The 54,893-nt window shown below is 66.8% G+C and carries 54 protein-coding genes and 2 tRNA genes (2 of these 56 only partly in view); 43 read left to right on the forward strand and 13 right to left on the reverse strand.

The features are described 5' to 3' along the window. The 14 genes from FHU13_RS01985 to FHU13_RS02050 form a co-directional block, all read left to right on the forward strand. On the forward strand, positions 1-370 hold the end of the coding sequence (locus FHU13_RS01985; protein ID WP_183434171.1) for a M3 family oligoendopeptidase. Its footprint begins 1,508 nt before the window's first position; 370 of the gene's 1,878 nt are visible here — the last part of the coding sequence; its start codon lies off the left edge, out of view; its stop codon occupies positions 368-370. Positions 371-439: 69 nt separating this feature from the next. Then, positions 440-664: an AbrB/MazE/SpoVT family DNA-binding domain-containing protein gene (locus FHU13_RS01990; RefSeq protein WP_141951694.1), complete on the forward strand. Its 225-nt coding sequence runs from the start codon at positions 440-442 to the stop codon at positions 662-664. Continuing rightward, entirely contained in the window at positions 661-1,047 is a 387-nt protein-coding gene (locus tag FHU13_RS01995) for a type II toxin-antitoxin system death-on-curing family toxin (RefSeq protein WP_183434172.1), read from the forward strand. Before FHU13_RS01990 ends, FHU13_RS01995 begins: the two co-directional genes overlap by 4 nt. A 92-nt stretch (positions 1,048-1,139) precedes the next feature. Next, on the forward strand, positions 1,140-2,510 hold the full coding sequence (locus tag FHU13_RS02000) for an ABC1 kinase family protein (RefSeq protein ID WP_183434173.1): 1,371 nt from the start codon (positions 1,140-1,142) through the stop codon (positions 2,508-2,510). Between the two features lie 112 nt (positions 2,511-2,622). Further along, positions 2,623-2,916 (forward strand): aa3-type cytochrome c oxidase subunit IV, encoded by a 294-nt coding sequence (locus tag FHU13_RS02005; protein WP_108940643.1) that lies wholly within the window; start codon positions 2,623-2,625, stop codon positions 2,914-2,916. A 110-nt stretch (positions 2,917-3,026) separates the two neighbouring features. Then, the gene (locus tag FHU13_RS02010; protein ID WP_183434174.1) at positions 3,027-4,166 is read left to right on the forward strand and encodes a Re/Si-specific NAD(P)(+) transhydrogenase subunit alpha; all 1,140 of its coding nucleotides are present in this window, start codon (positions 3,027-3,029) and stop codon (positions 4,164-4,166) included. A 21-nt stretch (positions 4,167-4,187) separates the two neighbouring features. Then, on the forward strand, positions 4,188-4,640 hold the full coding sequence (locus FHU13_RS02015) for a proton-translocating transhydrogenase family protein (RefSeq protein ID WP_183434175.1): 453 nt from the start codon (positions 4,188-4,190) through the stop codon (positions 4,638-4,640). 4 nt (positions 4,641-4,644) lie between these two features. Further along, positions 4,645-6,042 (forward strand): NAD(P)(+) transhydrogenase (Re/Si-specific) subunit beta, encoded by a 1,398-nt coding sequence (locus tag FHU13_RS02020; RefSeq protein ID WP_183434176.1) that lies wholly within the window; start codon positions 4,645-4,647, stop codon positions 6,040-6,042. Positions 6,043-6,156: 114 nt separating this feature from the next. Then, positions 6,157-7,968 (forward strand): single-stranded-DNA-specific exonuclease RecJ, encoded by a 1,812-nt coding sequence (gene recJ / locus FHU13_RS02025; protein WP_183434177.1) that lies wholly within the window; start codon positions 6,157-6,159, stop codon positions 7,966-7,968. 89 nt (positions 7,969-8,057) lie between these two features. Beyond that, positions 8,058-8,141: transfer RNA gene (locus FHU13_RS02030), tRNA-Tyr, on the forward strand. A 303-nt stretch (positions 8,142-8,444) separates the two neighbouring features. Next, entirely contained in the window at positions 8,445-9,179 is a 735-nt protein-coding gene (locus tag FHU13_RS02035) for a Crp/Fnr family transcriptional regulator (RefSeq protein ID WP_183434178.1), read from the forward strand. Between the two features lie 52 nt (positions 9,180-9,231). Beyond that, positions 9,232-9,936, forward strand: coding sequence for an HWE histidine kinase domain-containing protein (locus FHU13_RS02040; RefSeq protein WP_183434179.1), 705 nt, complete (start codon positions 9,232-9,234; stop codon positions 9,934-9,936). Positions 9,937-10,147: 211 nt separating this feature from the next. Further along, positions 10,148-12,133 (forward strand): autotransporter assembly complex family protein, encoded by a 1,986-nt coding sequence (locus FHU13_RS02045; RefSeq protein WP_183434180.1) that lies wholly within the window; start codon positions 10,148-10,150, stop codon positions 12,131-12,133. Continuing rightward, positions 12,134-16,537: a translocation/assembly module TamB domain-containing protein gene (locus tag FHU13_RS02050; protein WP_183434181.1), complete on the forward strand. Its 4,404-nt coding sequence runs from the start codon at positions 12,134-12,136 to the stop codon at positions 16,535-16,537. Between the two features lie 58 nt (positions 16,538-16,595). On the opposite strand, the gene cynS is transcribed toward FHU13_RS02050, so the two are convergent. Then, a complete protein-coding gene (cynS, locus tag FHU13_RS02055; protein WP_183434182.1) occupies positions 16,596-17,084 on the reverse strand; it encodes a cyanase in 489 nt (162 codons plus the stop codon). Positions 17,085-17,375: 291 nt separating this feature from the next. Between cynS and FHU13_RS02060 the strand changes: the two genes are divergently transcribed. Together FHU13_RS02060 and FHU13_RS02065 are read left to right on the forward strand one after the other, a co-directional pair. Continuing rightward, positions 17,376-19,271 (forward strand): sigma 54-interacting transcriptional regulator, encoded by a 1,896-nt coding sequence (locus FHU13_RS02060; protein ID WP_183434183.1) that lies wholly within the window; start codon positions 17,376-17,378, stop codon positions 19,269-19,271. Next, positions 19,265-19,522 (forward strand): hypothetical protein, encoded by a 258-nt coding sequence (locus FHU13_RS02065; protein ID WP_183434184.1) that lies wholly within the window; start codon positions 19,265-19,267, stop codon positions 19,520-19,522. The genes FHU13_RS02060 and FHU13_RS02065 overlap by 7 nt, the downstream gene beginning before the upstream one ends. 30 nt (positions 19,523-19,552) lie before the next feature. Here FHU13_RS02065 and FHU13_RS02070 read toward each other — a convergent pair whose 3' ends face one another. After that, on the reverse strand, positions 19,553-20,611 hold the full coding sequence (locus tag FHU13_RS02070) for a cytochrome-c peroxidase (protein ID WP_183434185.1): 1,059 nt from the start codon (positions 20,609-20,611) through the stop codon (positions 19,553-19,555). A gap of 169 nt (positions 20,612-20,780) precedes the next feature. After that, a complete protein-coding gene (locus FHU13_RS02075; protein ID WP_183434186.1) occupies positions 20,781-21,152 on the reverse strand; it encodes a hypothetical protein in 372 nt (123 codons plus the stop codon). A 184-nt stretch (positions 21,153-21,336) separates the two neighbouring features. On the opposite strand from FHU13_RS02075, the gene FHU13_RS02080 reads away from it, so the two are divergent. From FHU13_RS02080 to FHU13_RS02090, 3 genes are all read left to right on the forward strand, one after another. Beyond that, positions 21,337-24,189, forward strand: coding sequence for an EAL domain-containing protein (locus tag FHU13_RS02080; protein ID WP_183434187.1), 2,853 nt, complete (start codon positions 21,337-21,339; stop codon positions 24,187-24,189). Positions 24,190-24,443: 254 nt separating this feature from the next. Then, positions 24,444-25,301, forward strand: coding sequence for a manganese catalase family protein (locus FHU13_RS02085; RefSeq protein ID WP_183434188.1), 858 nt, complete (start codon positions 24,444-24,446; stop codon positions 25,299-25,301). 78 nt (positions 25,302-25,379) lie between these two features. Next, on the forward strand, positions 25,380-25,889 hold the full coding sequence (locus FHU13_RS02090; protein WP_183434189.1) for a ferritin-like domain-containing protein: 510 nt from the start codon (positions 25,380-25,382) through the stop codon (positions 25,887-25,889). 133 nt (positions 25,890-26,022) lie between these two features. Here the strand turns inward: FHU13_RS02090 and FHU13_RS02095 are convergent, their stop codons facing one another. Then, entirely contained in the window at positions 26,023-26,694 is a 672-nt protein-coding gene (locus FHU13_RS02095) for a spermidine synthase (RefSeq protein WP_183434299.1), read from the reverse strand. Positions 26,695-26,782: 88 nt separating this feature from the next. Here FHU13_RS02095 and FHU13_RS02100 point away from each other — a divergent pair, with 88 nt between their 5' ends. After that, a complete protein-coding gene (locus FHU13_RS02100; RefSeq protein WP_183434300.1) occupies positions 26,783-27,034 on the forward strand; it encodes a hypothetical protein in 252 nt (83 codons plus the stop codon). Positions 27,035-27,186: 152 nt separating this feature from the next. On the opposite strand, the gene FHU13_RS02105 is transcribed toward FHU13_RS02100, so the two are convergent. Continuing rightward, a tRNA-His gene (locus FHU13_RS02105) sits at positions 27,187-27,263 on the reverse strand. Positions 27,264-27,411: 148 nt separating this feature from the next. Between FHU13_RS02105 and FHU13_RS02110 the strand changes: the two genes are divergently transcribed. The 5 genes from FHU13_RS02110 (at position 27,412) to FHU13_RS02130 (ending at position 31,817) form a co-directional block, all read left to right on the forward strand. Then, entirely contained in the window at positions 27,412-29,256 is a 1,845-nt protein-coding gene (locus FHU13_RS02110; RefSeq protein WP_183434190.1) for a chloride channel protein, read from the forward strand. 29 nt (positions 29,257-29,285) lie between these two features. Beyond that, positions 29,286-29,774, forward strand: coding sequence for a hypothetical protein (locus FHU13_RS02115; RefSeq protein WP_183434301.1), 489 nt, complete (start codon positions 29,286-29,288; stop codon positions 29,772-29,774). A 10-nt stretch (positions 29,775-29,784) separates the two neighbouring features. Next, the gene (gene kdsA, locus FHU13_RS02120) at positions 29,785-30,633 is read left to right on the forward strand and encodes a 3-deoxy-8-phosphooctulonate synthase (protein WP_183434191.1); all 849 of its coding nucleotides are present in this window, start codon (positions 29,785-29,787) and stop codon (positions 30,631-30,633) included. Positions 30,634-30,820: 187 nt separating this feature from the next. Further along, the gene (locus tag FHU13_RS02125; protein WP_183434192.1) at positions 30,821-31,123 is read left to right on the forward strand and encodes a hypothetical protein; all 303 of its coding nucleotides are present in this window, start codon (positions 30,821-30,823) and stop codon (positions 31,121-31,123) included. A 247-nt stretch (positions 31,124-31,370) separates the two neighbouring features. Then, a complete protein-coding gene (locus FHU13_RS02130) occupies positions 31,371-31,817 on the forward strand; it encodes a hypothetical protein (protein WP_246714440.1) in 447 nt (148 codons plus the stop codon). Positions 31,818-31,829: 12 nt separating this feature from the next. On the opposite strand, the gene queF is transcribed toward FHU13_RS02130, so the two are convergent. Beyond that, a complete protein-coding gene (gene queF / locus FHU13_RS02135; RefSeq protein WP_183434193.1) occupies positions 31,830-32,291 on the reverse strand; it encodes a preQ(1) synthase in 462 nt (153 codons plus the stop codon). A gap of 263 nt (positions 32,292-32,554) precedes the next feature. Here queF and eno point away from each other — a divergent pair, with 263 nt between their 5' ends. The 8 genes from eno (at position 32,555) to FHU13_RS02175 (ending at position 40,882) form a co-directional block, all read left to right on the forward strand. After that, positions 32,555-33,844 (forward strand): phosphopyruvate hydratase, encoded by a 1,290-nt coding sequence (gene eno / locus FHU13_RS02140; RefSeq protein WP_183434194.1) that lies wholly within the window; start codon positions 32,555-32,557, stop codon positions 33,842-33,844. A gap of 233 nt (positions 33,845-34,077) precedes the next feature. Continuing rightward, positions 34,078-34,389 (forward strand): FtsB family cell division protein, encoded by a 312-nt coding sequence (locus FHU13_RS02145; protein WP_003597459.1) that lies wholly within the window; start codon positions 34,078-34,080, stop codon positions 34,387-34,389. 174 nt (positions 34,390-34,563) lie between these two features. Continuing rightward, a complete protein-coding gene (gene pdhA / locus FHU13_RS02150) occupies positions 34,564-35,613 on the forward strand; it encodes a pyruvate dehydrogenase (acetyl-transferring) E1 component subunit alpha (protein WP_183434195.1) in 1,050 nt (349 codons plus the stop codon). Positions 35,614-35,733: 120 nt separating this feature from the next. Then, complete coding sequence (locus FHU13_RS02155) at positions 35,734-37,182, forward strand: pyruvate dehydrogenase complex E1 component subunit beta (RefSeq protein ID WP_183434196.1); 1,449 nt, start codon at positions 35,734-35,736, stop codon at positions 37,180-37,182. Between the two features lie 10 nt (positions 37,183-37,192). After that, entirely contained in the window at positions 37,193-37,471 is a 279-nt protein-coding gene (locus tag FHU13_RS02160; protein WP_183434197.1) for a DUF5076 domain-containing protein, read from the forward strand. Between the two features lie 33 nt (positions 37,472-37,504). After that, on the forward strand, positions 37,505-38,917 hold the full coding sequence (locus tag FHU13_RS02165) for a pyruvate dehydrogenase complex dihydrolipoamide acetyltransferase (protein ID WP_183434198.1): 1,413 nt from the start codon (positions 37,505-37,507) through the stop codon (positions 38,915-38,917). A gap of 134 nt (positions 38,918-39,051) precedes the next feature. Beyond that, positions 39,052-40,491 (forward strand): dihydrolipoyl dehydrogenase, encoded by a 1,440-nt coding sequence (gene lpdA, locus FHU13_RS02170; RefSeq protein WP_183434199.1) that lies wholly within the window; start codon positions 39,052-39,054, stop codon positions 40,489-40,491. A gap of 238 nt (positions 40,492-40,729) precedes the next feature. After that, on the forward strand, positions 40,730-40,882 hold the full coding sequence (locus FHU13_RS02175; RefSeq protein ID WP_183434200.1) for a hypothetical protein: 153 nt from the start codon (positions 40,730-40,732) through the stop codon (positions 40,880-40,882). Positions 40,883-40,999: 117 nt separating this feature from the next. Here the strand turns inward: FHU13_RS02175 and FHU13_RS02180 are convergent, their stop codons facing one another. Further along, positions 41,000-41,968, reverse strand: coding sequence for a YoaK family protein (locus FHU13_RS02180; protein WP_312889541.1), 969 nt, complete (start codon positions 41,966-41,968; stop codon positions 41,000-41,002). A 34-nt stretch (positions 41,969-42,002) separates the two neighbouring features. Here FHU13_RS02180 and FHU13_RS02185 point away from each other — a divergent pair, with 34 nt between their 5' ends. From FHU13_RS02185 to FHU13_RS02195, 3 genes are all read left to right on the forward strand, one after another. Further along, complete coding sequence (locus FHU13_RS02185; RefSeq protein ID WP_183434201.1) at positions 42,003-42,509, forward strand: 1,3-beta-glucanase; 507 nt, start codon at positions 42,003-42,005, stop codon at positions 42,507-42,509. A gap of 116 nt (positions 42,510-42,625) precedes the next feature. Next, positions 42,626-42,886 carry a hypothetical protein gene (locus FHU13_RS02190; RefSeq protein WP_183434202.1) on the forward strand — a complete coding sequence of 87 codons (261 nt, stop codon included), beginning with the start codon at positions 42,626-42,628 and terminating at the stop codon, positions 42,884-42,886. 99 nt (positions 42,887-42,985) lie between these two features. Then, complete coding sequence (locus FHU13_RS02195; RefSeq protein ID WP_183434203.1) at positions 42,986-43,615, forward strand: L,D-transpeptidase; 630 nt, start codon at positions 42,986-42,988, stop codon at positions 43,613-43,615. 15 nt (positions 43,616-43,630) lie between these two features. On the opposite strand, the gene FHU13_RS02200 is transcribed toward FHU13_RS02195, so the two are convergent. Together FHU13_RS02200 and FHU13_RS02205 are read right to left on the reverse strand one after the other, a co-directional pair. Further along, the gene (locus FHU13_RS02200; protein ID WP_183434204.1) at positions 43,631-44,977 is read right to left on the reverse strand and encodes a PQQ-dependent sugar dehydrogenase; all 1,347 of its coding nucleotides are present in this window, start codon (positions 44,975-44,977) and stop codon (positions 43,631-43,633) included. Between the two features lie 21 nt (positions 44,978-44,998). After that, a complete protein-coding gene (locus tag FHU13_RS02205) occupies positions 44,999-45,214 on the reverse strand; it encodes a hypothetical protein (protein WP_183434205.1) in 216 nt (71 codons plus the stop codon). Between the two features lie 208 nt (positions 45,215-45,422). Between FHU13_RS02205 and FHU13_RS02210 the strand changes: the two genes are divergently transcribed. The 3 genes from FHU13_RS02210 (at position 45,423) to FHU13_RS02220 (ending at position 47,764) form a co-directional block, all read left to right on the forward strand. Then, positions 45,423-46,160 (forward strand): cell wall hydrolase, encoded by a 738-nt coding sequence (locus FHU13_RS02210; RefSeq protein ID WP_183434206.1) that lies wholly within the window; start codon positions 45,423-45,425, stop codon positions 46,158-46,160. A 134-nt stretch (positions 46,161-46,294) separates the two neighbouring features. Beyond that, the gene (gene lipA, locus FHU13_RS02215; protein ID WP_183434207.1) at positions 46,295-47,299 is read left to right on the forward strand and encodes a lipoyl synthase; all 1,005 of its coding nucleotides are present in this window, start codon (positions 46,295-46,297) and stop codon (positions 47,297-47,299) included. A gap of 6 nt (positions 47,300-47,305) precedes the next feature. Next, the gene (locus FHU13_RS02220) at positions 47,306-47,764 is read left to right on the forward strand and encodes a type II toxin-antitoxin system RatA family toxin (RefSeq protein ID WP_183434208.1); all 459 of its coding nucleotides are present in this window, start codon (positions 47,306-47,308) and stop codon (positions 47,762-47,764) included. A gap of 1 nt (position 47,765) precedes the next feature. Here the strand turns inward: FHU13_RS02220 and FHU13_RS02225 are convergent, their stop codons facing one another. Further along, positions 47,766-48,191 (reverse strand): Lrp/AsnC family transcriptional regulator, encoded by a 426-nt coding sequence (locus FHU13_RS02225; RefSeq protein WP_183434209.1) that lies wholly within the window; start codon positions 48,189-48,191, stop codon positions 47,766-47,768. Between the two features lie 131 nt (positions 48,192-48,322). Here FHU13_RS02225 and FHU13_RS02230 point away from each other — a divergent pair, with 131 nt between their 5' ends. Beyond that, positions 48,323-49,354, forward strand: coding sequence for an ornithine cyclodeaminase (locus FHU13_RS02230; protein ID WP_183434210.1), 1,032 nt, complete (start codon positions 48,323-48,325; stop codon positions 49,352-49,354). Here FHU13_RS02230 and FHU13_RS02235 read toward each other — a convergent pair. The 3 genes from FHU13_RS02235 to FHU13_RS02245 form a co-directional block, all read right to left on the reverse strand. Continuing rightward, positions 49,351-49,689: a low molecular weight protein tyrosine phosphatase family protein gene (locus FHU13_RS02235; RefSeq protein ID WP_183434211.1), complete on the reverse strand. Its 339-nt coding sequence runs from the start codon at positions 49,687-49,689 to the stop codon at positions 49,351-49,353. The two genes, FHU13_RS02230 and FHU13_RS02235, sit on opposite strands and share 4 nt — an antisense overlap. After that, positions 49,686-51,473, reverse strand: coding sequence for an ABC transporter ATP-binding protein (locus FHU13_RS02240; protein ID WP_183434212.1), 1,788 nt, complete (start codon positions 51,471-51,473; stop codon positions 49,686-49,688). The genes FHU13_RS02235 and FHU13_RS02240 overlap by 4 nt, the downstream gene beginning before the upstream one ends. A gap of 407 nt (positions 51,474-51,880) precedes the next feature. After that, positions 51,881-52,543, reverse strand: coding sequence for a hypothetical protein (locus tag FHU13_RS02245; RefSeq protein WP_183434213.1), 663 nt, complete (start codon positions 52,541-52,543; stop codon positions 51,881-51,883). A 256-nt stretch (positions 52,544-52,799) separates the two neighbouring features. Between FHU13_RS02245 and cysC the strand changes: the two genes are divergently transcribed. From cysC to FHU13_RS02260, 3 genes are all read left to right on the forward strand, one after another. After that, the gene (gene cysC / locus FHU13_RS02250) at positions 52,800-53,411 is read left to right on the forward strand and encodes an adenylyl-sulfate kinase (RefSeq protein WP_183434214.1); all 612 of its coding nucleotides are present in this window, start codon (positions 52,800-52,802) and stop codon (positions 53,409-53,411) included. A gap of 181 nt (positions 53,412-53,592) precedes the next feature. After that, positions 53,593-54,102 carry a (2Fe-2S)-binding protein gene (locus FHU13_RS02255; RefSeq protein WP_183434215.1) on the forward strand — a complete coding sequence of 170 codons (510 nt, stop codon included), beginning with the start codon at positions 53,593-53,595 and terminating at the stop codon, positions 54,100-54,102. Continuing rightward, positions 54,099-54,893: the 5' portion of a xanthine dehydrogenase family protein subunit M gene (locus FHU13_RS02260; RefSeq protein WP_183434216.1), read on the forward strand. The gene runs 255 nt beyond the window's last position; 795 of the gene's 1,050 nt are visible here — the first part of the coding sequence; its start codon is at positions 54,099-54,101; its stop codon lies off the right edge, out of view. The genes FHU13_RS02255 and FHU13_RS02260 overlap by 4 nt, the downstream gene beginning before the upstream one ends.

Here is a 54,893-nt window from a genome sequence, read left to right on the forward strand (position 1 = left end):
GCTGACGGCCGAGCAGATCAACGAACTCTGGATGTCGGTGCAGTCGGAGAGTCTCGGTCCGGCGATCACCCTCGACAAGGGCTACGAGCCGTTCTGGGCCTATATCCCGCACTTCATCCACTCGCCGTTCTACGTCTACGCCTACGCCTTCGGCGACTGCCTCGTGAATTCGCTCTACGGCGTCTATGCCCGCGCCGAGCCCGGCTTCGTCGAGCGCTATTTCGCCCTGCTCTCGGCCGGCGGCTCAAAGCCCTACGGCGAATTGCTCAAGCCGTTCGGCCTCGACGCCAGCGATCCGGGATTCTGGCAGATCGGGCTAGGGATGATCGAGGGGATGATCGCGGAACTGGAGGCGATGGAGGCTGCTTAGCCCACATCGTATGGGCTAAATGCCCCGCAACGTGTTGTACGGTCAGTACAACACGTTGCGAAGTGCCCCATGAAGCTCGAAGTCAAGCGCGTCGGCAACTCGACCGGCCTCATTCTACCGAAGGAGCTCGTTAGCCGCCTCAAGCTCGAACAGGGTGATTGGCTCTACGTGACCGAGAATGCAGATGGCACAGTGCGCCTGTCTCCCTACGATCCGACCTTCGAGAAGGGGATGAAGATCGCCGAGCGCGCGATGAAGACCTATCGCAACGCCCTGGCTGAACTTGCGAAGTGAGCGAGATCGTCTGGCTGACGAGCGATCTCGTTCAAGCCATCCATGCCCATCAGTTCAAGCTCTTCGGCGGCCCTCCCGGCCTGCGCGATGAAGGCGCTCTGGAGTCGGCTCTCGGGCGACCGATCAACCGCGCCGGTTACGGTGAGCCTGATTTGGCGGAGCTTGCAGCTGCCTACGCCTTCGGCATCGCCAAGAAGCACCCTTTCATTGATGGCAACAAGCGGGCTGCGCTGCTGGCACTCGTCACTTTCCTCGGCCTCAACGACATCGATTTTGTTGTCAACGAGGCGGAGGCCGTCGTGATGCTTCAAGGCTTGGCTGCTGGCGAGATCGACGAGGCTGGCCTGACCCGCTGGATTCGCGACAACTGGCCGAAGGCGTAGTGTCGGCCGCGGCGCGCCGTCCCATAGCCCTGGGCGCGGCACCGAGCGGTGCCTATCTCCGGTCGAGTCCCGACAGAAATTGATCCGAGGCCATGGCCGAGACCGACCGCGAAGCCAACCGCTTCACTGCCCGCGCGAGCCGCTATGCCAGCGTCGGTGCCAATGTCGGAGGGGTGGCCGCGCGGATGGCGGCGGCACGCCTGTTCGGCAGCAAGGACGGCGCGAGCCTGAACAATGCGGCGGCGCTCGCGCAGGCGCTCGGCGGCCTCAAGGGGCCGATCATGAAGGTGGCGCAGTTGCTCGCCACCGTGCCCGACCTGCTGCCGCCCGAATACGCCGCCGAACTACAGAAGCTTCAGGCTGACGCGCCGCCCATGGGCGCGGCCTTCGTCAAGCGCCGGATGATGGCTGAACTCGGCGCCGATTGGCAGAGCCGGTTCGGCAGCTTCGACCTCAAACCCGCCGCCGCCGCCTCGCTGGGTCAGGTCCACCGCGCCGAATCGCTCGACGGTGCGCCGCTCGCCTGCAAGCTCCAGTATCCCGACATGCAGTCGGCGGTGGAAGCCGATCTCAAGCAGCTTCAGGTCGCTTTCGCCCTCCATCGCCGCATGAACTCCTGGCTCGACACCTCGGAGATCGCCAAGGAGATCGGCGCGCGGGTGCGTGAGGAGCTCGATTACGGCCGCGAGGCCAAGCATGCCGCCCTCTATGGCAGCGTGCTCAAGGACATCGATGCCGTACGGGTGCCGACGGTGCATCCCGATCTCTCGACGAAGCGCCTCCTCACCCTCGCCTGGCTCGATGGCGAAAGGATTCTGACCTTCGCCGACGCTCCGATCGAGATCCGCAACCGCATCGCCCAGGCGATGTTCAAGGCGTGGTGGCACCCGTTCAGCCGCGCCGCCGTCATTCACGGGGACCCGCATCTGGGCAACTACACCGTCTTCTCGGAGGCTGGCGAGGCGCAGGGCATCAACCTGCTCGATTATGGCTGCGTGCGCATCTTCCACCCGCGCTTCGTCGGCGGCGTGGTCGATCTCTATCGCGGGCTGCTGGAGAATGACCGGGACCGTGTGGTCCATGCCTACGAAGTTTGGGGTTTCAAGAAGCTCGACAAAGAGACCGTCGACATCCTCAACATCTGGGCCCGCTTCATCTACGGCCCCCTGCTGGAAGACCGCACGCGCACCGTCGCGGACGGCGTCGAGCCCGGCGCTTACGGGCGGCGGGAGGCCTTTTCCGTGCATCAGGCGCTGAAGGAGCGTGGTCCGGTCACGGTTCCACAGGAATTCGTGTTCATGGACCGGGCGGCCGTGGGACTCGGTGCTGTCTTCCTGCACCTGCGTTCGGAGCTGAACTACCATCGCTTGTTCGAAGCCGAGATCGAACGCTTCTCCCTGGAGACACTTGCTGAGCGCCAGGCAACCGCGTTGGCTGAGGCCGGCCTGCCCGCTCCGGTGTAACAAAAGTCGGCTCACGACTCGCCGACCTGACCGTCAAGCTGATTGCGAGTGAGTTGGCCTTGCGCTAAATCCGCGCGTGACAAGCAAAACGATACCAGGGAACGGGCGCGCAATGGCGGACACGAAGACCCTCACCGGCCTGAACTACAGCCCGGCGATGGACGAGAAGACCCACGAGCAGACCTATCGGGGCTTCGTCCGCTTCGTCGAGATCGGCACCGTCACGGTTCTGTGCTGGGTGGTGGCCCTTGCCATCGGCGGCGTGCACGAGGCGTGGGTGACTGCCATCATCGGCGTTCTGGTTTCCTGGGTGGCTGCGGCCGCCGGCGCCTTCGTTCCGGCCATCGGCTGGAAGGCACAGGCCTTCGTGCTCGCAGCACTTCTCGCGATCCTCTTCTTGAGCTGAGGATCGATTCTTTCAGGCCGGCCTTCGGGTCGGCCTTTTCCAGATCTGAACTTCCCAGCAAGCTCGGATACCGGCACGCCGAAAGGCGGCTGTAAGAACGGGAGCAACTGATGCGTATTGCCGTCTTGATGGAGACGGACCCGATAGAACCGCGGGTCGCGGCCGTCCCAGAAACGGTCAAGAAGTTCATAGGTCTGGGGTGCGATGTCGTCGTGCAATCGGGTGCCGGCGCCAGGGCCGGCGTTCCCGATGGGGAGTACGAGGCCGCGGGCGCCAAGATCGCCGGGAGTGCCGAGGAGGCACTCTCCGGCGCCGACCTCGTCCTGAAGGTCCGCCGTCCGAACGCCGACGAACTGGGTAAGATCCAGAAGGGTGCCACGGTCGTTGCGATCATGGATCCCTACGGACATGAGGACGAGTTGAAGGCCGCGGCCGAGGCGGGCGTGAATGCCTTCGCCATGGAGCTGATGCCCCGCATCACCCGTGCGCAGGTGATGGACGTCCTCTCCTCGCAAGCCAACCTCGCCGGCTACCGCGCCGTGGTCGATGGTGCTGCCGAATACGGCCGCTCCCTGCCGATGATGATGACCGCCGCCGGCACCGTTCCGGCCGCACGCATCTTCATCATGGGCGTCGGCGTCGCCGGCCTCCAGGCCATCGCCACCGCCCGCCGCATGGGTGCCGTGGTGACCGCCACCGACGTGCGACCCGCCACCAAGGAACAGGTTGAATCGCTCGGCGCCAAGTTCGTTGCCGTCGAGGACGACGAGTTCAAGCAGGCCGAGACGTCGGGCGGCTACGCCAAGGAGATGTCGGCCGAGTACCAGAAGAAGCAGGCGGAGCTGGTTAAGGGCCACATCGCCAAGCAGGACATCGTCATCACCACGGCCCTCATCCCGGGACGCCCGGCGCCGAAGCTCGTCTCCGAGGAGATGGTCGCCTCGATGAAGCCGGGTTCGGTACTTGTCGACCTCGCGGTCGAGCGCGGCGGCAACGTCGCCGGAGCCAAGGCGGGTGAGATCGTCACCGTCGGCAACGGCGTGAAGATCGTCGGCCACCTCAACGTGCCGGGCCGCCTCGCAGCGACCGCCTCAAGCCTCTACGCCCGCAACCTCTACGCCTTCGTCGAAACGCTGATCGACAAGGAAGCGAAGGCGCTGGCGGTGAAATGGGACGACGAGCTCGTCAAGGCCACCAACCTCACCCGCGACGGTCAGGTGGTCCACCCCAATTTTCAGCCCAAAGCCTGATCGGTCGCGGAGGATCTCACCATGGCAACCCCCCTTCCGCCCGTCTCACCCGCTGAACAGGCACAGGCCGCGGCATCCGCCGCGCGCGCCGCGGCCGATATCGCCCACCAGAACGCCGCCCACGCGCAGTCGATCGCCGACTCGCTTGGGCACGGCATCGCCGCCGCCACCCATGGCGCCGTTGATCCCACGGTGTTCCAGCTCGCGATCTTCGTCCTCGCGATCTTCGTCGGCTACTACGTCGTCTGGTCGGTGACGCCGGCCCTGCACACGCCGCTGATGTCGGTCACCAACGCGATCTCGTCCGTCATCATCGTCGGCGCGCTCCTGGCGGCCGGCGTGCCGCTCATCGAGAAGGGTACCGGCTGGGCCCGCTTCTTCGGCTTCATCGGTATCGTGCTCGCCTCCGTGAACATCTTCGGCGGCTTCCTCGTCACGCAGCGCATGCTCGGCATGTACAAGAAGAAGGCCTGAGGCGATGTCGGAAAACGTCTCATCCCTTCTCTACATCGTCGCCGGCGTCCTGTTCATCATGGCGCTGCGGGGGCTCTCGCACCCTACCACGTCGCGACAGGGCAACCTGTACGGCATGATCGGCATGGCGCTCGCCGTGCTCACGACCCTGATCGGCCATCCGCCGGCAGGCTTCGGCGCCTGGATCCTCGTCCTGCTCGGTCTCGGCATCGGCGGTGGCGCCGGCGCCGTGATCGCCAAGCGGGTGCCGATGACGGCGATGCCGCAGCTCGTCGCGGCTTTCCACTCGCTCGTCGGCCTCGCCGCCGTGGCGGGTGCGGCGGCGACGCTCTACGCCCCCCAGGCAGTCGGCATCCTCGAGAACGGCCACATCCACAAGGAGTCGCTGTTCGAGATGGCTCTCGGCGCGGCGATCGGTGCGATCACCTTCACAGGATCGGTCATCGCCTTCGCCAAGCTCGATGGCCGCATGTCCGGCAAGCCGATCATGCTGCCACAGCGGCACGCCATCAACATCGCGCTGGGCATCGCCCTGGTGGTGCTGATCGCCGTGTTCATCGGCAACGAGAGCAAAATCGTCTTCTGGCTGATCGTGCTGCTGTCCTTCGCACTGGGCGGGCTGCTCATCATCCCGATCGGCGGCGCGGACATGCCTGTCGTCGTCTCGATGTTGAACTCCTACTCGGGCTGGGCGGCGGCCGGTATCGGCTTCACCCTGGGCAACCTCGCGCTCATCATCACCGGCTCGCTGGTCGGCTCGTCGGGCGCGATCCTGTCCTACATCATGTGCAAGGCGATGAACCGCTCGTTCATCTCGGTGATCCTCGGCGGCTTCGGCGGGGATACCGCGGCGGCTGGCAGCGGGGAAGTCGAGACGCGTCCCGTCAAGCAGGGCTCGGCCGACGACGCGGCCTACATCATGAAGAACGCCGAGAAGGTCATCATCGTCCCCGGCTACGGCATGGCGGTCGCCCAGGCGCAGCACTCCCTGCGTGAGATGGCCGACCTGCTGAAGAAAGAGGGCGTTGACGTTAAGTACGCCATCCACCCGGTGGCCGGCCGCATGCCGGGGCACATGAACGTGCTCCTGGCGGAAGCCAACGTGCCCTACGACGAGGTGTTCGAGCTGGAGGACATCAACGGCGAGTTCCCGCAGGCCGACGTGGCCTTCGTGATCGGCGCCAACGACGTCACCAACCCGGCCGCCAAGACCGACAAGGCCTCGCCGATCTACGGCATGCCGATCCTGGACGTTGAGAAGGCCAAGACCGTTCTCTTCATCAAGCGCGGCATGGGCTCGGGCTATGCCGGCGTCGAGAACGAGGTGTTCTTCCGCGACAACACGATGATGCTGTTCGGCGACGCCAAGAAGGTCGTGGACAGCATCCTCAAGAATCTCTGATCGGCCGAACGGCTATCGAGCGCGGGGCGGGCGAGCAATCGTCCGCCCCGCTGTCGTTTGTGGGGCGCAGTTTTTGCCGGCTGAAGCGGCTATGGTCGCCGCGTGTCCGCTGCCATGTCTCTCGCTTCTCCCCTCGACCTGCCTCGCCCCTTCCTCGACGTCACCGCCTCGGTGCTCGGGCGGCCCTGGCGCGAGCGCTGTGGCGATCCGGGCCTTCAGGCGTTCGCGACCACTATGACCCAGGCCTACGGCCTGCCGGATCTGCTCGCCCGGGTTCTTGTCGGGCGCGGCGTGCGGCCGGCGGAGGCGGAAGCCTACCTGTCTCCACGCCTGCGCGACCTGATGCCGGACCCGTCCGTCCTCGTAGACATGGAGGCCGCGGTCGACCGGCTCGCCCACTCGGTGCGGACCCGTGAGCCGGTCGCGATCTTCGGCGATTACGACGTGGACGGCGCATCGAGCGCAGCGCTCCTCGCCGAGTATCTGCGGGCGCTCGGCGTGCCGGTGCGCATCCACATCCCTGACCGGATCACGGAAGGGTATGGCCCGAATGTCGGTGCCGTCACGACGCTCCGCGAGGAGGGAGCGGGCCTGCTCGTCTGCGTCGATTGCGGCACCGCCGGCCACGAACCGCTGGCCGCCGCAGCCGGCCTCGGCCTCGATGTGGTCGTGCTCGACCACCACGGGGCACCGGAGGAACTTCCGCAGACCCGTGCACTGGTCAATCCGAACCGGCTCGACGACCTCTCCGGCCTCGGTCATCTCTGTGCGGCGGGCGTCGTCTTCATGACACTCGTCGCACTGGCTCGCCGACTGCGGAAGGAGGGCGTTTTCGCCGCGTCGACCGAGCCGCGGCTCACCGACTTCCTCGATCTCGTGGCACTTGCCACCGTGGCTGACGTCGTGCCGCTCACCGGCCTCAACCGTGCCTTCGTCGTCCAAGGGCTCGCGGTGATGCGCGGGCGTGGGCGGCCTGGGCTGGCAGCTCTCCTCGACGCGGCCGGACTGAGCGAGCCGCCTGAAGCGTGGCATCTCGGCTTTCTCGTGGGACCGCGCATCAATGCCGGTGGCCGCATCGGCGATGCCGGCCTCGGCGCACGCCTGCTCACGACCGCCGATCCGATGGAGGCGCGCCGCATCGCCGAAGAGTTGGACCGGCTCAATCGGGAGCGCCAGGCTATTGAGGCACAGGCGGTCGCCGAGGCCGAGGCCGAGATGGACGCGCGCCTCGCGCGTGACCCCGGTCGCCCGGTGCTGATCGCCGCCTCGCCCGACTGGCATCCCGGCATTGTCGGGCTCATCGCCGCCCGGCTCAAGGAGCGGTTCGGCCGGCCGGCCTTCGCCTTCGCGGTCAAGCCCGATGGAAGTGCCGTCGGCTCCGGACGCTCGGTCGTCGGAGCGGATCTCGGTGGTGCGGTGCGCGGCGCGGTCGAGGCGGGGCTCGCGGTCAAGGGCGGGGGGCACGCGATGGCGGCCGGCGTCACCCTCGCGCCCGGAGGCCTCGAAGCTTTCGGGGCGAGCCTCTCTCGCGATCTCTTGGAGGCCGTCGATCGGGCGCGGGCGGCCGAGGCCCTGCTGATCGACGGCACCGTCAGCGCTGGCGGCGCGACCGCGGAACTGGTGCGGCTGATCCAGCGGGCTGGCCCGTTCGGGCAAGGAGCGCCCGAACCCATCATGGCGCTGCCACGCCATCGCCTCGTCGATGCGGGGATCGTCGGCAATGGACATGTCCGCGCGCGTCTCGTCAGCGGCGATGGGCAGGCTGTCGGTGGCATTGCCTTCCGCGCCGCGCAGGGCCCGCTCGGCTCTGCCTTACTTGGCGGCATCGGCCGCAGCTTTCATGTCGCCGGCACACTCTCCTGCGACCGCTGGCGCGGGGCCGAACGGGCTCAGGTGCGAATCTGCGATCTCGCGCCCTGTGGATAGAAAACCGACGAAACGGATCGGTTGACACCCGATCAGACCCTCACCATAAGGGCCTCGCCCGCCGCGAACGAAACGTGGCGACCCGGTTTGGGGGAATGTCCCGAGCGGCAAAGGGGGCGGACTGTAAATCCGCTGCGTAAGCTTCGTAGGTTCGAGTCCTACTTCCCCCACCAAACACATCCCAGACTAGACTGCGACGGGTCCAGGCGGATCGCTCTCTTTCGTCGCGAAATGGCTCGATCGGCCGCGGGTATCGGCCATCGCCTTGGTCCGTGCTGCGGCTGGTGCCGCGGGAATCATGAGAACCCTCGACTTTCTTCGTCGCTTCCGGGCAGAATTGTCGGTGGCTGGATGGGCATTTGTACCGCGTCAGGAATCTGTTCACAGATTTAAGCGTGCGCGCAAAAAGTTAACCTCCGTTAGTTCCGCACGGTTTTCTGAGCGCTAGGTTGCGGTGACTAGGCCAAGGAAACCCAGTGTCCAACCCGCTCGTCCGCAAGCTGGAAAACTTCGTCCGCCTGTCTCCGGAGGAGAAGCAGGCTTTGGAGAAGATCGCCCAGCCGACACGAAGGTTGGGAGCACGTGAGGACGTGGCCCGAGACGGCGACCGGCTCCGCCACGTCAACGTCGTTCTCGAAGGCTGGGCCTGCCGTTACAAGCAACTCGAGGATGGCCGGCGTCAGGTCATCTCGATCTTCCTTCCCGGTGACCTGTGCGACCCGCACGTCTTCGTCCTGCGCAAGACCGATCATTCGCTCGGGACGCTGACCTCCGTGGTCCTCGCCGAGATCTCCGAGACGGCCATTCGGGAGGTCGCCCTGCAATATCCGCGTCTTGCGGAGGCGCTGTGGTGGGAAATGCTGGTGACGGCGGCGATCCAGCGCGAGTGGACCGTCAGCCTCGGCCAGCGGCTGGCGACGGAGCGCTTGGGACACCTCTTCTGCGAGCTGTTTCTGCGGCTGCGCGCCGTTGGTCTGACAAGCGAGACGAGTTGTGAGTTCCCCATTACGCAGGCCGATCTCGGCGACGCGATGGGCCTCTCCACGGTTCACATCAACCGCACCCTCAAGGAGTTGCGGGCAGCAGGCCTAATCCGCCTACGCGGCCGTCAGCTGACCATACCTGATTTTCCCGCACTTCAGGCCGCCTCGCTCTTCGACCCATCTTATCTACATTACGAGCGTGATCCATCGGTATTAGACGACGATTGATGAACGGCCTTTTAGCCGATTCATCCTGTTAAGATCAGCGAACGGCTAAGTCATGAACCAGGATCCGCGGGACGCACGTATCGAGGAACTGGAGGCCGAGAACTGGCGCCTGCGCCGCTTCCTCGACGAGGCGGGCTTGCCCGCGGAACTGCGTCACAAGGTGCGCAACACGCTCTCGATGCTGCGGGCCATCATCCGCCGCTCAGCCGAGACGAGCGACTCCGTGGAAACCTACGTCGCCCATCTCGACGGGCGGGTGGACGCGCTCGCGCGCGTGCTCAACGCCCTGATGCGCAGCGTGCCGGAGGGGATCGGTCTGCACTCGCTCGTCGCGGACGAGCTTCTCGTGCATCTCGCGCGCGAGGGCGAACAGGTTGCGATCTCAGGACCGAGCCTCCGCCTGCGCCCCGGAGCGGCCGAAGTCTTCTCCATGGCGGTTCACGAGTTGGCCGTGAACGCCGTCGAGCACGGTGCTCTGACGGTGCCGCAGGGCCGCATCCGCGTCACCTGGGCGCTGACACAGCAGACGGAGCCAGCCGAATCTCAACCACGGCTGACGTTCGTCTGGGAGGAAAGCGGCCTCGAAAACGTCGCGCCGACGCCATCGCATCGCGGCTTCGGCTTGGAAGTCCTCGAACGGAGCCTGCGCTACGAGTTGAAGGCGGACACCGTTCTGACCTTCAAGCCGGACGGCCTGCACTGCTCAATCGGCCTGCCGCTATCACCCCAGATCACGGTGATCGAGGACGAGGACTAAGCCCGGGCCTCTCGGTACGTCCAAGGGCAGGTCGCGGTTTCTCGTTATGCGGCTGATCGGGCACACCTGGCCGTTGCTCGCTCACCATTTCTCGATCAGGCGGTGTGCCAAGCGGGGCCGGGGTAGCCCGGCGGGTGATCGACAGGTACTTAACATCTGGATGCTTTCCTGGAGGCATCGCCCGTCACGAGCCAGAGACCCGACCGCGCGAATGCAAGTCCGGATGAACTGCCTGCTGCGTTCGCCGGCCATTGGTGGCGTTCTGCTAGGTTTCGCAGCCATGATCGTGCTGCCGCAGCGGGCGCAAGCCTTCGATCTGTTCGGCCTGTTCGACTCCGAGGAGGAGCCGCCGGCGCCGACCGCCGGGGCGCTGCCCTACAGCCTGCGGATCACCGGCACCGACGACTCGGACATCCTCCGCGCGCTTCAAGACACTTCGACGCTCTATCGTCTGCGCCAGGAGGCGCCGCCGGACGGGGAGGGGCTAGTGCGGCGCGCCGAGGCGGATCTGCGCCGCCTGACCGATGTTCTATCCGGCTACGGCTACTATCAAGGAACGGTGTCGATCCGCATAGACGGCGTCCCGGTGGGTGGGGAGGCATCGCTGGCCGTCGCCTCCCGCGCCGCAGAGATCTCTCTCGCGCGCGCTCTGGTGCCCGTGAAGATCGCGGTCGATCTCGGGCCCGCCTACACCCTGCGCAGCGTGCGCGCCCTCGACCCGCGCGGCCGTCCCTTTTCGGAGGAGGTGCTGCCCGAGCGCTTTACCCGCACCGATGACGACGTCCCGGCCCGCTCGGCCACGGTGCTTGCCCGCGAGGCGAAGATCGTCGACCGCTTCCGCGCCCTCGGCCACCCCTTCGCCAAGGCGGTGAGCCGCGACCCCGTCGTGGACGACGCGGCGCATGTCATGGACGTGACCTTCACCATCGATCCGGGGCCGATGGCCGGGCTCGGCGAGGTCTCGGTCAAGGCGACCGACGGCATTGATCCGGCGGTGGTCCGCTCGTTCATCTATTCCGAGCCGGGCGATCCCTACTCGCCGAAGGCGGTCGCCGACATCCGTCGCTCGGTGGCCCGCATCGAGGGCCTCGGCGCCGTCCGCGTGCGGGAGGGCGAGAGCCTCGACGCGCAGGGCAACCTGCCGATCTTCGTGGAGGTGAGCGAGCGCGAGCGAAACCTCATCGGTGTCTCGGCGCGCTACTCCACCGTCGACGGGCCGGGCGTGCGGGCCTACTACGCCAACCGCAACCTGTGGGGCGGCGGCGAGACCCTGCGCCTCGATGCCGACATCTACTATCTCGGCCTCGGCTACGATCCGTTCGCGACTCAGCGCAAGCTCGCCGGCATCGATACGACCGGGCTGGGCGGACGCCTCTCCGCCACCTTCGTCAAACCGGCACTCGGCGGCACCCGCAACGACCTCCTGGCGAACGCCTTCGTCACCCGCGAGGTGCAGCAGAGCTATTTCGTGGACGCGGCCGGCGCCTCGGTGGCGGTCCGCCATCGCTTCTCCGACACCTTCTCGGCCCAGATCGGCCTCGACGGACAGGTCGGCCGCTCGAAGGATGCCATCGGCACGGTCGATTACCGTCTGATCGGCGTGCCGCTCTCCGTCACCTACGACTCGACCGACAGCCTGCTCGATCCCACCGAAGGTTTTCGGGTGATCGCGTCCGCCGCGCCCTATCCCGGCTTCCTCGGCTCGGATCCGGGCATCTTCGTCGCGAAGGCTCAAGGTTCGACCTACTACTCGCTGGACGACGAGAGGAAATACGTGCTTGCCGGCCGTATCGGCTTCGGTTCGGTCTCGGGGGCGCGGCTCGACGAGATCCCAGACAATTTCCGCTTCTTTGCCGGCGGCGGCGGCTCGGTGCGCGGCTTCGCCTTCCGCACCCTCGGCCCGCGTGGCCCCTTCAACCTGCCGATTGGCGGGCGTAGCCTGCTGGAAGCCTCGATCGAGGCCCGCATCAAGATCACCGACACCATCGGCATCGTGCCCTTCTTCGACGCGGGCACCGCCTTCGCCTCGACGCTGCCGGATTTCGATGAGCGTATCCGCAAGGCCGCGGGCATCGGCGTCCGCTACTATACCGGCATCGGTCCGATCCGCGCCGACCTCGCCTTCCCGCTCGACCGGATCAAGGGAAACCGCGAACTGCCGGCCGCCCTGTACATCAGTCTCGGACAGGCGTTCTGAATGGAATTCCCGCGTCGCCGGCACCGCCAAAGTCTCTCCCGCTGTTCGGGAGAGGGGCGTCCCCATGCGCGTGGACGATGGATCCTGACGGCCACGTTCCTGTCGGTCGCGCTGCTTCTCGCCGCCTTCGCTACCGATGGCACACGCGCCGCCGATGGCGAGAAGACAGTGCTCGGCGGCCTCCTGTCGAAGGCGCTCTCGACGCCCTCGTCGCAGGTCGCGATCGGAGCCGTCGACGGCGCCCTTTCCTCGGACGCCACCATTCGCGACGTCGTCATCAGCGATTCCGACGGGCCGTGGCTGAAGCTCGACCGCGCCCGGTTGGTCTGGCGTCGTCTGGCGCTTCTGTCCGGCCGGCTCGAAGTCGACAGCCTGGAGATCGGCCGGCTCGAAGTGCTGCGCCGGCCGGTGCCCGGCCCGACCCCGGCAGAGGCCGAGCCCGATGGCAGCCTGCTGCCTGATCTGCCCGTGAAGGTCGAGATCAAGGCCTTCGCGCTGGCCGAACTGGTGCTGGGCGAGAGCGTCGCGGGCCAACCGGCGCGGCTCGCAGGTGACGGCAAGGCGAGGCTCGGCAACCCCTCCGAGGGGCTCGATGTCAGCGCGGATTTTCGCCGGCTCGACGCGGCCGGGCGCTTCGTCGCCCGGCTCCTGTTTGTGCCCAAGGGCGAGCGCCTGGAGCTGAAGGCCAGCCTGATCGAGCCTCAGGGCGGCCTCCTCTCAAAAGCTGCGAACCTTCCCGGCACACCGCCGATCAACTTCGACCTGGATGGGCGCGGCACCCTCGATTCCTTCAACGCGAAGCTCGATTTCGACGCCGGCCCCGAGATCGGCGCGAAGGGCGGCGCCCGTCTCTCGCGCATCGGTACGGATCGGCGCCTGAGCCTCGACCTGACCTCGCGCATCGAGGGCCTCGTGCCGGGCCCAGCGGCGGCGATCTTTTCCGGCGAGACCAAGCTCGACGGCGGCATGGCTTTCTCCGATACGGGCTCCTTCCGCATCGACCGGCTCGACCTCGCCTCCCGCACCGCGCGGCTCGGGATCGGCGGCACCCTGACCGCCGACCGGGTGGCGGATTTCACGATCTCCGCCCGTGCCCTTCCGACAGAGGGCGGCGTCACCAAGGCCGCCGAGGCAGAGCTGGAAACCCTGGTCTTCGACGGCAGCCTCAAGGGGCCGCTCTCCTCGCCGCGGGTGAAAGGCAACCTCAAGGCTGCCGGCCTGCGCACGAAGGAATCGACCCTGGAGCGCGTCGAGGCGCTGCTGAGCGTCGAGCCCCAAGGGACCGGCCGGACAGGCACCGATCCGAAGGCGCAGCTTTTCGCCATCACCGCCGACGCGGCACTGGAGGGCCTGCGCCTCGCCGATCCTGCGCTCCGCCGCGCCGTGGGCAGCCGCGCCAAGCTGGTCCTGCGCGCCGCCGCCGGCTCGGACGGCATCCTCGATGTCACGACGCTCACCATCGATTCCGACACCGCCCGCGCCGCCTATGCCGGCCGCATCGGTCAGAACACGCTCACCGGCACACTCGAAGCGGCGCTCGCGGATATCGGCGCTTTCTCCGGCGTGGCGGGCCGGACGCTCGCCGGCCGCCTCGATGCCAGGGCGACGCTGAGCGGTGATCCGGCCCGCAAGGCACTCTCCGCCGATCTCGACCTGCGCGGCGGCGGTCTCGTCCTCGGCGAGCCCACCGCCGACCGCCTCGTCGGTCGCGCGCCGACCCTGACGGGGCGCGTATCGCAGACCTATGACGGCTACGGCTTCGATCGCCTGCGTTTCGAGGGGACCGGGCTCGCCGCCACCCTCCAGGGGCAGGCCAACGCCAAGTCCGCCGACGTGGCCGCCCGGGTCGATCTCAAGAATCTCTCGGCCCTCGACGAGCGGCTGTCTGGCCTGGCGAGCGCCGACGCGCGGCTGACCGGTTCTCTCCTGAAGCCGGCCGTCACCGCCGCACTTCGCGCCCCGGACGTGACCGCCAACGGCCGCCCAATCCGAGATCTGCGCCTCGACGCGGTGCTGAGCGACCTGCGCGACGCCCTCGACGGAACGGTGCGCATGAGCGGCGACATCGCTGGCAAGCCGCTGCGGGCCGAGGCCCATGTCGCCCGGCCGGGCCGGAGCGACTACGCCCTCGATCGGCTCACCTTCGCCCTCGGCTCCGTCTCGGCGGACGGACAGGCTGTGGTCGATGCCGGGAGCCTCCTCACGGAGGGCACTCTGACGGTGCGCGCAGGAAATCTCGGCGACCTGTCGCCGCTCGCCCTCGCGCCCATGGGTGGCAGCCTCGACGCGGCGGTGTCGCTCTCCCGTGCGGGCGGGCGCCAGGATGCAAGCATCCGCGCCACGGGCACGAGCCTGCGCTACGACACGTTCGGTCTCGCGAGGCTCGATGCGGACCTCACCGGCCGCGATCTGCGGGCGCATCCGGTCATCGACGGCCATGCCACCCTCGACCGCCTCGTCGCCGCGGGCCAGAGCGTCGATACGGTGCGGCTCACCGCCAGCGGCACGGCCGCGGCGAGCGACATCACGCTCACGGCGCAGGCTCGCGGCTTCGCTCTCGATGGCGCCGCTCGACTGATCCCGGCCGAGCGCACCCGGATCGAGATCGCCCGGTTCTCGGCGCAGCGCGGCAGCGACCGCTTGGCGCTTGCAGGCCCTGCTGCCATCACGCTCGATCAGGGCTCGGCACTGATCGAAAATCTCGTCGTAGCCGCTGGGCCGGGCCGGATCAGCGTGCAGGGAAGAGCCGGGTCCGATCTCGACCTCAAGCTCGGCATCCGCGCCCTGCCGCTGTCGCTCGCGCGGATCGCGAGCCCGAGTCTCGCGCTGTCCGGCACGCTGGAGGGTGAGGCCGATCTGCGTGGCACCGCCGCACGGCCGGAGGGGCGTTACGCCCTCACCGTCGCCGGCCTCGTGACGCCCGAAACCCGCAAGGCCGGCCTGCCGCCGATCACCGCCCGCGCAAGCGGTCGGCTCGCCGACGGCGAGGCCAGCATCGACGGACGGGTCTCGGCCGGGCGCGGCGCCGACGTGACCGTGACGGGCACGGTCCCCGTCGAGGCCGGCGGCGGATTGAGCCTGCGCGCCCGCGGCAACCTCGACGCGGCGCTCGCCAACTCGATGCTGAGCGTCAGCGGCCAGCGGGTCGCGGGCCGGATCGTGCTCGATGCCGGTGTGACCGGGACGGTCGCCGCACCGAAGGTGGAGGGCTCTGCGACGCTTTCCGGCGGCAGCCTCACCGATCCGCTCAACGGCATCCGCATCACCGACATCCAGGGCCGCGTTACGGGTCGCGGCGACACCATCGTCATCGAGCGGCTGACCGCCGCGACTCGCAACGGCGGGCGCCTCGCCGTGGACGGCCGCGTCGCCGTCGAGCCGGCTTCGGGTTTTCCCGGCACGCTCCGCATCACCGCCGACCGGGCCGAGCTGGTCTCAAGCCCGCTGATGACGGCGGTGTCGAGCCTCAACCTCGCCCTGTCGGGGCCGCTTGCCCGCAAGCCGGTCATCAAGGGCCGGGTCGATGTCGTCTCCATCGACGTGTCGGTGCCCGACCGCCTGCCCGCCACGGTGCAGCCGCTGCCGGGCATCCGCCGGGTGAATGTGACCCCCGAAGTGCGCGAACGTCTCGCCAAGCGGGCCGAGCGCAAGGCGCAGATCGAGGCGGCGAACCGCCGGAAGAAGGCGGCCCCGCCCTTCGACGCCGATCTCGACGTGACCGTGAGCGCACCGAACCGCATCTTCGTCCGCGGGCGCGGGATCGATGCGGAACTCGGCGGCGAGCTGCATGTCACCGGCTCGTCGCGCGATCCGCGGGCCAACGGCGACTTCTCGCTGCGCCGCGGCGTCTTCAGCCTCGTCGGACAGCGCCTCGACTTCACCCGCGGCCGGGTACTCTTCGCGGGCGATCTCGCCCAGCCCGACCTCGACTTTGCCGCCGAGACCAAGGCCGCGGATGTCACCGCTCGCATCGCGGTCACGGGCCCGGCATCCCAGCCCGATTTCGCGCTCTCCTCCGATCCGAGCCTGCCGCAGGATGAGATCCTGTCGCGCATCCTGTTCAAGAAGGCGGCGGCCGGACTCTCACCGTTTCAGGCGCTGCAATTGGCGCAGGCCGTGGCGCAGCTTTCCGGCGGGGCAGGCGGCCCCGACGTGTTCGAGTCGGCCCGCAAGAGTCTCGGCCTCGACAGCCTCGATGTCTCTACGGGCGCGAGCGGAGGGCCGGCGGTCGGCGCCTCGCGCTACATCAACGACCGCATCAGCGTCGGCGTGAAGGCCGGCGCCAAGCCGGCCGACACCGCCGCGACGATCAATTACGACGTGACGCGGCGGATCAAGCTCAACGGCGAGGCCGGCAGCGACGGCCGCACCTCGGTCGGCGTCGGCGCGGAATGGGAGTGGTAGGCGGGCTCGCGGTAGTGAACCCGTCGATGTCGTCGTCACGAGAGGCGGCGAAGCGCTCCTACGGCTCCTTGAAGCCGTATTCCGGCACGCCCTCGTCGTTGCCGTAATACTTGTAGGGCAGGAACTTGCCCGACATGGCGAGCTTGACCCGGTCGCCCTTGTTGTTGGGCTCGCGCTCCATCGACATGTTGAAGTCGATCGCCGACATGATGCCGTCGCCGAATTCTTCCTGGATCAGCTCCTTCCAGGTGGTGCCGTAGACCATCACCAGCTCGTAGAAGCGATAGATCAGCGGGTCGGTCGGCGGCATCTGCGGGATCGAGCCGCGATAGGGGGCCTCGTTCAGCATCCGCTCCTCGGCCTGGCTCAGCCCGAACAGCTCCGCGGCCTTCGCCGCCTGCGCCTTGGGCAGCTTCATCTGACCCATGCAGGCGGCGGTGATGAGGATCGGCGAGATGCCGCCGATCTGTTCCTGGATGTACTTCCAGGTCCAGCCCTTCTCGCGCTTGATGTCGAGGAGCTTCTCGGTGAGGTCTTCGCGCTTCATGCTTGTCTCCCTGCCGGTCGATGGCTGACTTCGATCGAGGCGGCCGCTCGGATGCGTGGGGGCGTCGCATCCGAACAGCCTGTCCGCTCCAGCCGGTTCGAGACCAACGGGAGCGGAACACTGATGACGCGCCGAACCTTCCAGTGTGTCATCGCTCAGCAGAACCGCAAGCGGCGTGCCATAGCAGTTTCCGGGAATAAGTAGAGCTACAGCAACCGGTTAGCGTGATCTGGCGCGCCTACGAAATTTCGCCTATGACGAAATTTCGTAGGAAATATGCGAGATTTCGTCATGGCAGGGCAGGGGCGCGGCCCGGCATCTCCGGCTCCCTACGGCCCCGCTTTCGACGAGAACGGCGAGGCCATGCTGGTGTTCGAGCCTCTGGCCGACCGCATCGCCGATGCCAATCCGGCCGCCGCCCGGCTTCTGGGCCATCCACAGTCCGCGCTTCGCACCATGCCGGTGAGCGGGCTTCATCCCGATCAGCGATCGGCGCTCGTGGTGTTCACGCAGGCTGTTCTTGCCGAAGGGCAATGGTGGACGCAGGCCCTCACGCCGCGCCACGGCACCGGCAAGGTGCTGCGGCTCGAATATTCGGGCTGCGTGCTCTCGGGCGAGCAGGCGCGGCTCCTCGTCACACTCTACGACCTCGATGAGCGCGAGCGCCGCCGCGTCGACCGGGAAGCCGAGGACCATATGCGCGCCGGCCTGCCCGAGTGGCAGCGCATGGAGCGCATCTTCCGCGACATCGAGCGCGGCAACCGGCTGATCCTGCGCGCGGCGGGGGAGGGGATCTACGGCGTCAACGCGGAAGGGATCACCACCTTCGTCAATCCGGCGGCGGAACGGATGCTGGGCTGGCAATCGGCCGACCTCGTCGGGAAGGACATGCACGCCACCGTCCACCACACCCACGCGGGCGGCGCGCATTACCCGCATCGCGACTGCCCGATCTACGCGGCCTTCCGCGACGGCGTCGTGCATCAGGTCGATGGCGAGGTGTTCTGGCGCAAGAACGGCACCTCCTTCCCCGTCGAGTATACTTCCACGCCGATCCGCGAGGGCGGACAGTTGCTCGGCGCCGTGATCGTGTTTCGCGATGTCAGCCAGCGCCGCGAGGCGGAGGAGCGGTTGAAGCAGGCGCTCGCCGAAGTCGATTCCCTGCGCGAGCGCCTGGAGCAGGAGAACGCCTACCTGAAGGAGGAAATCCGCGCCGAGAGCCGCCACCAGGGCCTCATCGGCCGCAGCCCGGCGATCGAGGCGCTCCGGAACCAGATCGACGTGGTGGCGGGCACCGACGCGACCGTTCTCGTCACCGGCGAGTCCGGTACGGGCAAGGAACTGATCGCCCGGGCCATCCACGAGGCGAGCCGCCGCGGCGACCGGCCGCTGATCCGCGTCAATTGCGCGGCGATCCCGCGCGACCTGTTCGAGAGCGAGTTCTTCGGCCACGCAAGGGGTGCCTTTACCGGAGCCCTACGCGATCGGATCGGACGTTTCGAGCTCGCCGACGGCGGAACGTTGTTCCTCGACGAGGTCGGGGAGATCCCGCTCGATCTTCAGGGCAAGCTCCTGCGCGTGCTGCAGGAGCGCCAGTTCGAGCGCGTCGGCGAGGAGCGCACCCGAACCGTCGACATCCGGCTGATCGCGGCGACCAACCGCGACCTCAAGGACGAGGTGCGCCGGGGACGATTTCGAGAGGATCTCTATTTCCGCCTCAACGTCTTCCCCATCGCCTCCGCCCCCTTGCGCGAGCGCCGCGAGGATGTGCCGCTGATCGCCCAGCATTTTCTCAAGGCGGCCGCGCGCCGTCTTAACCGCGCGGATCTGCGCCTGACCGAGGCCGATGCCCGGCGCCTGGCCCGCTACGACTGGCCGGGCAATGTGCGCGAGTTAGAGAACGTGATCGAGCGCGCCGCGATCCTCGCCGAGCGTGGACGTCTCCGATTCGACTTGCCGGAGGCCCGCGGCGTCAGCCTTGAGCCGCGGGTGGCCGAGAGCCCGACGGATCTCGGCCGGCCTCTCACCGAGGAGGAACGCCGCGCCCGCGTCAGGAGCGAGATCGAAGCGGCTCTGCAGATGAGCGGTGGAAAGATTTTCGGGCCAGGCGGTGCCGCCGAACTGCTCGGCCTCAAGCCTACCACGCTGCGCTCACGCATGAAGGTGCTGGGGATCGCACGATGCTGATGGGCGGCAATCCCCATCCGGCCTTCTGCCGAGAGGCTTCGACCGCAACGCCCGTCGTCAGCGCCGGAACCGGGCCGCTGCGCCGCCGCAAGACCGGGTTCGACGCAAATGAACAGGCGACAATGGTTCCCGGCTTTGCCCTCCAGCCGGATCTGCAGACCTCATGCGATCGGCTAGCGACCTTGCCGACGATCGCGGCCGCCGGTGGCACAATGCCACGGTTATGGGCCTGCGCGACCGTCCACTGTTGACGGACAAGGCCGGAGGAATCTCGGCGGCTCTTACGGTGGCGGCGGCACGGGACCGATCGGCCGGTACGCCGGCCCGTCGGCCCCATCGTCGTTGAGGGATTCCATGAAAGCGATGAGATCGGCCTTCTCCCGCGCCGAGAGATGGAGCGGGCGGATGTCGCGGGAGCGGCTCGGCCGGTCGATGCCGCCGCGGTCATAGAGATCGACCACCTCGGATAGCGTCGCCAGCGAGCCGTTGTGCATATAGGGGGGGCGCCGCGCGACGTTACGCAGGGTCGGCGTCTTGAATGCGTGCCGTAAAGCCGTCGAAGTGGGAAAGAACCGTCCTCGGCCGATCGCGCCATCCTTGGCGACGCCGACGTCGTGGAACGAACCGTCGGTGAAGTTCCAGCCCGAATGGCAGGCCGCACAATTGGCCTTGCCGTTGAAAAGATCGAACCCACGCTTGGCGGATGCATCGACGGCGCGCGCATCGCCTTCCACCCAGCGGTCGAACGGTGCTCGACCGGAGACGATCAGGCGCTGGAAGGTGGCGAGCGCTTGCTCGATACGCGCCTCTGTGACCGGGTTGCCATCCGGTGCGGGCTCCGGGAACGCAGTCTTGAAAGCCGCTACGTATTTCGGATCGGCGGAGAGGCGTCGGACCATCTCCTCGGGCGGCATGTTCATGTTGCCGGGAGCGGTCAAAGGCGTGCGGGCAACGGTTTCGAGGCCGATGAACTTGCCGTCCCAGCCGTAGATCGTATCGGTCCAGGCGACGTTGAGCAGCGTCGGTGTGCGGAAATCCATGACTCCGCCGTCGCTGCGGGGCGCGCGCGGGTTCGAGTCGGTCCAGTCCTGCCCAGGGATGTGGCAGGTTGCGCAGGTCCGGTCGCCGTCGCGAGAGAGGATCGGCTCGAAAAACAGTGAACGGCCGAGTTCCGCCTTGGCCGCTTGGTAGGCATTGTCTTGGGGGAAAGGGATCGTCGTCGGCCGCCGGTAATCGGCAAGCGCCACCGACCGGTCGGGTTCGCCGTTCGTGGCGACCGCCAAGCCTCCTAAGAGGATCGTCAGGAGGGCTGCCGCGCCCCCCACGAATTTCCAAGCCATTCCAACCTCGATGGGAATGAGGTTGCGGGGGCTGGATTAAATTTCGATTAACGCAAGTTCACCATCTCGTCGCTATCCATCAAGGCCGGCTTGCCTTCGAGGACAGCGACTAGCCAATAGCCTGTCGACTAACCTAGATCTGTTATTGGGATTCGGCGACGGACGGTTCTTATTTGACGGACACCGCAAGCTTCATCTTCGGGTGGATGCCGCACAGAACGGTGAATTGCCCTGCTTTAGGGAAGTAGACGACGGTTTTGCTCCCCGGAACCTGCTCGCCGATGTCGAAGCTGAATTCCGGATTGTCGAGATAGGCGTGGTGCACGAGCTCACCGTCGTCGTTGACGATGGCAATGGCTTCGCCGGCCCTGAGTGAGACCGCACCCGGTGCGAAAGCCCGGCCCTTCTGCATCACACGGTAGGAGGACGCATCGCCCGTCAGCGCGAGCGCCGTGCCGGACGCGACGACGGATGCGAGCAACAGGAACGAGCCCGCGCGCCTCGGGGCGAATGCACACCACACCCGGCACGCGTCACTCATGCCTCTCTCCCCCTACTTCGAGGGCGCCCCCGCGCGCTCGTCAATGTTGAATGAGCGTTCGTAAGGTTGCGTTCGCATTAACATCGCCAGAGAATTCCAGGGCTATGCTAAGAAAATCGAGCACGTTGTAGATTACCTTAACGCTTGTCGGACATGCTGGCCGCGAGTAGCGAGCGTTTGCCCGATGAACCTTTCACGCCGACAAACAGGCACTTCGAGGTGGCGTGCGGCCCTTGATGCGGCGCTGCGTGGCGGCCGCACCATTCGCGGCCGCATCTTTCTCGCTTTCCTGATGCTGAGCGCGATCACAGCAATGCTCGGCGGCTATGCCGCCATGGGCATCATGACGACAGGCGCGCTGGTCGACAAAACCTATGACCAGTCACTGATGTCGATCAATTATGCCCGCGCCGCCGCGACCGACCTTGCGGCATTGCAGGCAACGGTTGCGCGGGCCCGCCTCGCAGGCGACGCCGAGGAGCGGCGCAACCTGGAGGCGCGGATCGAGTCCCTGGCGCAGTCCTTCGAGGAGGACCTGGAAATCGCGGCCGACCGCGCCCACTCGGAGCGTGCCACGCGGGAGGCCGCTGCCGCTAAGGATGCCGTCACCCACTGGCTCGCAGCGCGTCGCGAATTCGGACCTGATCAACAGACGGCGGATGTCTGGCAGGCGCTCGACGCCCACGCGGCGGCGGCCGAGCAGCATATCGATTTGTTGATCAACTTCACCGCCGGGGACGGCTTCTCCTACCGTCAGACCGCGCGGGCGATCGTCGATCGCGACGTGCGGTTTAGTGTCTTTGTGACGTCGCTCGCAATTGTCCTCTCCGGCATCGTCGCCCTGCTCCTGTTGCGGCAGATTGTTCGGCCTGTTGCGGACGCCTCGACCGTTGCGAGCCGCATCGCCGCGGGCGAGTTGACCGTCGAAGTACCCGAAGGCGGGGCCGACGAGTTCGGTGCGCTGCTGCGAGCGATGGAGGTGATGCGCAACAACATCGCGGCGATGATGCAGGAGGAGGTTGCGCAGCGCCGCTCCGCTCAGAGCCTCTTGGCCGATGCGGTCCAGGGATCGATCGAAGGGATCATCGTCGTCGATGCCATGGGCCGCATCGTCCTCGCCAACGAGCGAGCGGCAGCGCTGCTCGGGCTCGATCCGGCCGAGACGGGGCATCGCTCCCTCACAGACGCGAGCGGCTCACCGGTTGCCGACACCCTGCTTGCCATGCCCGGCACCAGCAGCCTGACGGCCGAGACGCGCTCCGCCGACGGGCGCTGGCTGCGTATCAGCCGCAGTCCCACGCGGGACGGCGGCTTCGTCGCGGTTTGCAGCGACATGTCCCTGCTCAAGGAGCAGGAGGATCAGCTCAAGCGCAGCAATTCCCAACTCGATGCGGCCCTCAGCAACATGCTCCAGGGGCTTTGCCTCTATGACGCCGAGGGCGGCCTGCTCGTCTACAATCGCCGCTTCTGCGACATGTTCGGCATCGATGCCGGCCTGCTGCGGCCGGGCATGAGCATCCGGGAGGTTGCTCGCCTCGTCGAAGCCTCGGCCGACGACGACCGTGCCGTCGACCTGCTGATGCAGCAGCAATCCCTGCTCCAGCGTGGCGTGAGCGGGTCGCTGTGCGGCCCGATCCGGAACGATTGCATCGTCTCGCTCAAGCAGCAGCCGACCGCCGAGGGCGGCTGGATCGCCACCTACGAGGACGTGACCCAGCGCTACGAGGCGGAAGAGCGGATCATCACCATGGCGCGCCGCGACGCGCTGACGGGGCTCGCCAACCGCATGGTGTTCGGCGAGCGCCTGGAGGAGGCCGCCGCGCGTCTCGCCGAGGGGGTCGGCGCAGGCTTCGCGACACTCTGCCTCGACCTCGACCGCTTCAAGGAGGTCAACGACACGCTCGGTCATCCGATCGGCGATGGCCTGCTGCGCAGCGTTGCGGAGCGGCTGCAGGGCTGCCTACGCGAGACCGACCTCGTCGCGCGCCTGGGCGGCGACGAGTTCGCCATCGTCCAGGCCGGCACGCATGTGCGGCGCGACGCGAGCGCGCTCGCGAAACGCCTGATCGCCGCGTTCCAGCAGCCATTCCTGCTCGACGGCCACACCGTGATGGTGGGCGTCAGCATCGGCATCTCGCTCGCGCCGGAACACGGGACGAGCCCGGAAAAACTCCTCAAGAGCGCCGACCTCGCCCTCTACCGCGCCAAAGCGACGGGGCGAGGATGCTGGTCGTTCTTCGAGGAGGAGATGGATCTCGAGCTTCGCAAGCGCCGTGCGCTCGAGAACGACCTCCGCAAGGCCGTCGACAACGGTGAGTTCGAGCTTGTCTTCCAGCCGATCGTCAAGCTCGATCGGCAGCGGATTTCGAGCTGCGAAGCGCTGCTGCGCTGGCGGCATCCCGAGCGCGGATACGTCTCTCCCGCCGACTTCATTCCGCTGGCGGAGGAGACCGGGGCCATCAGTCAGATCGGCGAATGGGTCCTCCGCAAGGCCTGTAGCGAGGCTGCAGCTTGGCCCGGCGGCATCGGCGTTGCCGTCAACGTCTCCGCGGCGCAGTTCAAGAATGCGGCGGTCGTCCGGGCCGTGATGGACGCACTCGCGGCAAGTGGTTTGCCGGCGCATCGGCTGGAGTTGGAGATCACGGAGTCGGTTCTGTTGAACGACAGCGTGACGACTTTGGCAACGCTGCACACCCTCAAGCGATTGGGCGTGCGCGTGGCGATGGACGATTTCGGCACCGGCTTCTCGTCCCTGAGCTACCTGCAGAGCTTCCCTTTCGACAAGATCAAGATCGATCAGTCCTTCGTGCGCAACCTCGACGCGACCGGGAATTCACGCCTGATCGTGCGCTCCGTGATCGGCCTCGGCCGCAGTCTGGGCATCACGACCACCGCCGAGGGCATCGAGACCGAGGCTCAACTCGACCAACTTCGCCTCGAAGGGTGCGAGGAGGGGCAGGGTTACCTGTTCAGCCGTCCCGTTCCCTCGGCTGCGATCCGCGAACTGGTCGTCAATCTGGGCCGGAATGCCGCATGAACGGTCCGATCGCCCGCAGCGTAGAAACAGGTCGACCGAACGTCTTCTCTCATCACCGAGGATGGCAGACTAGATTATGCACTGTGCTATATCAGCATAACATATGATTGAGTCGTTCCTCGGCTGATTTTCCGCTGAACAAAGCGCGCATCCGGCGATTTCCCGAACACAGAAGCCGAGACACAGCCAGGTCGAATGACTTGGCCGTGCTCTGCCTTGTGGGCTGTGCTTCGCGCATTCGAGGAAACAAGCCGATGTATTATTTCGACAAGCGACTCCAATATCCTGTGCGGGTCGAGAGCCCGGACCCGATCTATGCCCGGATGCTGCAGCAGGCGATCGGTGGTGTCGAGGGCGAGATCCGTGTCTGTATGCAATACTTCTTTCAAGCCTGGGGCAATCGCGCGCCCAACACCAAGTATCGCGACATGCTACTCCACACCGCGACGGAGGAGATCGGGCACATCGAGATGCTCGCGACAGCTGTTGCGATGAACCTGGAGAATGCTCCGACCAAGGTTCAAGAAGCCGGCGCCGCCGACGCCATCGTCGGCGCGGTGATGGGCGGCGAGAACCCGCGCCACATTGCCGAGGGCATGCTGCACAAGCATCTGCTGTCGAGCGGAATGGCCGCCTTCCCGGGCAATTCCGACGGCGTGCCGTTCGACATGAACCACATCTACGCCAGTGGAAACCTCGCGGCCGACATGTACTGCAATGTCGCCGCCGAGGCGACGGGCCGGACGCTCGCCGTGCGCCTGTCCAACGCCACCAACGATCCCGGCATGAAGGACATGTGGAGCTTCCTGATCGCCCGCGACACCATGCACCAGCAGCAATGGCTTTCGGTGATTGAGGAAGTCGGCGGCCATGAGGGTGCGTTGCCGATCCCGAACTCCTTCCCGCAATCGGAGGAGAACCAGAAGTACAACTACAGCTTCTTTGCCACCAACCGCGACGGCGTGCCGCCGCCGGAAGGCCGTTGGACGAGCGGCCGCTCTCTTGATGGCAAGGGCGAGTACAACGTGGTCCAGAACGCACCCATGGGGCAGGAGCCCGTCCTCGGCCCGGCCCGACCCGACAGCGGCGCCCAGAGCGAGCAGATCGGCTGATCCCACGCGCCCGGCTGGATCCTCAGCCGGGCAGGTCCTGCCGATTCACGTACACTCTTCGAACAGGAGAAGCCGACGATGGTGCTCGACACGCGCGAAATCTACGTCACCGCTCTCAAGAACACTCATGCCCTTGAAATGCAGGCCCTGCAGATCATGGAGCGTCAGGTCGAGCGGCTCACCCGATATCCGGAGATGGAAGAGGCGCTACGCCGCCATATCGCGGAGACGCACGGCCAGCGCGCGCGTCTCGAGGAGGCACTCCAGGCGCTTGGAGACAGTCCGTCGGCCATCAAGGAAGGCATTCTCGGCTTCGTCGGCAACATGATGGCGCTGGGCCACACGCCGGCGCAGGATGAGATCCTGAAGAACACCTACGCCAACCACGCCTTCGAGAACTTCGAGATTGCCGCCTACGAATCCCTCCTCACCATCGGCGAGGCCGCTGGGCAGGGCGGGAACCTGACGGGTTTCCGGCAATCGCTTCAGGAGGAGGAGGCAATGGCGCGTCGCGTACGCGAGCTGATCGGCCCGACGACGAAACGCTACATCGACCTCACGGTCGCAGGCGAGAAAGCGGATCGCTGAGGCGAGTCTCTCAGGCATCCGGCGATGCACCGATGCATCGCTGGATGTCTTTGCCATCGGCCAGGGGTTTTGAAGGGCGACGCCCGTCGCCAAGATCGTCGCCAAGATCGTCGCGGGAATCGGCGCAGTCGCGTCAGGACCGCGTCGCGAGCCATATGACGTGGCGTGGACCGCTCGAACCGCTCGCCGGAAGGCGAACCTCCTCAACGGCGAAGCCGAGGCGCTGAAGCCGCGCCTTGAACTTCCGATCCGGTGAGCCCGACCAGACACCGAGCGTACCGCCCGGCTTGAGCGCCCATTGCGCCCGCTTCAGCCCCCACTCGTCGTAGAGGCGATCGTTCGCGCGCCGCATCAGCCCCTCGGGACCGTTATCCACATCCAGAAGGACGGCGTCCCAACCGGCAGGCTCGGATTGGATCAGCCGGTTCACATCCACTTCGCGAAGCTCGACCCGCGGATCGTCCAGGCAGCCGCCGAAGACCGGGGCAAGCGGCCCGCGCGCCCACGCGGCCACCGCCGGGACGAGTTCGGCGACGACGACACGTGCATCCGGTCCGAGCCCGTGCAACGCTGCGCGGAGCGTGAAACCCATGCCCAGACCGCCGATCAGCACGCGGGGTGCCGGCCGGTTCGCCAGCCGGGCGCAGGTGAGGGAGGCCAGCGCTTCCTCCGAGTCTCCTCGCGTGCTGTTCATCAGTTCGATGGTGCCGACGACGATCGAGAATTCGCTGCCTCGCTGCATCAGGGCGAGGCTCTTGCCGCCGCCGGGCACGTCAACGGTTTCGAGGTGAACCCATTCGCTCATCATGACCCTTCCCGACCGGGCGCGGGGTATGACCCCGTCTGCATTCGCCGCCATTGCTCAAGTCGCTAAAGGCCGCCTATCAGCACGCATGTCCAAGCGCACCAAATCTCTGCCGCAGCAACGCGGCTTCGTCCTCTTCGACGTCGTCTTCGCAGACGGCACACGCGCCTCGAACCGGCGTGTGCCGATGGAAATCCTCGGTGGGCTCGACGGCGACGAGCCGGCACGCCAACTCATTGCCGAGCAGGAAGCGGAAATCGCGCAGAAGGCCGGACGGGCGCCGCGTGAGATCCAGACGCTCACCCGCTCGCCGATCCCGAAACCGGTTGTGGCCACCTGAAGGGGTGGAACGGCGCCTGCGCGCCAAGCCGGGGCGGCTGCATGCGTTGCCCCGCATTCCACTCGCTTCCCGAGCCATCCGCCGGGAAGCAGAGCCAGAATGAAGAAGGGGCTGGCACAGTGCCAACCCCTTCAACTTCATTCCAAATTGGATGGTACCACCGCCCCGGCTCGAACGGGGGACCCCTAGATCCACAATCTAGTGCTCTAACCAACTGAGCTACGGCGGCACGTGAGGGGGGACTTATCCCGAGGCTCGCGGCATTTCAAGCGCCTTGAATGCATCTCGCGGCGGTTCGCACCGTCGATCCACGAGTGCTAGACGGCGGATGCATAGGCGCCATGGCCTCCATCCGGTCCCAGCCCCCGCGAGTGCTGATGAGCCCGTCCACATCCCCCGTCGCTGCGGCCCCGCTGGTTCAGGCACCCGCACGGCTTCGGGCCTGGGTCCGGGGAAGCGAAGTGGCCCTCGTGCTGCTCGCAGCCGCCACGGGCTGCATCGGAGGCCTCGCCGTCGCCGCCATGAGCGGCGCCAGCCAGCTCTTACGCGAGTTCCTTTATCGGCTTCCCGCCGGACAGCGCCTCAGCAGCCTCACGGATCTTCCCACGGAGGGTCTGATGGGCCTTCCTTTCCTGGCTCCGGCGCTTGGCGGTGCCGTCCTCGGCTTGCTGCTCCTGGTCTCGACCCGGGGGCGCGGCAAGAACAAGCGCGCCGTTGTCGATCCCATCGAAGCGAACGCGCTGCACGGCGGGCGGATGTCGCTGCGCGGCTCCCTCGACGTGGCGGTGCAGAATGTGGTCTCGAACGGCTGCGGCGCCTCGGTCGGGCTGGAGGCCGGCTACACGCAGGTCGCGGCGGGGATCGCCTCGCGGCTCGGCATCGCCTTCGAGATGCGGCGCTCGGACCTGCGCACCCTGGTCGGCTGCGGCTCAGCGGCCGCCATTGCGGCTGCCTTCGGCTCGCCGCTCACCGGCGCCTTCTACGCCTTCGAGCTCATCATCGGCACCTACACCATCGCGACGCTCGCCCCCGTCGTCGTCGCGGCCCTCTGCGGCAGCCTGGTGATGCGAGTCCTCGCGCCGCAGCCCGCCTTCGTCGATGTCGGCGCGCTGGCGCTCGCCAAGAACACGGCCGTGGATGCGGGCGATACCCTACCCTGCCTCGCTCTCGGGCTTGTCTGTGCCGGACTCGCGGTGCTGCTGATGCGGGGCGTCACACTGGTGGAGCAGGGTTTTCGCGCCTCGCGCCTGCCCACGCCCCTGCGGCCGATCCTCGGCGGCCTGTGCGTCGGCGGTCTCGCCCTGGCGACGACGCCCCAGGTGCTCTCGGCCGGACACGGGGCGCTCCACATCTACCTCGCCCCCGAGGCGACCGCCGGGCTCGGCGCGCTTGCCGGGCTCGTCGTCGCCAAGGCCGCGGCCTCGGCGATGTCGATCGGCTCGGGCTTCCGCGGCGGTCTGTTCTTCGCCTCGCTGTTCCTCGGCGCGCTGGTGGGTCGCCTGTTCGCCGGCCTGGCGCCGGTGGTGTGGCCCGGCTTCGAAGGGTTCGGACTCGCGCCGATCGGCTACGCCGTGGTCGGTATGAGCGCCTTTGCCGTCGCCATCGTCGGCGGCCCCCTCACCATGACCTTCCTCGCCCTCGAAATGACCGGAAGCTTCCCGGTGACCGGACTCGTTCTCGCCTCGGTGATCGCCTCGTCGCTCACGGTGCGGAAGACCTTCGGCTACTCCTTCGCCACTTGGCGCTTCCACCTACGCGGCGAGACTATCCGGAGCGCCCACGATGTCGGCTGGATGCGCAACCTCACCGTGGGACGGATGATGCGCAAGGACATCCGGCCTGTTGCTCTCGACACGCCGATGGCGACGTTTCTGCGCGCCCATCCGCTGGGCTCACCCTCGCGGGTGGTCGTGGTGGACGAGCACGACCGCTACGCAGGGGTCGTCCTCGTGCCTGAAGCCCACGCCCTTGCCGCCGAGAACGGCGGTGAAGCGCCCCGTCTCGCCGACGTCGTTCGCTACCCCAAATCGTTTCTGCTGGCCGATATGAGCGTCAAGCAGGCGGCGGCCGCCTTCGATCAGGCCGAGAGCGAGGCGCTCGCCGTGCTCGACGGCGCACAGAGCCGCAGGGTGATCGGATTGCTGACGGAGAGTCACACGCTGAAACGCTACAGCGAGGAATTGGACCGGCAGCGACGCGCCATGCTCGGCGAAGCGGCTTAAAAGAGGGTGGGCGTGCTATGTATCGCCGCATGACCCTGCGCGCTCCTCTCGCTGGCCTTGCTCTCGTCTTGTCTCTCGGATCACCGGTCCGGGCAGAATCCTGCGACGGCCTCACCGTGCGGCTGATCCGCGGCACTGGCGCTGCCCTGGCCGGGCGCAGCGGTTCGCTCGTCGTGTTTCGGGCCGCCGACGCCGACCGGATGAGCCTCGACTGCGCCACGCCGCGACGGCTCGTGTTCCGCTCGGGTCTCCGCGAACCCCCGCATGCCTTCTTTACCCTGATCGGGCTTGCCGGGCGGACGCTGGCAGGCGCGCCAGCGGAATCGGTCGAGACGCTCGCTCTGCGCCTGCATCAGGACAGTCTGCTCACCGGCGCGCCGCAACTCGGCCGGGTCGGCGGCGCGGTTCTGCGCTGCGATCCCGGCGACCGGCCGGATGGCATCGGTACCGGCAGCCTGTGCCGCCTGGCGGCTGACTGTCCGCACCGCGGCCTTTCCCGCGCGGCAGGGCCGGGTTAGAGCGGGCGTCATGCCCGAGACCGCACAGACTTCCGGCTCCGTCGTCCGAACCGGCGACGTCGCCTTCGCCAACCATCTGCCGCTGGCGCTGATCGCCGGCCCCTGTCAGCTCGAAGGGCGAGCGCACGCGCTTGAAGTCGCTTCCGCCCTCAAGGAGATGGCAGGCAAGCTCGGCATCGGGCTCGTGTTCAAGTCGTCCTTCGACAAGGCCAACCGCACCTCCGGCCGCTCGGCCCGCGGCGTCGGCCTCGATGAGGCATTGCCGGTCTTCGCCGAGATTCGCGAGAGCCTCGGGCTTCCCGTGCTCACCGACGTGCACGAGGCCGAGCACTGCGCACGGGCCGCGCAAGCCGTCGACATCCTGCAGATCCCGGCCTTCCTCTGCCGCCAAACGGACCTCTTGCTCGCCGCTGCTGCCACGGGGCGGGCGGTCAACGTCAAGAAGGGCCAGTTCCTCGCGCCCTGGGACATGGCGCACGTCGCCGCCAAGGTGACGGAGGCCGGCAACCCCAACGTCATCGTCACCGAGCGCGGCGCCTCCTTCGGCTACAATACGCTCGTCTCAGACATGCGTTCGCTGCCGATCATGGCCCGCGTCACCGGCGGTGCCCCTGTGGTGTTCGATGCGACGCATTCGGTCCAGCAGCCCGGCGGACAGGGCGCTACGTCCGGCGGACAGCGAGAGTTCGTCGCCGTGCTCGCCCGCGCCGCAGTCGCCGTCGGCGTGGCGGGAGTCTTCATCGAGACCCATCCCGATCCCGATCACGCTCCCTCCGACGGGCCGAACATGGTGGCGCTTGCCGACCTTCCCGCGCTGGTTGAGGCGTTGATGGCATTCGACCGTCTCGCCAAGGCGTAAGAGCGGTACAAGTCGGCTCGTTTCAGATTCCGTTCAGGCAGGAGGCGTTAACTTCGGTCCTAAGCGAGAATTACCGCGTCCCGGAGATGATTTCGATCCCTCCCGGACGTGACACCTAACTTGGCGGGAACTTCCGGCAAAGCTCAGGTGTTTTTCGCCAAGACATTTTCGGATCGGAAAGGATGCTATGCGCAAGCTCGCCCTCGTGACCGCCGCCCTCATCTCGGTCGGCACCCTGACCGCCACCTCCGCCGATGCCCGCCCCTACGGCCGCGGCTACGGCCATCATTACGGTCATTATCATGGCGGATACGGCCCGCGTGCCTATTACGGCGGCCGCCGTCGCGGCATCGGAACGGGCGCGGCCGTCGGGCTCGGCATCGCGGGTCTCGCGGCCGGCGCAATCGCAGCTGGCGCTGCGCGCGACGCCTATGCCCATGACAGCTACTACGGCCGTCCGGCCTACGGCGGCTACTACGACGGCTACTGAGACGCAGGTTTCAGTCGAATGAGAGAGGCGGCCAGGCAACCGGCCGCCTTTTTCGTGCGCGCCGGTGCCTGAAATCCGTCGAGAGGCCACGGCTAGCGGGGAACGAGACGCAAGCCAGGATTGCGCCCCCGTCACCGATGCGACAAGTTCCCGCACCGCAACAGCTATGGGGATTCATGGCTGTCATCGCAGCCATCGTCGGGGCGTTCATACCGGGCTGGTCTACTACTTCATCTACGGAAACGGGATGGAGCAGCTCGACCGCTTTCTCGGCGACCGGCGCAACGCGAAGCTGAGAGCGAGAGGCGAAGCGTCTTTCCGCGGGGCGCCGCTGCGCGCCATCCGCGATCCCGCCGACGCGGCCGGCGTGCTGATGTTGCTGGTGGCGCTCGCCCGCGGTACTCCGACACCGGAGCAGGAGGCGGCCATCGAAGCGGAGATGCGCAAGGTCACTGCTCCCGACGACGACTATGCGACGCGAATGGCCTATATCCGTCACGCCGCTGCCCAGGCATCCGATGCCAACACCGCGGTCGATCACCTCGCGCCGCTCCTGCGGGAGAAGCTCGACCCGTCCGAGCGCGACGACCGGGAGCGGATGCTGGAGGCGGTCGCCGTCATCCATGGCGGCCCGATCGACGCGCAAGAGAAGTTCATCGCTCGTACCGTCCGCGTGCTGGCCGAACAGCACTGACGGCGAGGACGATCAGCCCCGGCCGCGATAGGGTGCGACGCCCTGGTCGGGCAGCCAGACGGATTTTGGCGGCTCGCCCGTCTGCCAGAACACGTCGATCGGAATGCCGCCGCGGGGATACCAGTAGCCGCCGATGCGCAGCCAGCGCGGCTCGAGCACGGCGGCGAGCCGCCGCCCGATGCCGACGGTGCAATCCTCATGGAAGGCGCCGTTGTTGCGGAAGGCACCGAGGTAGAGCTTCAGCGACTTCGACTCTACCAGCCAACGATCCGGCACATAGTCGATGACGAGCGTTGCGAAATCCGGCTGTCCCGTCACCGGGCACAGTGAAGTGAATTCCGGCGCGGTGAAGCGGGCAAGATAATCGGTGTCGGCGTGAGGGTTCGGCACGCGGTCGAGCTGAGCGGCCTCCGGCGAGGTCGGCAGCGGCGTCTGACGTCCGAGTTGCTTGGCGTGAGTCTCGATCGAATCCATGGTTGGCCTATACGCGGCCGGCGAACATCCGACTATGGCACGCGGTGAATGCCAGGGATTCCTGCGGATCGGCCGCGCTGACCTGAGAAAATTGCGTCATTGAGCGGATTTTGTGGAAACGGCTCGGCTCGGAGCACCCGCCGGGAGCTTGCCGACGTCCCGAGGTTGGCGGATAAGCCCGCGATGCAGAGCGTCGCAGCACGCGCGGGCCTCGACGGCATCCGCGAGACGACCCCGCCGCGATGCACCGCCAAGGAGCGCCCATGACAGCGATCACCAATATCGCCGCCCGCGAGATTCTCGACAGCCGTGGCAATCCCACCGTCGAAGTCGATGTCCTCCTCGAGGACGGCTCCTTCGGCCGCGCCGCGGTCCCGTCCGGCGCCTCCACCGGCGCCCACGAGGCGGTCGAGCTGCGCGACGGCGACAAGAGCCGCTACAACGGCAAGGGCGTGCTCAAGGCGGTAGACGCGGTCCAGACCGAGATCCTCGACGCGATCGGCGGCATGGATGCCGAGGATCAGGTCGCGGTGGATGAGGCGATGATCGCGCTCGACGGCACGCCGAACAAGGCGCGGCTCGGCGCCAACGCCATCCTCGGTGTCTCACTTGCCGTGGCCAAGGCCGCCGCCGAGACCGCCGGTCTGCCCCTCTACCGCTATGTCGGCGGCGTGCAGGGCCGGGTGCTGCCGGTGCCGATGATGAACATCGTCAATGGCGGGGCCCACGCCGACAACCCGATCGACTTCCAGGAATTCATGGTGATGCCGGTCGGCGCCACCTCGCTGTCCGACGCGGTGCGGATGGGTGCGGAGATCTTCCACACCCTCAAGACCGCTCTGAAGAAGGCCGGTCACAACACCAATGTCGGTGACGAGGGCGGCTTCGCGCCGAACCTGCCCTCCGCTGAGGCCGCGCTCGACTTCGTCATGGAATCGATCAACGCGGCGGGCTTCAAGCCCGGCAGCGACGTGGTGCTCGCGCTCGACTGCGCCTCCACCGAGTTTTTCAAGGACGGCGCCTACCACTACGAGGGCGAAGGTCAGACCCGTTCGATCGAGGCTCAGGTCGAGTACCTCGCCAAGCTGACGCAGGATTACCCGATCCTCTCGATCGAGGACGGCATGGCCGAGGATGATTGGGAGGGCTGGAAGCTGCTGACCGACCGGATCGGCAACCGAGTGCAACTCGTCGGCGACGACCTGTTCGTGACCAATGTCGAGCGGCTCGCCCGCGGCATCGAGTCCGGCACCGGCAACTCGATTCTCGTGAAGGTGAACCAGATCGGCTCGCTCACCGAGACCCTGGCCGCCGTCGATATGGCCCAGCGCGCCGGCTACACCGCGGTGATGTCGCACCGCTCGGGCGAGACGGAGGATTCCACCATCGCCGACCTCGCGGTCGCGACGAATTGCGGGCAGATCAAGACCGGCTCGCTCGCCCGCTCGGACAGACTGGCCAAGTACAACCAACTCATCCGCATCGAGGAAGGCCTGGGCGCGCAGGCGCTCTATGCCGGTCGCAGCGCGATCCGCCAGTTCGCCGGGCGCTAGAGCCTTATCCGACCTGATTGCATTAGGTCGGCGTCAGTCGGTCTCGGCTTCGGCGCTCTTTCCTTTGCCGAGCCGGTATCCACTTCGTCGGAAAGCACTTCGAGTCGTTTCTCAGCATCGGGACGTGGCGGGCCGGACGAGCGCGCCGCGCCTTTTTTGTGCGCATTTTCCGAAGGGCACCTCGGCTGTGGAAACGCTTTCTTCACCCTGTTCGGGCGAGACTTCCACCTGCCATGGTCATCCGTCGCCGCGTCCGCGCCATCGTCGTCCCCGCCGTTCTCTGGACGGTGTCGGCTCTCGTTGTCGGCTACTTCGTGCATCAAGCCGAGAGCGGCAGTCGCGGTCTGGAGGCCAAGCGGGTCCTCAAGGTCGAAGCCTACGGGCTGACCCAGGAACTGAACGCTGCCAAGGCCGAGCGAGCGACCTGGGAGCACCGCGTTTCCCTGCTGCGAAGCGAGCAGATCGATCGTGACCTCTTGGAGGAGCGTGCCCGCGTCGTTCTCGGCCGCGTGCATGCCAATGACCTCGTCATCATCGGCCCTTAAATTTTATTTCCGCTAGACTAAACACTCAAAAGATTCATTTTGATTGTCTTTGCAGATTATCCACCGTTGCAACCGTGACGGTAACAGCACTTGATGGCTGTCAGCGCGCCCCTCGATTTCCGCAAATCGCTGCCCTAGAACCCCTCCCAACAGAGCGATTTCGGGAGGACACCGATGGCTGCAGGCAGCGAGGCAGGGAGACCTGCGGCGGGAACAGATGCACCGCAACATCGGCCGGCCCCGAATATTCCTCAATTCACGAAAGATGAAGATCTTCACGCCTACCGCGAGATGCTGTTGATCCGCCGCTTCGAGGAGAAGGCGGGCCAGCTCTACGGTATGGGTCTGATCGGTGGCTTCTGCCACCTCTATATCGGCCAGGAAGCGGTCGTCGTCGGCATGCAGATGGCGGGTGAGGACGGTGATCAGAACATCACCGGTTACCGCGATCACGGCCACATGCTCGCCTGCGGCATGGACCCCAAGGGCGTGATGGCCGAGCTGACCGGGCGCCGCGGCGGCTATTCCCGCGGCAAGGGCGGCTCGATGCATATGTTCAGCCGCGAGAAGCAGTTCTTCGGCGGTCACGGCATCGTCGGCGCGCAGGTCGCGCTCGGCACCGGCCTCGCCTTCGCCGACGCCTACCTCAAGAACGGCAAGGTCAGCTTCACCTATATGGGCGACGGCGCGGCCAACCAGGGCCAGGTCTACGAGAGCTTCAACATGGCGGCTCTTTGGAAGCTGCCAGTGGTCTACGTCATCGAGAACAACCGCTACGCCATGGGCACCTCGGTGGCCCGCGCCTCGGCGCAGACGGATTTCTCCAAGCGCGGCCTGTCCTTCGGCATTCCCGGCGAGCAGGTCGATGGCATGGACGTGCGCACGGTCCGCGAGGCCGCAACCCGCGCCATCCATCACGCCCGGTCCGGCGAAGGTCCCTACATCCTTGAGATGCAGACCTACCGCTACCGCGGCCACTCGATGTCCGATCCGGCCAAGTACCGGTCGAAGGATGAAGTCTCGAAGATGCGCGACGAGCACGATCCCATCGAGATGGTGCGCAAGCGCCTGATTGAGGCGCATGGCGTCCCCGAGGCCGACCTGAAGGGCATCGATGCCAAGGTCCGCGAGGTCGTCAACGAATCCGCCGACTTCGCGACCCACGATCCCGAGCCCGATCCCTCCGAGCTCTGGACCGATATCCTTCTCGAAGCCCGCGCCTGAACGTGTCGCCGACACGCCCCTGGACCGTTCCGGCCCGGGGGTTTTTGGTGAGGCCTTCGCAAGAACAAGCCCGCGAACAGTCCGCCCGACCGACGCAACCGGATCGATAGAGCAGCGCAAATGGCGACCGACATCCTGATGCCCGCCCTCTCTCCGACCATGGAGGAGGGAAAGCTCGCCAAATGGCTGAAGAAGGAGGGCGATCCGGTCAAGGCCGGCGATGTCCTGGCCGAGATCGAGACCGATAAGGCGACGATGGAGGTCGAGGCGATCGACGAGGGAATCCTCGCCAAGATCCTCGTTTCGGACGGAACCGAGAACGTCGCCGTCAACACGCCGATCGCAATCATCGCCGAAGAGGGCGAGGACGTGTCGGCGGCCGCCGCGAGCGGTGGCAAGGGCAAGCCTAACGGCGCCTCCGGCGGCGCACCGGCTCCGACACCCGACATGCAGGCCGAGGGTATGGCGGACAAGTCGGCCGCCAGCGCCAAGACCGGCGATGACGCGCAGCGCGCCCCGGCCTCGCCGGCCGTCATCACCAACAAGGCGCCGGACCCGGTGATGGAAGAGTTTCCCGCCGACTCGCCCATGAAGACCACGACCGTGCGCGAGGCCCTGCGCGACGCCATGGCCGAGGAGATGCGCAGGGACGAGAAAGTCCTCGTGATGGGCGAGGAGGTCGCCGAGTACCAGGGCGCCTACAAGATCACGCAGGGGCTGCTTCAGGAGTTCGGCGCGCGTCGCGTGGTCGATACCCCGATCACCGAGCACGGCTTTGCCGGTATCGGCGTTGGTGCGGCCTTCATGGGTCTTAAGCCCATCGTCGAGTTCATGACCTTCAACTTCGCCATGCAGGCGATCGACCATATCATCAACTCGGCGGCCAAGACTCTATACATGTCCGGTGGTCAGCTCGGCTGTCCGATCGTGTTCCGCGGCCCCAACGGCGCCGCTGCCCGTGTCGGTGCCCAGCACAGCCACGACTACGCCGCGTGGTACTCGAACGTGCCGGGCCTCAAGGTGATTGCGCCCTATACGGCGTCCGACGCCAAGGGCCTGCTCAAGGCCGCGATCCGCGATCCAAATCCGGTCATCTTCCTCGAGAACGAGATTCTTTACGGTCAGTCTTTCCCGGTGCCGGAGATCGAGGATTTCGTCCTGCCGATCGGCAAGGCACGCATCCACCGCCCCGGCAAGGACGTGACCATCGTCTCCTTCTCCATCGGCATGACCTACGCCCTCAAGGCGGCTCAGGCGCTGGCCGAGGAGGGCATCGAGGCGGAGGTGATCGATTTGCGCACGATCCGTCCGATGGACAGCGCCACGGTGGTGGAATCGGTGAAGAAGACCGGTCGCTGCGTCTGCGTCGAGGAGGGATTCCCGCAATCGGGTGTCGGCGCCGAGATCGTCGCTCGCCTGATGGCCGATGCCTTCGACTACCTCGACGCGCCCGTGCTGCGGGTGACCGGCAAGGACGTGCCGATGCCTTACGCCGCCAACCTCGAAAAGTTGGCACTGCCGAACGTGGCGGAGGTAATCGAGGCGGTCAAAAGTGTCTGCTACAAGTAAGCCGAAGTAAATGTCGGAAAAGTTCGAAGAACTTGAGATCCCACCGGACGCCCTGGAACAGGGCGGGATCGAGATCGTGCGCGCGTCGATCGTCGATGGGGCCGTGAGCGTGGCGCTCCGGCGTGCCTTCGACGATCCGGCGACCTGGGGCCGCCTGCTGATCGACCTCGCGCGGCAGGCCGCCCGCGCCTACGCCCTGGAAACGGAGAGCTCGGAGGAGGAAGCCTTCGAGCGCATCCGTGCCGGGTGGGAGGCGGAAACCCTCGACCCCAACAACGCCCTCAACTGACCCCTCCTTTCAAGGCCGCTCGGGAACGATACGATGCCGATCAACGTCCTGATGCCCGCGCTCTCCCCGACCATGGAGAAGGGCAACCTCGCCAAGTGGCTCAAGAAGGAGGGCGACGCCATCAAGTCTGGCGACGTGATCGCCGAGATCGAGACCGACAAGGCGACCATGGAGGTCGAGGCGGTCGATGAGGGCGTGCTCGCCAGGATCCTCGTGGCCGAGGGTACCGCCGACGTCCCGGTCAACGAGCTGATCGCGCTGATCGCCGAGGAGGGCGAGGATCCGGGCAGCGTTCAGGCGCCCAAGGGCGGCGCCGAGGCGAAGACCGCCCCGGTCGAGCCGAAGGCTACGCCCGATCAGAACGCCGCGCCCGACGGCGCTCACGCCGCCTATGCCAGAGTCGATCAGGCACCCGAAGGTGCCAAGCCGAACGGCACCGCCCAGCCTGCGGCTCAGGGATCCGGCGGCCGCGTCTTCGCCTCGCCACTCGCCCGCCGCATCGCCAAGCAGGAGGGTGTCGATCTCTCGGCCGTGAAGGGCTCCGGTCCCCACGGCCGCGTGATCCAGCGCGACGTCCAGGCGGCGATCGAGGGTGGTACGGCCAAAGCCGGCGCGTCGGCAAAAATCGAGGCGCAGACTGCAGCCGCGCCGTCCGCGGAGAAACCCGCTCCGAAGGCGCCGACCGCGGGCGGGGCCCCGGCCGGCCTCAGCCTCGAGCAGGTCAAGGGCTTCTACGAGAAGGGTAGTTTCGAGGAAGTTCCCCTCGACGGCATGCGCAAGACCATCGCCAAGCGCCTCACCGAAGCGATGCAGGTCGCGCCGCACTTCTACCTCACCGTCGATTGCGAACTCGATGCGCTGATGAAGCTGCGTGAGACGCTGAACAGCGCAGCCGGCAAGGACAAGGACGGCAAGCCGCTGTTCAAGCTTTCCGTCAACGACTTCGTCATCAAGGCGATGGGCCTCGCGCTCACCCGCGTCCCCGCCGCCAATGCTGTCTGGGCGGAGGACCGCATCCTGCGCTTCAAGCACGCCGAAGTGGGCGTCGCGGTGGCGATCGACGGCGGCCTGTTCACGCCGGTGATCCGCAACGCCGATCAGAAGACGCTCTCCACCATCTCCAACGAGATGAAGGACTTTGCGGGCCGTGCGCGCGCCAAGAAGCTGAAGCCCGAAGAGTACCAGGGCGGCGTCACCTCGGTGTCGAACCTCGGCATGTTCGGGATCAAGCACTTCACGGCAGTGATCAACCCGCCGCAATCGACGATCCTCGCGGTCGGTGCCGGCGAGAAGCGGGTCGTCGTCAAGGACGGCGCTCCGGCGGTGGTCCAGGCCATGACCGCGACGCTCTCCTGCGATCACCGCGTCCTCGACGGCGCGCTGGGCGCCGAGCTGATCGCTGCCTTCAAGGCGCTGATCGAGAACCCGATGGGAATGCTGGTGTGACGTTCTTCGGTCCCAGATGCCTTCCACACGGAGGATCCAGGGACCGGTGACGTGCAGGACAGAGCGGTGCGGAGCCTCCCGCGCCGTCCCACACCGCCCTCCCAGCGAGGGGAGGGGAACGCGCGGAGAGCTGAATGTCCGAAACTTACGACGTCCTCATCATCGGGGCGGGACCCGGCGGCTACGTCACCGCAATCCGCTCAGCGCAACTCGGCTTCAAGACTGCCGTGATCGACCGCGAGCATCTCGGCGGCATCTGTCTGAACTGGGGCTGCATTCCGACGAAGGCCCTGCTGCGTTCGGCCGAGATCTACCACTACATGCAGCACGCCTCCGATTACGGCCTCTCGGCCAAGGAGGTCAGCTTCGACGCGGCGGCGATCGTCAAGCGCTCCCGCGGCGTTTCGAGCCGGCTCAATGGCGGCGTCGGTATGCTGCTGAAGAAGAACAAGGTCGATGTGATCTGGGGCGAGGCCTCAATCGAGTCCGCTGCCAAGGGTAACGAGCCCGGCAAGGTCACGGTCAAGGAGACCAAGCGCGCCGAAGCCCCGAAGGGCGCCAAGGGTGCGGGCACTTATTCGGCCAAGCACATCGTCGTCGCGACCGGTGCGCGGCCGCGCGTCCTGCCCGGCATCGAGCCCGACAAGAAGCAGATCTGGACCTATTACGAGGCCATGGTCCCGGAAAAGATGCCCAAGAGCCTGCTGGTGATGGGCTCGGGCGCCATCGGCATCGAGTTCGCCTCGTTCTACCGCACCATGGGTGCGGAGGTGACGGTGATCGAGCTGCTGCCGCAGATCCTACCGGTCGAGGATGCCGAGATCGCCGGCCTCGCCCGCAAGCGTTTCGAGAAACAGGGCATCAAGATCCTCACCGGCGCCAAGGTGACGAAGGTCGAGAAGGGCGCCGACTCGGTCACCGCCACGGTCGAGGACGACAAGGGCAAGACGCAGCAACTCACCGCCGAGAAGCTCATCTCGGCCGTCGGCGTGGTCGGCAATATCGAGAATCTCGGTCTCGAGAAGCTCGGGGTGAAGATCGAGCGCGGCGTCGTCGTCAACGACGGGCTCGGGCGCACCAACGTTCCCGGTATCTACGCAATCGGCGACGTCGCCGGTCCGCCGATGCTCGCCCACAAGGCCGAGCATGAGGGCGTCATCTGCGTCGAGACCATCAAGGGCTTGCACACGCACCCGATGGACAAGGGCAAGATCCCGGGCTGCACCTATTGCCACCCTCAGATCGCCAGCGTCGGCATCACCGAGGGGAAGGCCAAGGATCTCGGCCTCTCGATCAAGGTCGGCCGCTTCCCCTTCGCGGGCAACGGCAAGGCGATTGCGCTGGGCGAACCGGACGGCCTCATCAAGACGATCTTCGATGCCAAGACCGGCCAGTTGCTGGGGGCTCACATGATCGGTGCCGAAGTGACCGAGCTGATCCAGGGCTACGTCGTCGCGATGACCCTCGAGACGACCGAGGAAGAGCTGATGCACACGGTCTTCCCGCACCCGACACTCTCCGAGATGATGCATGAGAGCGTCCTCGACGCCTATGGCCGGGTGATCCACGCCTGACGGGACCGATAAAGCCGAAAACGGCTTCAATGGGCGCGCAGGACCAGGCGTGATGCCGCGATCCCGCGCGCTTTTTTGACGTGTCCCTCCGACTTCGCACCATCCCGCGCTGGAGCGTGAAATTTAGCGGTGGAAGGTGGTACCGGCACCTACAAAATAAGCTTTGGTTGTATTCTCGCAGGTGAGGCTCTTCGTACACGGAGAGCCAAGCGCCCTTGATGCGAAGACCTGCAGCTCCATGATCATACGTGTCCTTCTGCTCGTCATCGGCTTTGCTGGCCTCTACGCTTCGTTGACCGTGATGCAGGTCCACCTCTACGTCACGCTGCTGCTGCTGTTCCTTTGCGCTGGACCGTTGAGCTACATCGTCTTCCGCGAGGAGCATGAGTAGGCGAGCTCGGTCGACCGGCGCCTGGACGATCATCCGAGACAGCGGCCGGCACACGGCCGCCTAGCCGCCTCCATCGACGCCGCCGATGTGTCGGCATGGGCCGCTTTCGGGAAGCGCTCAGGAGGCGTTCTGTCGACGCGCCGAAGCGATGCCGGGGATTGCCATCAGAGCCAGCAGGCCGGCGGCAACGAACAGAAGGGCAGTGCCGAAAACGCGCCACGCCATCACGCCCGTGACACCCCCAGCTAGGAAGGCGGCCACCGTCACGCCGTAGAGCCGCATCTTCTCTCGATCCGGTCCTAAGGTGTCATCACCACGCGACAGTCGGTGAGCGAGGCCGATGCCGAGATCCGTCACCATGCCGGTCACATGGGTGGTGCGCACCCGCGCATCGGTGATCTGTGTGATCGTGGCGTTCTGCAGGCCGAGCAGAAAGCTGAGCCCGGTCACGAGAATGGCGCCGTGCCACCCTGCAGGCAGCCAGAGACCGAGGAGGCCGAGGCTGACGAGCAACACGGCTTCGGTCAGAACGCTGTAGGCGTAGACGCCGTACAGCCGGCGATGGCGGCCCGCGCTGATGAGCAGCGTCGCACTCATGGCCCCGGCCATGAAGGCGGCAATCAGCGCCAGAATCGGCAGGGCAAGTGCCAATTGGCCGAGGCCAAGGTGATCGGCGAGGGCCGACACGTTTCCGGTCATGTTCGAGGAGAAGGTCCCGAAGGCGCAGAAGCCGGCGGCGTTCAATGCGCCGGCGATCCCCGCGAACGACCAGGCGAGGCGACGGTCGATGCCCGGGGTTCGGCTTTGGCCTTCGTGGACGAGCATCGTGCGAGGATCGGCGATCGAAAAGTGTAGGTCGATATCACTGTAATCGTCATACCCCTTACACAACCTGTCCAACCGTCCGACTTCGTCGCGCTTTCGAAGCCTCAGCGCTTCTCCTCGGCGGGCCGACGCTTCGACTGCCCGTGCCGCTCTTGGCCGTCGTTGTTGTGCCTGTTCGGGGGACAGAACCGATCTGCCAGCATTGCAGCCTCCTGTCGGCACAGCGGCAACTGCGCCGCCGACCCGGCGTTGCCCCTCCATGCTCGCGAAGGCTTATGCAGGGGAGGGAATCGCGATGGCGGGGAAGCGGACGCTTCGGTTTGGCCTGCTGGTCCTGAGTTTGGGGCTCGGTGGCGCGCCCGCCCTGGCACAGACCTCTGCCGGCGGCGGCCTGCCCTCCGGCTTCACCGCGCCCGGTCTTCCTTTCGGTCCCACTTCGACGGTCGCGACGGTCGCGGCGCCCACCGCGACCATGGCCATCGCGAATCCCGGAGGTTTGAGCTTCGGCGGCGCGTCCGGAATCTCGGGTCTCGGCATGTCCACGCCGGGCATTTCCACCAATGCCGGTGGCTTGAGCTTCGGCGGCGGAAGCGCCTCGGCCGCTCCCGGCGGTGCTGGCCTGAGTTCCGGCGGCGGCGGGATCGGGGCCGCGGCTCGGCGCCCGTTGGACGACGTGACCGGCAGCATCGGATCGGGCGGAGGGGGTGCGCCCGCAGGGGCCGGCATCTCCGGCGGTGCGGGTTTCTCTCGCAGCCCGACCGATGCCTATTTCGACCCGCTCAGCGGCTCCGGCCTGCGCTAAAGACATGACGGCCGCGGCCGAACGGGATGTCCACAGCCTCGACAGGTCCCGGTAAGGTCTCGTTAACCATTTCGGCACGTTCTATCTTCGTTCTCACACCGAGTCGGAGAGAGACCATGCCCAAGCCCCAGATGGCCGAGCGAAGCCACGGCACGTCCGCCCGCTCCGCCGATCCGCGACAGGAGAGAGCGGCTTCCTGCCCGGTGGAGGAGATTGCCCAGGCCTATCTCAGCAGCACGCAGGGCGATGCGGGGATTGCTCTGCGCTGCGCCATCACCGACGCGCTGTCGGACCTGATGGAGGCCGAACGCCGCGCCCGTGAGAACAGCCGCCTCATCTCCCGTGGCTTCGTCCGCAGCGCGTTGTCGGCCCGGTGAGGCGCCCATGACGCCTTCGCGTTCGCGGCGTTGAGGCGCACCGCTTGAAGCGCGGCGCAGGAGGCGCATTTTGCATGCATCGAACTCGGGACGATCGCCATGCGCTTGCCTCTCCTCGCGGTTCTCGCGAGTCTTGCCCTGATCGCCGCAGCCCCGGCGGCGCGGGCCGATCTCCTCATCGCCGTCGACAAGGATGCTCAGCGCATGAGCGTCGCGGTCGATGGCGCGCCCCGTTACAACTGGCCCGTCTCGACGGGCGTCGCGGGCCACGACACGCCGAACGGCAGCTACCGGCCGTTCCGCATGGAGAAGAGTCACTTCTCCCGCGAGTGGGACAACGCGCCGATGCCGCACGCGATCTTCTTCACGCAGGTCGGCCACGCGATCCACGGCACTACACACACCCGCCGCCTCGGCCGCGCCGCCTCGCACGGCTGCGTTCGCCTCTCACAGCGCAACGCCGCCACGCTGTTCGCCCTGGTGAAGCAGCAGAAGATGGCCAACACCCGCGTCGTCATCGAGGGCAGTGTCGGCGACGCTCCGGTGGCCGAGATCCAGCGGCCTACGCGGGCGCGCTCGGCCCGACGCGGCAACGACGAGGGCGTGGTGGCGGTGCGCTCGCGCGGTCGGACCTGGGAAGACGAGGCTTACGGGCCGCCCGTCCGCCGCTATCGGGACGTGTTCGACGAGGGCTACGGTGTCGGCGCGGGCTACGGCGATCTGTACTGATGGCGCGCAGCCGGATCAGTTCGACGCCGTGGCCCCGGTCACCCGCCACACCGTATTCCCGACATCGTCCGTCACCAGCAGCGCGCCGGCCTTGTCGATCGCCACACCGACCGGCCGGCCTTGGGCCTTCTCGTCGGCGTTGAGGAAGCCGGTCAGCGCATCGACTGGCGCGCCGGCGGGTTTGCCAGCCTGGAACGGCACGTAGATCACCTTGTAACCGCTCTTCGGGCGGCGGTTCCACGAACCGTGCTGGGCCACGAACAGGCCGCTCTTCCAGGCGTCCGGCAGCATCGACTTCATCGAGAACGCGATGCCGAGGGATGCCGTGTGCGTGCCGACGGCGTAGTCGGGCGCGACCGCCAGCTTCACCTTCTCCGGCTGCGGTGGCTGCACCCGTTGGTCCACGTGCTGGCCCCAATAGCTCCACGGCCAGCCGTAGAAGGCGCCCTCCTTCACGCGGGTGATGTAGTCCGGCACGAGATCGCTGCCGATCTCGTCGCGCTCGTTCACCACCGTCCATAGGTTGCCCGTCGCCGGCTCGAAGGCGAGGCCGTTAGGGTTGCGCAGGCCGTTGGCGTATTCGCGCATCGCCTTGGTGGCGAGGGTGTATTCCCAGATCGCGGCGCGGCCCTTCTCGATGTCGAGGCCGTTCTCGCCGACATTGCTGTTCGAGCCGACGGTAATGAAGAGCTTTTGACCGTCCGGGCTCGCAACGACGTTCTTGGTCCAGTGATGATTGATGCCGGCGGGCAGGTCGACGACCTTTTCCGGGCTCGCCGCGATCTCCGTCTGGCCCTCGGAATAGGGCACGCGCACCAGCGCATCCGCGTTCGCGACGTAAAGGTCGGAGCCGACCAGCACCATTCCGAAGGGCGATGTGAGCCCCTTGAGGAAGACGTGGCGCTCCTCGGCAACGCCGTCGCCGTCCCGGTCGCGCAGGAGCACGATGCGGTCGGCGCTGGCGCCGCCAACCCCGGCCATGCCCTTCACCTTGTCAGCGACCCAATTGGTGACGCTGGTCGAGTGGTCGCCGGATTTCGGCGCCTGGCTCTCGGCAACGAGAACATCGCCGTTGGGCAGAACATAAGGCCAGCGCGGATGGTCGAGCCCCGTGGCGAAGGCGGCGACACTCAGACCTTCCGCCGCCTTCGGTTTGGCACCGTCGCGCCAGCGCGCCACGCGGGCGATGTTGACGCTGGGCATCAGCGTCGGGTTCGGCGCCGGCAGGGACGGGCTCGACCCGCTGCTCGCGGCCACGTCGAGCGAGGCGGATTCCGGATAGACGATGAAGCGCAGGAAGGCCGCCCCACCGAGCAGCACGACAACGAGCGCGGACAGCCCGATCTTGGCGGAGGTGCGCATCGAGACCTCGACGAAAAGGGGTCAGGCGAGCGCGGCGGTAGTCTGCATGGCGGCTTCGTCGGCGCCGGGATGGCGGCGGGCCGAGTAATAGAGTCCGATCGCATTCCAGAACGCGTCGCGCTGCTCGTGGGTGAACCGCTGCAGCGAAACGTCCAGCGCCGCGCGACCGGCTGCGGCAGCCTCCTCGCGCATCCGCTCATCGAAGGCGACAGGGGATTCCGCATTCGCTTCCACCATGGCCCGACCCTTCGTTGACGATGCTCCAGCGCGACCAACGCTCAAGCTTACCGCTCCGTTCAATCGTCGTCGCGTGGAGCCTAGAGGCGGGCGTGTGACAAAGGCCACACCCGCCCGGATTCGAGATCCAGGCTTAACAGTTTCTTTGCTCCTGTAGGCAGAATGGTCCAGCTTAATCAACCAGCGTCGTTAGCCTTCAGGAGCCTGCATGCAAGCCGACCGGACCTTCCGTCTTCTCTGCCTCTTCGGGCTAGCGCTGACCGGTTCGGGTCTTGGGGGATGCGGTCTGCTTCCGCATCAGGCGGAGCTGACGACGGGTTCGATCGCGACGAGCGCCAAGGTCGTGCAGGCGCCGACTGCCGCCGACAAGGAGTGCCTCGCCCGGGCGATGTATTTCGAGTCGAACCGCAGCGACGAAGAGGGGCTGCTCGCCGTCGGCACGGTGGTGATGAACCGCCTCGACGCACCGGCCTATCCCGGACGGATCTGCGAGGTCGTCGGCCAGAAGCGGCAATTTGCCAACGGCGTGCTGACGAAGCCCGTGCGCGATCAGGACCGGCCGCGCCTGGAGAAGGTTGCCGACGCGCTGCTCTCGGGCACGCGCCACGAGGGAGTCGGCCCGGCGCTGCACTTCCACACCGCTGGCTACAAATTCCCGTACGACAATATGCACTACGTCGCCGCGGCCGGCGGCAACGTCTTCTACGAGAAGAGCGACCGCGAAGGTTACCTGCCGGCGGTCCAGCCTCGCGCTGTGGTGCAGACGGCCACCGGCCGCCTGATGCCGCTCCAGGTCGCCGCCGCGAATTCCGGCATGATCGGCCTGCCGCTCACCGGCCGTGTCCAGCCGACGCTGACCGCCGAGTACACCGCACCGAACGCGCCCGAGCTTCGCATCCCCGGCCCAGCGCGCTACGCCTCGGCCCCTGGGCACGACAAGCACTGAGGATCGTGATCTGACGGGGTTACGGCCGGGGCGGGTTGTCGCTCCCGCCCTATGCGTCGAGAGCGCGAGGTCTTAAGTCAGGAACGCGGCCGGGTCGCCCGGTCCGGCTCCCGTGAGGCTTACCCCGCACCGCCATGGCCGTCGTCCTCGATCTCCTGAACCACGACACTCGGCCGAAGCTGGATGCACCCGCGCGTCCGCGCCATCCGGAGAAGGCGCACCGGCCTGACACCGCCATCCAGCGGAAGCCGGACTGGATTCGGGTCAAGGCGCCGGGCTCGAAGCTCTGGGCCGAGACCAAGGACATCGTCCGCGCCAACAACCTCGTCACCGTCTGCGAGGAGGCGGGCTGCCCGAACATCGGTGAGTGCTGGGAGAAGCGGCACGCCACCTTCATGATCATGGGAGATACCTGCACCCGCGCCTGCTCGTTCTGCAACGTGCGCACGGGGCTTCCGGAGGCGCTCGACGGGGCGGAGCCGGAGAAGGTGGCCGAGGCCGTGGCCAAGCTCGGGCTTCACCACGTCGTGGTCACGTCGGTTGATCGCGATGATCTCAAGGATGGTGGCGCCGAGCATTTCTCACGCACCATCGCCGCGATCCGGCGGGCGAGCCCCGGCACCACCGTGGAGATCCTGACCCCCGACTTCCTGAGAAAGCCCGGCGCTCTCGAAGTCGTCGTCGCGGCCAAGCCCGACGTGTTCAACCACAACCTCGAAACCGTGCCCGGCAAGTACGTGACCGTCCGGCCCGGCGCCCGCTACTTCCACTCCGTGCGCCTGTTGCAGCGGGTGAAGGAACTCGATCCGACGATCTTCACCAAGTCCGGCATCATGGTCGGCCTCGGCGAGAAACGGAACGAAGTCGTGCAACTCATGGACGACCTGCGCTCGGCAGAGGTCGACTTCCTCACCATCGGCCAATATCTGCAGCCTACCCGCAAGCACCATGAGGTCGTGCGCTTCGTGCCGCCGGACGAGTTCAAAGCCTACGAGACCACGGCCTATGCCAAGGGCTTCCTGCTGGTCTCGGCGACGCCGCTTACGCGCTCGTCGCATCACGCCGGCGAAGATTTCGCTCGGCTGAAGGCCGCCCGTCTGGCCAAGCTCGAGCCCGCACCCGTCGCCGTCAGCGCCTGAGCCCGAATGCCATCCTTCCGCATCACGAGGAAAGTGCGCCACTCGGCGACGCAGATGTATGATCTCGTCGCCGATATCGAGCGCTATCCCGAGTTCCTGCCGCTCTGCGAGTCGCTGCGTGTGCTGCGCGATGCCGAGGGGCCGAACGGCACGAAGGTGCGGGTCGCGGAGATGGGCGTCGGCTACAAGGCGATCCGCGAGCGTTTCACGACGCGCGTGAGCCTCGACCGCGAGAACCGTAAGATCGTCGCCGAATACATCGACGGCCCGTTCAAGCACCTGGAGAATCGCTGGACATTCCGCGATCTGGAGGGCGGGGGCTGCGAGGTCGATTTCTTCATCACCTACGAGTTCAAGAGCCGGACCCTCGGCCTCCTCATGGGCACGATGTTCGACCGCGCCTTCCGCAAGTTCACCGACGCATTCGAGGGGCGGGCTGCCGCGATCTACGGCGCAGCCGCCTGACTCAACCGCCCTTGCGGGCCGCGAGCAGGATGCTGGTCTCGGAATTGGCGATCCCCTCGAACTGACGAATCGTGCGCAGCAGCGAGTCGAAATCGCCCAGCGTCGGAACCTCGATCTCGGCGACGATGTCCCAGCGGCCGTTGGTGGTGTGAAGCGCCCTGATCTCCGGTAGGCCGGACAGGCGGCGAATCACGCTCTCAGCATGGCGCCCATCCACCTCGATCAGCGTCACCGCGCGCACACCTCCGGGCTCAACGTCCCGCACCGTGACGGTAAAGCCGGTGATGACGCCGGACGTCACCAGACGGTCGAGCCGCGCCCGTACCGTCGCTCGCGTGACGCCGAGGGCTGCCGCGAGCTTGGCCACCGGCATTCGCGCCTCGGTCCGCAGCAGGGCGATCAGCTGACGATCGGTCGCGTCGAGCATGGGCTTCCCACCTTGCGCAGCCGAGCTTAGCAGATCGAGCGATTACCTGTCCCGATCGCGCATATCTGCGGCTGTCGATGGTCCGCTTTTTTCAGCCATGCTCGCGCCGAGACACATCTCGGGAGACGGACGTGACGCGCTACATCGGCAGTGGTGAGATGGCGGCTCTGCTGCGCCGGGAGGGGCCGGAGCCGATCCTGCGTCGCCTCATTGCCTACCTGCGCGCCGATTTCTTGCGCTGGCCGGATTTCGATCTCGCCCCGCGCCTCGCCAGCCACTCGGCCGGCGGCGTGATCGAGTTGATGCCGATCGCGGACGCGCAGCTCTATACCTTCAAGTTCGTCAACGGCCATCCCGGCAACACCCGGCTCGGCAAGCAGACGGTCGTCGCGTTCGGCATGCTCGCCGACATGGCGACGGGTTATCCGCTGCTGATTTCCGAGATGAGCGTGCTGACGGCCCTGCGTACGGCGGCGACCTCGGCGCTCGCGGCGTCCCTGCTCGCGCGGCCCGAGAGCCGCTCCATGGCGCTGATCGGCACCGGCGCGCAGGCGGAGTTCCAGGCGCTCGCCTTCAAGCTGGCACTCGGCATCAGCGAGATCCGGCTGTTCGACGTCGATTCGGCGGCAATGGCGAAGGCGCGAGCCAACCTCGAAGGCCAGGGATTGCGGCTCGTCTGCGCCAGTTCCGTCGATGAGGCGGTGGCGGATGCCGACATCGTGACCACGGCGACGGCCGATAAGACTCGCGCCACGATCCTCACCCCCAACCTCGTGCAGCCGGGCCAACATCTCAACGCCATCGGCGGCGACTGCCCCGGCAAGACCGAGCTGCACCCGGACATCGTGGCACGCGCCCGCACGATCGTGGAGTACGAGCCGCAATCGCGTGTCGAGGGCGAGATCCAGCAGATGCCTGCGGACTATTCCGTCACCGAATTGTGGCGCGTGCTGCGCGGCGACGCACCGGGCCGCGTCGGCCGGGACGAGATCACCCTGTTCGACTCGGTCGGCTTCGCGCTGGAGGATTTTTCGGCCCTGCGCTGCCTGCGGGACATCGCCGGCTCCGGTCCGGGACTCGACCTCATCCCCGAACCGGAGGATCCGAAGGATCTGTTCGGGTCGGTGTTTTTGCGAGGTGGGGCGTTCGAGCAAGCGGCTTAGCCAGCCTTGCTTCCAGGCGGGAGGAACCGTCCCGCCCGCGCCTCCAGCAGGCGCACCAGCGCCGGGTCCATGAAGGCGTAGTCGTCGCGCACGTCCAGACAGACGATCCGGGCGTGCCGCAGGGCCGGTCCGAAGCGGCGCATCAGCTTGCGCCGGTGCGCCCGCTCCATCACCACGATGATCTCCGCCCAGGCGAGGTGGTCGGCGTCCACGGGCTCGTCGGCGTCGTCCGAGACACCCGCGGAAGCGGTCTCGACGCCGGGAAGGTGCGAAAAGACCTGCTCCGCGGTCGGGCTGCGGGCGCGAGCCCGACCGCAGACGAACAGGACCCTCACGCGCTCTCCGCCAGCACCGATTGCCGCTCGAACAGGGCGCGATAGGCTCCGTTCGGACGGCGCATCAGTGCGGCGTGCGGCCCGTCCTCGACGATGCGGCCGCGCTCGAACACCAGGATGCGGTCGAGCGCGCGCACGGTCGAGAGGCGGTGGGCGATGACGATCGCGGTGCGCCCGCGCATCAGCCGCTCCATCGCCTCCTGCACCAGCGCCTCCGATTCCGAGTCGAGGCTGGAGGTCGCCTCGTCGAGGATCAGGATTGGCGCGTCGGCGAGGAAGGCGCGGGCGAGGGCCACCCGCTGCCGTTCGCCGCCGGAAAGCTTGACGCCGCGCTCGCCCACCAGCGTGGCGTAGCCCTTCGGCAGCCGCGCGATGAAGTCGTGCGCGTTGGCAAGCCGTGCCGCCCGCTCGATTGCCTCCGCCGAGGCACCAGGCCGGCCGTAGGCGATGTTCTCGGCCAGCGAGCGGTGGAACAGCACCGGCTCCTGCGGGACGATAGCGACCTGCGCCCGCAGGCTCGCCTGCGTCACGCCCGCCACGTCCTGTCCGTCGATGAGCACGCGCCCGCCGCTCACGTCATAGAGCCGCTGGATCAGCTTGACGAAGGTCGTCTTGCCCGACCCCGAGCGTCCGACGAGGCCGATGCGCTGCCCGGCTGGAATCGTCGCCGTCAGCCCGTCATAGAGCGGCGTGTCGTGGGTGCCGTAGTGGAAGCGCACCGCGTCGAAACAGATCGCGCCGCCGCTCACGGCGAGTGGCACCGCGCCCAGGCGGTCGGCGACACCCACCGGCTCGGCGTCGAGGGCGACCAGTTCCTCCATCTCGTTGACCGAGCGCTGCAGGTGGTTGATGTGACCGCCGATGTCGCGGAGATAACCGTGCACCACGAAGTAGGTGGTGAGCACGTAGGCAACCTCGCCCGGACTCGCCTGGCCCTGCCACCACAACCATAGTGCCGTGGCGACGATGGCGGTGCGAAAGGCGAGGAGAAGTCCGAGCTGGGCCGTGCCGCTCCAGGTCACGATCATCCAGGTGCGCCGGGTGCGGCGCCGCCATTTCGACAGAACCCGGGCAAGCCGCTCGTCCTCCCTCGCCTCGGCACCGAAGGCCTTCACCACCGCGTTGTTGCCGATCGTGTCGCTGAGCGCGCCACCGAGCCGCGTGTCGAGGGCATTTGAGAGCGTCGCCGCAGGGGCGATGACCCGCGTCGCCAGAACGATTGCGGTGCCGATATAGGCGAGCGCGCCGAGGCCGATCACCGCGCCCATCACCGGCCAGTGCAGGCCGAGCACCACCGTCGTGCCCGCCAGCACGACGACGGAGGCCAGGATGGAGAGCAGGAGCACGTCGTTCAGCCCGTCGAGCGCCCACATCCCACGCGAGATTTTGCGCACGGTGGAGCCCGAGAAGGTATTGGCGTGCCACTCGGTCGAGAAGCGCTGGACTCGGGCAAAGCTCCGGCGGGCGACGTCGGTCATCGTGCCGAGCGTCAGCGGCACCACGAGGCTCCAGGCGATGTGGCGCAGCAGCACCGTTGCGAGGCTCAGCGCCGTCATGGCGCCGAAGGCCGGCAGCGCCGCCTGCAGCGCGGCGTGCCGCTCAGCACCGGCGAGCGCGTCGACGAGGCGCCCGGCATAGAGCGGCAGCATCACGTCGGCCAGTGTGGCAAGCGTAATCGCCGCCACGAGGGCGGAAACGAGACCGAGGCGCTCGCGCCAACCCCGGACGACGAAGGCGAGGACGCGGCGGACAACGTCCGCGCGCCGGGGAGAAGACAGAGACATGGCAGCGCCCGACGGCGAAGCGTCGGCTCCGAGAGACGCGGCGACCGCTGCTCGAAGGCGCGGCGCGGCGATCAGACTAGGGAGGGTGCGGCAGCCGCCAGAGCCATCAGGTCGGGCGGCGGAGGAATGCGCCTAGGCGATTCCAGCAGGAGACGAAGCGAATCCTGCGCGAGGGGAGACGATGCCGACAACCATACTGCGCCTCCCTGCTCGAACGCGATCACATCCCTCGCTAATCGAGCCGGATCCGATTCGCAACGTCCAATGCAGCTTAGTTCAGGCCTTCGACGTGTCGGACGGCCGTGATGGCAGAATCTGCGAAGGCGCGTTCCGCGTGCCGAAGAAACCTTGTTTGCGGAAAGAACTGCTGAAAGGCCTGCTGCCGCTTGTCACCAAGACGTGCCTCATCACCGCGTATCTCGACGCCAGCGCGCCTCGGCTCGGCCGTAGAGATCGACATCATCCGGATTCAGTTTTTCGATGTGCGCACGCATCTCGGGTCCAAGGGAGGGAGCGGTCAAACGGCTCAGTGGTGAACGCCGGTTGCGGTGAAGCACAGGGAAAGCGGTGCCAAAGCGGGCGTTGAGACGCGAAATGAAACCGGCATAGTCCGACAGGATCCCGATCACGCCGATCTGATCGAGATCGGCAATGCCAAAGGACCGGGTCTGGATGTTCCGGTTCTCAGGCCTCTCGATGAACGCCTCGAAGTGGTCCTGAGTGCGCTTCTGCGCCTTCTGAAAAGTATAGTACGAGAGCACCTGCTCGGGCACGGGCCGGAACAAGGCGAATGCACGGGCCGGGTCGTAGCAGGGCAGGTAGGCCGCGCTCATGTGACTTGCGAAGAAGGCTATGTCGTGCGCGATGATGTAGTCGGAGAGCGCCGCAAGCTTACTCTCGATCGACATCTCCGGGCTGTGATGCATCACTGTGTTCGCGAACGGGCTGGTCGTCTTCGCATCCCGCCCGTAGGCCATAAGGATCTTTGAGCGTGGAAAAATCTGTTCGGCAGCGCGGCGCAGGCTTGTCCCACCCGTCTTCGGCAGATGGATGAAGAAAAGTGGCGCCATCCGAGCCAATCACCCGTCCCGTTGCCATACTTGGCCGATCGACTTTCTGATGAAGGACGGTAGGATTTTTTATCCTACGCACGCGTTAACATCTGTAAGTTTTGCATTTTGGCTCAAACCGTAGCATTTCCTTTCCGCATGCTGTGAGGGCCGTTTCTCGGCCGCAGCCGGCTCGAGCCGGAGGAAACCCTTACCGGGTGCACTCAGAGCGTCGATCGATGGCGATCGTGGCAGCCAAGGAAAACGCTTCAAGGCGATGAATCTCACAGCAAATGATAGCTTGAATGTGACGTGGCAGCCGCTGCAACCGCGCGAGAGACGCTGGGCACGGATGGGGCAGCGTCCGGCCATCGCGTGGCTGACCGGTCTTTCCGGTGCCGGAAAATCGACCATTGCCGACGCGGTCGATCGGGGGCTGACGGAAGCCGGCCGCAGCACCATGGTGCTCGACGGCGACAATCTGCGTCAGGGGCTCAATCGAGATCTTGGATTCACGGCGGCAGACCGGGTCGAGAACATCCGCCGCGCTGCAGAGGCCGCGCGTCTTATGGCGGATGCCGGCCTCGTGGTGATCGTCTCCCTGATCTCACCGTTCCGCGCCGAGCGTGCGACGGCCCGGGCAATCGCAGGCGACATCCCCTTCCTTGAAGTCTTCATCGACACACCGCTCTCGGTCTGCGAGGCCCGCGATCCGAAGGGCCTCTACGACCGTGCAAGAGCTGGCAAAATCCCCAACTTCACCGGGATCTCGGCGCCCTACGAGGTGCCGGAGGCGCCGGATCTTGCGCTCAAGACCCGGAATCAGGCCGTGATAGAGAGCGCGCAGCCGCTTATCGATGCCCTGCTGCGCCTGAGCGCGGACGCGTAGATCGGGGCGGCGTAGCGCATTTCGGTCCGGACTGCGCGGCGGGCGAGTGAAGTCACCCGAACTGTGCCTTCGCGATCGAGAGAGGCGCTGATCGGTTCCGTTTCGCCGCACTGGTCGCGGGAAACGGCCGGGCTAATTGAAAAGCTTCCAGACAGGAAGCGAGCCCGGGAGCCGTCTCCGCATGACGTTTCGTCTGACGCTGACCGTCAACGGTCAGCCCCGCGCGATCGAACTCGACGATCCGCGCGTCACCCTCCTCGATCTCTTACGCGAACGGCTCGGCCTCACCGGTTCGAAGAAGGGCTGCGACCGGGGCCAGTGCGGCGCCTGCACCGTCCTCGTGGACGGTCGCCGGGTCAATTCCTGCCTCGCCCTCGCCTTGAGCCTCGACGGCGCTGACGTTCTGACCATTGAAGGCTTGGCTCACAGTTTGGCACCGGGCGAGCCGCTTCACCCGGTCCAGGCTGCCTTCATCGAGCATGATGGCTTCCAGTGCGGCTTCTGCACGCCGGGGCAGATCATGAGCGCCGTCGGATTGATCCACGAGGGACGTGCGGGCGACGACCCTGAGCGGGTGCGCGAGGGAATGAGCGGCAATCTCTGCCGCTGCGGGGCCTATATCGGCATCACTCAGGCCGTCCTCGACGCGCAGGCGCGCATGGCCGGCCCAGGTCAGGGAGGCGCCGCGTGAACCGCTTCGACTACGTCCGCGCGGGCAGCGTCGCCGAGGCCGTCGCGGCGGCAGCCGAGCCGGGCGCTGCCTATCTCGCTGCCGGCACCAACCTGCTCGACCTGATGAAGGGCAATATCGCGCGCCCCGGACGGCTCGTGGACGTCACGCATCTGCCGGGCCTCGACCGGATCGAGCACCTGCCCGGTGGCGGAGTGCGCATCGGCGCCCTCGTGCGCAACAGTGACCTCGCCTACGATCCGGACTTTGCGAGAACGCACCCGGCCGTGGCCGAAGCGCTGCTATCCGGCGCATCGGCGCAGTTGCGCAATGCCGCAACCGTCGCCGGCAACCTGCTGCAGCGGACCCGCTGCCCCTACTTCTACGATCCCGCCAGCGCCTGCAACAAGCGCGATCCCGGAGCCGGCTGCGACGCCCGCAGCGGCGAAACGCGGCTCCATGCCGTGCTCGGCTGGAGCGAGCACTGCATCGCGACGCATCCGTCCGACTTCTGCGTTCCGCTGGTCTCGCTCGACGCGGTGGTGGAGATCGAGGGCAAGGCTGGCGCCCGCGACGTGCCGCTCGAAGCACTCTACCGGCTTCCGGATAGCCGGCCGGACCGGGAGACGGTGCTGGCGCCCGGCGACCTCATCGTCGCCCTGCGACTGCCGCCGGAGGCCGCGGGTTTCGCCGCGCATTCCCGCTACCTCAAGGTCCGCGACCGCACCTCCTACGCCTTTGCCGTGGTCTCGGCCGCGGCCTCGCTGCGGTTCGAGGGCGGGCGGATCGGCGAGGCGCGGGTCGCGCTCGGC

The sequence above is a fragment of the Methylobacterium sp. R2-1 genome, from assembly GCF_014191355.1.
Taxonomy (GTDB): domain Bacteria; phylum Pseudomonadota; class Alphaproteobacteria; order Rhizobiales; family Beijerinckiaceae; genus Methylobacterium.

What these genes read in the sequence shown, in the direction of transcription:
- FHU13_RS01990 (WP_141951694.1), top strand. Translation starts at nt 440, where the DNA reads ATGAAGCTCGAAGTCAAGCGCGTCGGCAACTCGACCGGCCTCATTCTA.
- FHU13_RS02000 (WP_183434173.1), top strand. Translation starts at nt 1,140, where the DNA reads ATGGCCGAGACCGACCGCGAAGCCAACCGCTTCACTGCCCGCGCGAGC.
- FHU13_RS02005 (WP_108940643.1), top strand. Translation starts at nt 2,623, where the DNA reads ATGGCGGACACGAAGACCCTCACCGGCCTGAACTACAGCCCGGCGATG.
- FHU13_RS02010 (WP_183434174.1), top strand. Translation starts at nt 3,027, where the DNA reads ATGCGTATTGCCGTCTTGATGGAGACGGACCCGATAGAACCGCGGGTC.
- FHU13_RS02015 (WP_183434175.1), top strand. Translation starts at nt 4,188, where the DNA reads ATGGCAACCCCCCTTCCGCCCGTCTCACCCGCTGAACAGGCACAGGCC.
- FHU13_RS02020 (WP_183434176.1), top strand. Translation starts at nt 4,645, where the DNA reads ATGTCGGAAAACGTCTCATCCCTTCTCTACATCGTCGCCGGCGTCCTG.
- recJ (WP_183434177.1), top strand. Translation starts at nt 6,157, where the DNA reads ATGTCTCTCGCTTCTCCCCTCGACCTGCCTCGCCCCTTCCTCGACGTC.
- FHU13_RS02040 (WP_183434179.1), top strand. Translation starts at nt 9,232, where the DNA reads ATGAACCAGGATCCGCGGGACGCACGTATCGAGGAACTGGAGGCCGAG.
- FHU13_RS02045 (WP_183434180.1), top strand. Translation starts at nt 10,148, where the DNA reads ATGCAAGTCCGGATGAACTGCCTGCTGCGTTCGCCGGCCATTGGTGGC.
- FHU13_RS02050 (WP_183434181.1), top strand. Translation starts at nt 12,134, where the DNA reads ATGGAATTCCCGCGTCGCCGGCACCGCCAAAGTCTCTCCCGCTGTTCG.
- cynS (WP_183434182.1), bottom strand. Translation starts at nt 17,084, where the DNA reads ATGAAGCGCGAAGACCTCACCGAGAAGCTCCTCGACATCAAGCGCGAG.
- FHU13_RS02060 (WP_183434183.1), top strand. Translation starts at nt 17,376, where the DNA reads ATGGCAGGGCAGGGGCGCGGCCCGGCATCTCCGGCTCCCTACGGCCCC.
- FHU13_RS02065 (WP_183434184.1), top strand. Translation starts at nt 19,265, where the DNA reads ATGCTGATGGGCGGCAATCCCCATCCGGCCTTCTGCCGAGAGGCTTCG.
- FHU13_RS02070 (WP_183434185.1), bottom strand. Translation starts at nt 20,611, where the DNA reads ATGGCTTGGAAATTCGTGGGGGGCGCGGCAGCCCTCCTGACGATCCTC.
- FHU13_RS02075 (WP_183434186.1), bottom strand. Translation starts at nt 21,152, where the DNA reads ATGAGTGACGCGTGCCGGGTGTGGTGTGCATTCGCCCCGAGGCGCGCG.
- FHU13_RS02080 (WP_183434187.1), top strand. Translation starts at nt 21,337, where the DNA reads ATGAACCTTTCACGCCGACAAACAGGCACTTCGAGGTGGCGTGCGGCC.
- FHU13_RS02085 (WP_183434188.1), top strand. Translation starts at nt 24,444, where the DNA reads ATGTATTATTTCGACAAGCGACTCCAATATCCTGTGCGGGTCGAGAGC.
- FHU13_RS02090 (WP_183434189.1), top strand. Translation starts at nt 25,380, where the DNA reads ATGGTGCTCGACACGCGCGAAATCTACGTCACCGCTCTCAAGAACACT.
- FHU13_RS02095 (WP_183434299.1), bottom strand. Translation starts at nt 26,694, where the DNA reads ATGAGCGAATGGGTTCACCTCGAAACCGTTGACGTGCCCGGCGGCGGC.
- FHU13_RS02100 (WP_183434300.1), top strand. Translation starts at nt 26,783, where the DNA reads ATGTCCAAGCGCACCAAATCTCTGCCGCAGCAACGCGGCTTCGTCCTC.
- FHU13_RS02110 (WP_183434190.1), top strand. Translation starts at nt 27,412, where the DNA reads ATGAGCCCGTCCACATCCCCCGTCGCTGCGGCCCCGCTGGTTCAGGCA.
- FHU13_RS02115 (WP_183434301.1), top strand. Translation starts at nt 29,286, where the DNA reads ATGACCCTGCGCGCTCCTCTCGCTGGCCTTGCTCTCGTCTTGTCTCTC.
- kdsA (WP_183434191.1), top strand. Translation starts at nt 29,785, where the DNA reads ATGCCCGAGACCGCACAGACTTCCGGCTCCGTCGTCCGAACCGGCGAC.
- FHU13_RS02125 (WP_183434192.1), top strand. Translation starts at nt 30,821, where the DNA reads ATGCGCAAGCTCGCCCTCGTGACCGCCGCCCTCATCTCGGTCGGCACC.
- FHU13_RS02130 (WP_246714440.1), top strand. Translation starts at nt 31,371, where the DNA reads ATGGAGCAGCTCGACCGCTTTCTCGGCGACCGGCGCAACGCGAAGCTG.
- queF (WP_183434193.1), bottom strand. Translation starts at nt 32,291, where the DNA reads ATGGATTCGATCGAGACTCACGCCAAGCAACTCGGACGTCAGACGCCG.
- eno (WP_183434194.1), top strand. Translation starts at nt 32,555, where the DNA reads ATGACAGCGATCACCAATATCGCCGCCCGCGAGATTCTCGACAGCCGT.
- FHU13_RS02145 (WP_003597459.1), top strand. Translation starts at nt 34,078, where the DNA reads ATGGTCATCCGTCGCCGCGTCCGCGCCATCGTCGTCCCCGCCGTTCTC.
- pdhA (WP_183434195.1), top strand. Translation starts at nt 34,564, where the DNA reads ATGGCTGCAGGCAGCGAGGCAGGGAGACCTGCGGCGGGAACAGATGCA.
- FHU13_RS02155 (WP_183434196.1), top strand. Translation starts at nt 35,734, where the DNA reads ATGGCGACCGACATCCTGATGCCCGCCCTCTCTCCGACCATGGAGGAG.
- FHU13_RS02160 (WP_183434197.1), top strand. Translation starts at nt 37,193, where the DNA reads ATGTCGGAAAAGTTCGAAGAACTTGAGATCCCACCGGACGCCCTGGAA.
- FHU13_RS02165 (WP_183434198.1), top strand. Translation starts at nt 37,505, where the DNA reads ATGCCGATCAACGTCCTGATGCCCGCGCTCTCCCCGACCATGGAGAAG.
- lpdA (WP_183434199.1), top strand. Translation starts at nt 39,052, where the DNA reads ATGTCCGAAACTTACGACGTCCTCATCATCGGGGCGGGACCCGGCGGC.
- FHU13_RS02175 (WP_183434200.1), top strand. Translation starts at nt 40,730, where the DNA reads ATGATCATACGTGTCCTTCTGCTCGTCATCGGCTTTGCTGGCCTCTAC.
- FHU13_RS02180 (WP_312889541.1), bottom strand. Translation starts at nt 41,968, where the DNA reads ATGGAGGGGCAACGCCGGGTCGGCGGCGCAGTTGCCGCTGTGCCGACA.
- FHU13_RS02185 (WP_183434201.1), top strand. Translation starts at nt 42,003, where the DNA reads ATGGCGGGGAAGCGGACGCTTCGGTTTGGCCTGCTGGTCCTGAGTTTG.
- FHU13_RS02190 (WP_183434202.1), top strand. Translation starts at nt 42,626, where the DNA reads ATGCCCAAGCCCCAGATGGCCGAGCGAAGCCACGGCACGTCCGCCCGC.
- FHU13_RS02195 (WP_183434203.1), top strand. Translation starts at nt 42,986, where the DNA reads ATGCGCTTGCCTCTCCTCGCGGTTCTCGCGAGTCTTGCCCTGATCGCC.
- FHU13_RS02200 (WP_183434204.1), bottom strand. Translation starts at nt 44,977, where the DNA reads ATGCGCACCTCCGCCAAGATCGGGCTGTCCGCGCTCGTTGTCGTGCTG.
- FHU13_RS02205 (WP_183434205.1), bottom strand. Translation starts at nt 45,214, where the DNA reads ATGGTGGAAGCGAATGCGGAATCCCCTGTCGCCTTCGATGAGCGGATG.
- FHU13_RS02210 (WP_183434206.1), top strand. Translation starts at nt 45,423, where the DNA reads ATGCAAGCCGACCGGACCTTCCGTCTTCTCTGCCTCTTCGGGCTAGCG.
- lipA (WP_183434207.1), top strand. Translation starts at nt 46,295, where the DNA reads ATGGCCGTCGTCCTCGATCTCCTGAACCACGACACTCGGCCGAAGCTG.
- FHU13_RS02220 (WP_183434208.1), top strand. Translation starts at nt 47,306, where the DNA reads ATGCCATCCTTCCGCATCACGAGGAAAGTGCGCCACTCGGCGACGCAG.
- FHU13_RS02225 (WP_183434209.1), bottom strand. Translation starts at nt 48,191, where the DNA reads ATGCTCGACGCGACCGATCGTCAGCTGATCGCCCTGCTGCGGACCGAG.
- FHU13_RS02240 (WP_183434212.1), bottom strand. Translation starts at nt 51,473, where the DNA reads ATGTCTCTGTCTTCTCCCCGGCGCGCGGACGTTGTCCGCCGCGTCCTC.
- FHU13_RS02245 (WP_183434213.1), bottom strand. Translation starts at nt 52,543, where the DNA reads ATGGCGCCACTTTTCTTCATCCATCTGCCGAAGACGGGTGGGACAAGC.
- cysC (WP_183434214.1), top strand. Translation starts at nt 52,800, where the DNA reads ATGAATCTCACAGCAAATGATAGCTTGAATGTGACGTGGCAGCCGCTG.
- FHU13_RS02255 (WP_183434215.1), top strand. Translation starts at nt 53,593, where the DNA reads ATGACGTTTCGTCTGACGCTGACCGTCAACGGTCAGCCCCGCGCGATC.